Origin of the sequence: Thermus arciformis, assembly GCF_900102145.1 — a bacterium.
In the GTDB taxonomy this organism is placed as follows: domain Bacteria; phylum Deinococcota; class Deinococci; order Deinococcales; family Thermaceae; genus Thermus; species Thermus arciformis.
Genome location: NZ_FNBC01000008.1, coordinates 1 through 54942 on the forward strand (window position 1 = coordinate 1; position 54942 = coordinate 54942).

General features: G+C 69.0%; 56 protein-coding genes, 1 other RNA gene, 1 pseudogene and 1 riboswitch (1 of these 59 only partly in view). Of the genes and pseudogenes, 32 read left to right on the top strand and 26 right to left on the bottom strand.

Annotated elements, in window-relative coordinates:
• The coding region (locus BLP62_RS04265) for a transposase (protein ID WP_176758136.1) at window positions 1–293 on the top strand (293 nt) is incomplete at its 5' end.
• Here the strand turns inward: BLP62_RS04265 and BLP62_RS14325 are convergent.
• Genes BLP62_RS14325 through BLP62_RS04280 form a run of 3 tightly spaced genes read right to left on the bottom strand, consistent with a single transcriptional unit; the run spans window position 285 to window position 3912 of the window.
• A complete protein-coding gene (locus BLP62_RS14325) occupies window positions 285–1043 on the bottom strand; it encodes a sodium:calcium antiporter (protein WP_277621198.1) in 759 nt (252 codons plus the stop codon). The genes BLP62_RS04265 and BLP62_RS14325 overlap by 9 nt on opposite strands.
• Complete coding sequence (locus tag BLP62_RS04275; RefSeq protein ID WP_093006197.1) at window positions 1040–1501, bottom strand: CBS domain-containing protein; 462 nt, start codon at window positions 1499–1501, stop codon at window positions 1040–1042. Before BLP62_RS04275 ends, BLP62_RS14325 begins: the two co-directional genes overlap by 4 nt.
• Window positions 1498–3912 carry a cation-translocating P-type ATPase gene (locus tag BLP62_RS04280; RefSeq protein ID WP_093006199.1) on the bottom strand — a complete coding sequence of 805 codons (2415 nt, stop codon included), beginning with the start codon at window positions 3910–3912 and terminating at the stop codon, window positions 1498–1500. The genes BLP62_RS04275 and BLP62_RS04280 overlap by 4 nt, the downstream gene beginning before the upstream one ends.
• 67 nt (window positions 3913–3979) lie before the next feature.
• Between BLP62_RS04280 and BLP62_RS04285 the strand changes: the two genes are divergently transcribed.
• The 3 genes and pseudogenes from BLP62_RS04285 to BLP62_RS04295 form a co-directional block, all read left to right on the top strand.
• Complete coding sequence (locus BLP62_RS04285; protein ID WP_093006201.1) at window positions 3980–4546, top strand: thioredoxin family protein; 567 nt, start codon at window positions 3980–3982, stop codon at window positions 4544–4546.
• 43 nt (window positions 4547–4589) lie between these two features.
• Window positions 4590–5522 (top strand): NAD-dependent epimerase/dehydratase family protein, encoded by a 933-nt coding sequence (locus BLP62_RS04290; protein WP_093006203.1) that lies wholly within the window; start codon window positions 4590–4592, stop codon window positions 5520–5522.
• 76 nt (window positions 5523–5598) lie between these two features.
• Window positions 5599–6474, top strand: a pseudogene (locus BLP62_RS04295) (SLAC1 family transporter); the annotation flags it as partial.
• A gap of 9 nt (window positions 6475–6483) precedes the next feature.
• Here BLP62_RS04295 and BLP62_RS04300 read toward each other — a convergent pair.
• Entirely contained in the window at window positions 6484–7908 is a 1425-nt protein-coding gene (locus tag BLP62_RS04300; protein ID WP_093006205.1) for a lyase family protein, read from the bottom strand.
• An 84-nt stretch (window positions 7909–7992) separates the two neighbouring features.
• Between BLP62_RS04300 and BLP62_RS04305 the strand changes: the two genes are divergently transcribed.
• The 6 genes from BLP62_RS04305 to BLP62_RS04330 are packed head-to-tail and all read left to right on the top strand — an operon-like array spanning window position 7993 to window position 14525.
• Window positions 7993–9177 carry an ABC transporter substrate-binding protein gene (locus BLP62_RS04305; RefSeq protein WP_093006207.1) on the top strand — a complete coding sequence of 395 codons (1185 nt, stop codon included), beginning with the start codon at window positions 7993–7995 and terminating at the stop codon, window positions 9175–9177.
• A gap of 27 nt (window positions 9178–9204) precedes the next feature.
• Window positions 9205–10080 (top strand): branched-chain amino acid ABC transporter permease, encoded by an 876-nt coding sequence (locus BLP62_RS04310; RefSeq protein ID WP_093006209.1) that lies wholly within the window; start codon window positions 9205–9207, stop codon window positions 10078–10080.
• The gene (locus tag BLP62_RS04315) at window positions 10080–10856 is read left to right on the top strand and encodes an ABC transporter ATP-binding protein (protein ID WP_093006211.1); all 777 of its coding nucleotides are present in this window, start codon (window positions 10080–10082) and stop codon (window positions 10854–10856) included. The genes BLP62_RS04310 and BLP62_RS04315 overlap by 1 nt, the downstream gene beginning before the upstream one ends.
• Window positions 10853–11596 (top strand): ABC transporter ATP-binding protein, encoded by a 744-nt coding sequence (locus BLP62_RS04320; RefSeq protein ID WP_420918350.1) that lies wholly within the window; start codon window positions 10853–10855, stop codon window positions 11594–11596. Before BLP62_RS04315 ends, BLP62_RS04320 begins: the two co-directional genes overlap by 4 nt.
• A gap of 6 nt (window positions 11597–11602) precedes the next feature.
• On the top strand, window positions 11603–13456 hold the full coding sequence (locus tag BLP62_RS04325) for an AMP-binding protein (RefSeq protein WP_093006215.1): 1854 nt from the start codon (window positions 11603–11605) through the stop codon (window positions 13454–13456).
• 1 nt (window position 13457) lies between these two features.
• Window positions 13458–14525 (top strand): branched-chain amino acid ABC transporter permease, encoded by a 1068-nt coding sequence (locus tag BLP62_RS04330; RefSeq protein ID WP_093006217.1) that lies wholly within the window; start codon window positions 13458–13460, stop codon window positions 14523–14525.
• On the opposite strand, the gene BLP62_RS04335 is transcribed toward BLP62_RS04330, so the two are convergent.
• Genes BLP62_RS04335 through coaE form a run of 4 tightly spaced genes read right to left on the bottom strand, consistent with a single transcriptional unit; the run spans window position 14519 to window position 16732 of the window.
• Window positions 14519–15025, bottom strand: a complete 507-nt coding sequence (locus tag BLP62_RS04335; protein WP_093006219.1) for a glycerol-3-phosphate acyltransferase — start codon at window positions 15023–15025, stop codon at window positions 14519–14521. The two genes, BLP62_RS04330 and BLP62_RS04335, sit on opposite strands and share 7 nt — an antisense overlap.
• Window positions 15026–15028: 3 nt before the next feature.
• Window positions 15029–15436: a SufE family protein gene (locus BLP62_RS04340; protein WP_093006221.1), complete on the bottom strand. Its 408-nt coding sequence runs from the start codon at window positions 15434–15436 to the stop codon at window positions 15029–15031.
• Window positions 15437–15441: 5 nt separating this feature from the next.
• Window positions 15442–16122, bottom strand: coding sequence for an SDR family oxidoreductase (locus tag BLP62_RS04345; protein ID WP_093006223.1), 681 nt, complete (start codon window positions 16120–16122; stop codon window positions 15442–15444).
• 4 nt (window positions 16123–16126) lie between these two features.
• Window positions 16127–16732 (bottom strand): dephospho-CoA kinase, encoded by a 606-nt coding sequence (gene coaE, locus BLP62_RS04350; protein ID WP_093006225.1) that lies wholly within the window; start codon window positions 16730–16732, stop codon window positions 16127–16129.
• Here coaE and BLP62_RS04355 point away from each other — a divergent pair, their 5' ends adjacent.
• Together BLP62_RS04355 and amrB are read left to right on the top strand one after the other, a co-directional pair.
• A complete protein-coding gene (locus BLP62_RS04355) occupies window positions 16733–18028 on the top strand; it encodes an HD domain-containing protein (protein ID WP_093006227.1) in 1296 nt (431 codons plus the stop codon).
• Window positions 17982–19094, top strand: coding sequence for an AmmeMemoRadiSam system protein B (amrB, locus tag BLP62_RS04360; protein ID WP_176758137.1), 1113 nt, complete (start codon window positions 17982–17984; stop codon window positions 19092–19094). Before BLP62_RS04355 ends, amrB begins: the two co-directional genes overlap by 47 nt.
• A 1407-nt stretch (window positions 19095–20501) precedes the next feature.
• Here the strand turns inward: amrB and rnr are convergent.
• From rnr to aroE, 10 genes are all read right to left on the bottom strand, one after another.
• Window positions 20502–22739: a ribonuclease R gene (gene rnr, locus BLP62_RS04370; protein WP_093006231.1), complete on the bottom strand. Its 2238-nt coding sequence runs from the start codon at window positions 22737–22739 to the stop codon at window positions 20502–20504.
• Between the two features lies 1 nt (window position 22740).
• Window positions 22741–23985, bottom strand: coding sequence for an aspartate aminotransferase family protein (locus tag BLP62_RS04375; RefSeq protein ID WP_093006233.1), 1245 nt, complete (start codon window positions 23983–23985; stop codon window positions 22741–22743).
• A 9-nt stretch (window positions 23986–23994) separates the two neighbouring features.
• Window positions 23995–24393: an acyl-CoA thioesterase gene (locus BLP62_RS04380; RefSeq protein WP_093006235.1), complete on the bottom strand. Its 399-nt coding sequence runs from the start codon at window positions 24391–24393 to the stop codon at window positions 23995–23997.
• Entirely contained in the window at window positions 24372–24656 is a 285-nt protein-coding gene (gene rbfA / locus BLP62_RS04385; protein WP_093006237.1) for a 30S ribosome-binding factor RbfA, read from the bottom strand. Before rbfA ends, BLP62_RS04380 begins: the two co-directional genes overlap by 22 nt.
• Window positions 24657–24660: 4 nt before the next feature.
• The gene (glmM, locus tag BLP62_RS04390; RefSeq protein WP_093006239.1) at window positions 24661–25968 is read right to left on the bottom strand and encodes a phosphoglucosamine mutase; all 1308 of its coding nucleotides are present in this window, start codon (window positions 25966–25968) and stop codon (window positions 24661–24663) included.
• Between the two features lie 24 nt (window positions 25969–25992).
• A complete protein-coding gene (polA, locus tag BLP62_RS04395; protein WP_093006241.1) occupies window positions 25993–28494 on the bottom strand; it encodes a DNA polymerase I in 2502 nt (833 codons plus the stop codon).
• Window position 28495: 1 nt separating this feature from the next.
• Window positions 28496–29071, bottom strand: coding sequence for an IMPACT family protein (locus tag BLP62_RS04400; RefSeq protein ID WP_093006243.1), 576 nt, complete (start codon window positions 29069–29071; stop codon window positions 28496–28498).
• Complete coding sequence (locus BLP62_RS04405; protein ID WP_093006245.1) at window positions 29068–29502, bottom strand: type II toxin-antitoxin system VapC family toxin; 435 nt, start codon at window positions 29500–29502, stop codon at window positions 29068–29070. The genes BLP62_RS04400 and BLP62_RS04405 overlap by 4 nt, the downstream gene beginning before the upstream one ends.
• On the bottom strand, window positions 29480–29755 hold the full coding sequence (locus BLP62_RS04410) for a hypothetical protein (RefSeq protein WP_093006247.1): 276 nt from the start codon (window positions 29753–29755) through the stop codon (window positions 29480–29482). The genes BLP62_RS04405 and BLP62_RS04410 overlap by 23 nt, the downstream gene beginning before the upstream one ends.
• Before the next feature lie 181 nt (window positions 29756–29936).
• Window positions 29937–30728 carry a shikimate dehydrogenase gene (gene aroE, locus BLP62_RS04415; RefSeq protein WP_093006249.1) on the bottom strand — a complete coding sequence of 264 codons (792 nt, stop codon included), beginning with the start codon at window positions 30726–30728 and terminating at the stop codon, window positions 29937–29939.
• A 52-nt stretch (window positions 30729–30780) separates the two neighbouring features.
• On the opposite strand from aroE, the gene BLP62_RS04420 reads away from it, so the two are divergent.
• The 14 genes from BLP62_RS04420 to BLP62_RS04485 all read left to right on the top strand — a co-directional run bounded on the left by BLP62_RS04420 (window position 30781) and on the right by BLP62_RS04485 (window position 41467).
• Window positions 30781–32049: an NfeD family protein gene (locus BLP62_RS04420; protein WP_093006331.1), complete on the top strand. Its 1269-nt coding sequence runs from the start codon at window positions 30781–30783 to the stop codon at window positions 32047–32049.
• Between the two features lie 2 nt (window positions 32050–32051).
• Window positions 32052–33029 carry a flotillin-like protein FloA gene (gene floA, locus BLP62_RS04425; protein ID WP_093006251.1) on the top strand — a complete coding sequence of 326 codons (978 nt, stop codon included), beginning with the start codon at window positions 32052–32054 and terminating at the stop codon, window positions 33027–33029.
• A complete protein-coding gene (locus BLP62_RS04430) occupies window positions 33026–33418 on the top strand; it encodes a hypothetical protein (protein WP_093006253.1) in 393 nt (130 codons plus the stop codon). The genes floA and BLP62_RS04430 overlap by 4 nt, the downstream gene beginning before the upstream one ends.
• A complete protein-coding gene (locus BLP62_RS04435; protein WP_093006255.1) occupies window positions 33382–34398 on the top strand; it encodes a PhoH family protein in 1017 nt (338 codons plus the stop codon). The genes BLP62_RS04430 and BLP62_RS04435 overlap by 37 nt, the downstream gene beginning before the upstream one ends.
• Window positions 34355–34774 (top strand): rRNA maturation RNase YbeY, encoded by a 420-nt coding sequence (ybeY, locus tag BLP62_RS04440; protein WP_093006257.1) that lies wholly within the window; start codon window positions 34355–34357, stop codon window positions 34772–34774. Before BLP62_RS04435 ends, ybeY begins: the two co-directional genes overlap by 44 nt.
• On the top strand, window positions 34729–35127 hold the full coding sequence (locus BLP62_RS04445) for a diacylglycerol kinase (protein WP_093006259.1): 399 nt from the start codon (window positions 34729–34731) through the stop codon (window positions 35125–35127). Before ybeY ends, BLP62_RS04445 begins: the two co-directional genes overlap by 46 nt.
• Before the next feature lie 4 nt (window positions 35128–35131).
• Entirely contained in the window at window positions 35132–35494 is a 363-nt protein-coding gene (locus BLP62_RS04450) for a hypothetical protein (RefSeq protein ID WP_093006261.1), read from the top strand.
• 63 nt (window positions 35495–35557) lie between these two features.
• The gene (locus tag BLP62_RS04455) at window positions 35558–36028 is read left to right on the top strand and encodes a GreA/GreB family elongation factor (protein WP_093006263.1); all 471 of its coding nucleotides are present in this window, start codon (window positions 35558–35560) and stop codon (window positions 36026–36028) included.
• Between the two features lie 12 nt (window positions 36029–36040).
• Window positions 36041–37528, top strand: coding sequence for a lysine--tRNA ligase (lysS, locus tag BLP62_RS04460; protein WP_093006265.1), 1488 nt, complete (start codon window positions 36041–36043; stop codon window positions 37526–37528).
• Window positions 37528–38394, top strand: a complete 867-nt coding sequence (locus tag BLP62_RS04465) for a cation diffusion facilitator family transporter (protein WP_093006267.1) — start codon at window positions 37528–37530, stop codon at window positions 38392–38394. The genes lysS and BLP62_RS04465 overlap by 1 nt, the downstream gene beginning before the upstream one ends.
• Window positions 38395–38465: 71 nt before the next feature.
• Window positions 38466–40121, top strand: coding sequence for an acyl-CoA mutase large subunit family protein (locus BLP62_RS04470; RefSeq protein WP_093006269.1), 1656 nt, complete (start codon window positions 38466–38468; stop codon window positions 40119–40121).
• A gap of 50 nt (window positions 40122–40171) precedes the next feature.
• The gene (locus tag BLP62_RS04475; RefSeq protein ID WP_241374137.1) at window positions 40172–40555 is read left to right on the top strand and encodes a PaaI family thioesterase; all 384 of its coding nucleotides are present in this window, start codon (window positions 40172–40174) and stop codon (window positions 40553–40555) included.
• Between the two features lies 1 nt (window position 40556).
• The gene (locus BLP62_RS04480) at window positions 40557–40985 is read left to right on the top strand and encodes a cobalamin B12-binding domain-containing protein (RefSeq protein ID WP_093006273.1); all 429 of its coding nucleotides are present in this window, start codon (window positions 40557–40559) and stop codon (window positions 40983–40985) included.
• The gene (locus BLP62_RS04485) at window positions 40982–41467 is read left to right on the top strand and encodes a PaaI family thioesterase (RefSeq protein ID WP_093006275.1); all 486 of its coding nucleotides are present in this window, start codon (window positions 40982–40984) and stop codon (window positions 41465–41467) included. Before BLP62_RS04480 ends, BLP62_RS04485 begins: the two co-directional genes overlap by 4 nt.
• On the opposite strand, the gene BLP62_RS04490 is transcribed toward BLP62_RS04485, so the two are convergent.
• From BLP62_RS04490 to ssrA, 7 genes are all read right to left on the bottom strand, one after another.
• Window positions 41424–41771, bottom strand: coding sequence for a hypothetical protein (locus BLP62_RS04490; protein WP_093006277.1), 348 nt, complete (start codon window positions 41769–41771; stop codon window positions 41424–41426). The two genes, BLP62_RS04485 and BLP62_RS04490, sit on opposite strands and share 44 nt — an antisense overlap.
• Before the next feature lie 57 nt (window positions 41772–41828).
• Window positions 41829–42743 carry an MBL fold metallo-hydrolase gene (locus BLP62_RS04495; RefSeq protein WP_093006279.1) on the bottom strand — a complete coding sequence of 305 codons (915 nt, stop codon included), beginning with the start codon at window positions 42741–42743 and terminating at the stop codon, window positions 41829–41831.
• 23 nt (window positions 42744–42766) lie between these two features.
• Entirely contained in the window at window positions 42767–44896 is a 2130-nt protein-coding gene (locus tag BLP62_RS04500) for a VWA domain-containing protein (protein ID WP_093006281.1), read from the bottom strand.
• Window positions 44897–44989: 93 nt separating this feature from the next.
• The gene (locus tag BLP62_RS04505; protein ID WP_093006283.1) at window positions 44990–46189 is read right to left on the bottom strand and encodes a bifunctional 3,4-dihydroxy-2-butanone-4-phosphate synthase/GTP cyclohydrolase II; all 1200 of its coding nucleotides are present in this window, start codon (window positions 46187–46189) and stop codon (window positions 44990–44992) included.
• Window positions 46189–46773 carry a riboflavin synthase gene (locus BLP62_RS04510; RefSeq protein ID WP_093006285.1) on the bottom strand — a complete coding sequence of 195 codons (585 nt, stop codon included), beginning with the start codon at window positions 46771–46773 and terminating at the stop codon, window positions 46189–46191. Before BLP62_RS04510 ends, BLP62_RS04505 begins: the two co-directional genes overlap by 1 nt.
• Complete coding sequence (gene ribD, locus BLP62_RS04515) at window positions 46774–47907, bottom strand: bifunctional diaminohydroxyphosphoribosylaminopyrimidine deaminase/5-amino-6-(5-phosphoribosylamino)uracil reductase RibD (protein ID WP_093006334.1); 1134 nt, start codon at window positions 47905–47907, stop codon at window positions 46774–46776. It abuts the gene before it with no gap.
• 3 nt (window positions 47908–47910) lie between these two features.
• Window positions 47911–48032, bottom strand: a riboswitch (FMN riboswitch).
• Window positions 48033–48133: 101 nt separating this feature from the next.
• Window positions 48134–48507, bottom strand: a transfer-messenger RNA (tmRNA) gene (gene ssrA / locus BLP62_RS04520).
• Between the two features lie 158 nt (window positions 48508–48665).
• Between ssrA and rimP the strand changes: the two genes are divergently transcribed.
• The 6 genes from rimP to secD all read left to right on the top strand — a co-directional run bounded on the left by rimP (window position 48666) and on the right by secD (window position 54837).
• The gene (gene rimP / locus BLP62_RS04525; protein ID WP_241374138.1) at window positions 48666–49091 is read left to right on the top strand and encodes a ribosome maturation factor RimP; all 426 of its coding nucleotides are present in this window, start codon (window positions 48666–48668) and stop codon (window positions 49089–49091) included.
• Between the two features lie 8 nt (window positions 49092–49099).
• On the top strand, window positions 49100–50260 hold the full coding sequence (gene nusA, locus BLP62_RS04530; protein WP_093006287.1) for a transcription termination factor NusA: 1161 nt from the start codon (window positions 49100–49102) through the stop codon (window positions 50258–50260).
• Between the two features lie 2 nt (window positions 50261–50262).
• Window positions 50263–50538: a YlxR family protein gene (locus BLP62_RS04535; RefSeq protein ID WP_093006289.1), complete on the top strand. Its 276-nt coding sequence runs from the start codon at window positions 50263–50265 to the stop codon at window positions 50536–50538.
• The gene (gene infB, locus BLP62_RS04540; RefSeq protein WP_093006291.1) at window positions 50507–52222 is read left to right on the top strand and encodes a translation initiation factor IF-2; all 1716 of its coding nucleotides are present in this window, start codon (window positions 50507–50509) and stop codon (window positions 52220–52222) included. The genes BLP62_RS04535 and infB overlap by 32 nt, the downstream gene beginning before the upstream one ends.
• Before the next feature lie 8 nt (window positions 52223–52230).
• Complete coding sequence (locus BLP62_RS04545) at window positions 52231–52524, top strand: hypothetical protein (RefSeq protein ID WP_241374139.1); 294 nt, start codon at window positions 52231–52233, stop codon at window positions 52522–52524.
• 105 nt (window positions 52525–52629) lie between these two features.
• Window positions 52630–54837, top strand: a complete 2208-nt coding sequence (gene secD, locus BLP62_RS04550) for a protein translocase subunit SecD (protein ID WP_093006293.1) — start codon at window positions 52630–52632, stop codon at window positions 54835–54837.
• 19 nt (window positions 54838–54856) lie between these two features.
• Here the strand turns inward: secD and BLP62_RS04555 are convergent, their stop codons facing one another.
• Window positions 54857–54942, bottom strand: the end of a protein-coding gene (locus BLP62_RS04555) for a MalT transcriptional regulator family protein (RefSeq protein WP_176758139.1). The gene runs 2533 nt beyond the window's last position; the window shows 86 of its 2619 coding nt (coding positions 2534–2619); its start codon lies off the right edge, out of view; its stop codon occupies window positions 54857–54859.

Genomic DNA, 54942 nt, shown 5'->3' on the forward strand with positions numbered 1-54942 from the left:
AGGGGGAGGAGGCGTGGGTGGTCTTGGACCGGGCGGGGTGGCACGTGTCGGGGCGGGTGGAGGTGCCGGAGGGGGTGCGGCTGGTCTTCCTGCCGCCCTACAGCCCGGAGCTGCAGCCGGTGGAGCGGGTGTGGCCCTTGGTGAACGAGGCGGTGGCCAACCGGTACTTCCGGGACCTTGAGGAGATGATGGAGGCGGTGGCTGAGCGGTGCCGGGTCCTTGCCCAGGACCCCGAGACCCTCAGGCGGCACACCCTGTTCCACTGGTGGCCTAGGACGAAGGAATTAGCATAAAAGGGTATTACTCCCCAGGAGGTTCCCCGCCGCCAGGTCAAAGGCCCCTAGGCGGGCCGCGCTTAAGGTCACCACCACCTCGGGCAAGGAGGTCACGGCCCCCACGAAGGCGGTGCCCACGAAGCCCGCCCCAAGCCCCGTTTCCTCGGCCAGCCGCTCCGCCAGGGAGGGGAGGAAGCTGGCCCCCGCCACCACCAGCCCGCCCCAAAGGAGGTACCCCCGCACCACCTGGGCCGCCTCCAGGTGCTCGTAAAGGCGGGCCAGCCGTTCCTCCTGGCCCAAGGAGCGCCGCTTCTCATAGAGGAAGGTGAGGCGGGCGGCGAGCAGGTAGAGGAAGAAGGCCGCGGGCGCATACCAGGAAACGGGCCCCAGGAGGGGGCCACCCCACCAGAGGGCCGCCCCCTGGAGGGCCAGGAAGAGGAGGCTAAAGCCCAGGGCCAGGGCGTGCCCCGGGTGGAGGCGGCCAAGAAGGGGGACTCGGCCGCTCACCGCGTCCAGGAGGGAGAGGATAAAGAGGTTGAACAGGGTGCTTCCCAAGACATCCCCCACGGCGATGTCCACCAGGCCCTGGAAGGCGGCGCTGCTGCCGGTGATGAGCTCGGGCAAGGAGGTGGTGGCGGCCACCAGGATCAGGCCCACCCACGTCCGGCCCCAGCCCCGCTTCTCCGCCAGGGCGTCCCCGTAAAAGGCCACCCGGGACCCCGCCAACACCACCAAAAGGGCCACCCCCAGGAAGGCCAAAAGGGTCATGCCGAGCTGGCGAGAGCTTTGAGGAGGTCAAAGCGGGCAAGGACCCCCAGGGGCTTTCCCTCCTCGTCCACCACGGGAACGCGGTTGATGTCGTAGGCGAGCATGACCTCCAAGGCCTGCCGCAAGGGGGCCTCCGGCCCCACCGCGTGGACCGGGGCGGTCATGATCTCCTCCACCCGCGTGGCCCTGGCCTCCTGGAGAATCCTTTCCAGCTGGCCCCCATTGAGGAAGCGGCCCAGGAGAAGGGGCGCGCGGAAGGTGGAAAAGGGAATGCCCCTTTCCTTGAGGAAATCGCTCTCGGTCACGATGCCCACCAGCTTCCCCTTCTCGTCCACCACCAGGACGCTGCCGATGCGCTTTTCCAGCATCAGGGCCGCCACCTGGTCCAAGGGGGTCCCCAAGGGGACGCTCACCGCCGGGCTCGTCATGAAGTCTTTGACCTTGATGTCCTCCCTCATTTGGCCTCCTTTCGCCATACTACCCGGTCCACCGCCTCCGCCAACCCCCAGACCGAAAGGGCGCTGAAGAGCACCAGGCCCCAGGCCCAAAGGGGCAAGGGGACGGCCTCGAGGAGGCCAGGCCCCAGGGTCCCCAAAGCGAGCTGCAGGAGGAGCCCCAGGGCCACGGCCCCGTGCAGGTAGAGGTTGGGGAGGGGGCGGAGGTGGGTGTGCCGGGCGGGGTAGGCGAAGAAGAGCTGGCCGATGGCCATGAAGTGGAAGGTGGCGCTCCGGGCGGCCTCGAGGCCCACCACCCCGGGCAGGAGCCCCAAAAGCCCCAAGGCGACCCCCGCCTTGAGGGTGCCGGTGAGGAGGACGAAGCGGAGGGAAGGCCTGTCCAAAAGAGGGCTGTCCTTAGGCCTCGGGGGCTGGTCCAGGACCCCGGGGTTCCGGTCCAGGGCCAGGGCCAGGGCGGGAAGGCCGTCGGTGACCAGGTTGATCCAGAGAATCTGCACGGCGGTGAGGGGGAGGAGGAGGTGCCCTGCCTCGTCGCGGAGGCCCAAGAGGGCGGCGAAGACCATCCCCAAGGCCACCACCAGGACCTCGGAGAGGTTGGTGGAAAAGAGGAAACGGATGAACTTCTGGATGTTCTCGTAGATGCTCCGCCCCTCCTCCATGGCGGCCACGATGGTGGCGAAGTTGTCGTCCAAAAGCACCAGGTCCGCCACCTCCCGGGCCACGTCCGAGCCCCGTTGCCCCATGGCCACGCCCACGTCCGCCCGCTTGAGGGCCGGGGCGTCGTTCACCCCGTCCCCGGTCATGGCCACCACCTCCCCCGCCTTCTGCAAGGCTTCCACGATGCGGAGCTTGTCCTCGGACCGGACCCGGGCGAAGATGTCCACTTCCAGAAGCTCCTCGTCGGAAAGCTCGCCGATCTCCTCCCCGGTGGCCACCACCTCCGCGGGGATCCCCACCTGCCTGGCGATGGCGAGGGCGGTAGCCGGGTGGTCCCCGGTGACCATCACCACCCGCACCCCCGCCCTCTGGACCCGCTCCACCGCTTCGGGCACCTCGGGGCGGGGCGGGTCCAGGAGGAGGACGAAGCCCAGAAAGCCAAGCCCCTCCTCCCGCTCCCCTTCCCCGTAGGCCAGGGCCAGGACGCGAAAGCCCCGCCCGGCGTGGGCCTCGGCCTCCTCCAGAAGCCTTCCCTTTTCCTCCTCGGGAAGGTTCAATCGGGGGATGAGGGCCTCCGGGGCGCCCTTGAGGAAGCTTCCCAAGGGGGTGGTGACCCGCATGAATTTCCAGGCGCTGTCAAAGGGGCGCTCGGAAAGACGGGGGTAGGCCTGGCGCACCCTTTGCGGGTCCAGGTGGCGGCTGGCGTAGCGGAGGAGGGCGAGTTCCAGGGGGTCCCCGGCCCCGGTGGCGAGGTCGGCGTCGTTGCAGAGGACCATGGCCAGAAGGGCCTTCTCCCGGTCGGGGCTCAGGAGTTCCTGGACCTCCATGCGGTTTTCCGTGAGGGTGCCGGTCTTGTCCGTGGCGATGACGGTGACGCTTCCCAGGGCCTCCACCGCCGAGAGGCGCCGCACCACCGCCTTCCGCCGGGCCATCCTTTCCACCCCCAGGGCCAAGGCCAGGGTGAGGACCGCGGGAAGCCCCTCGGGCACCGCCGCCACCGCCAGGGCCACGGCGAAGAGGACCACCTTGGCGGAGGGGCCCTCCACCCCAAACCCGAGGAGGAGGAGCAAAAGGGCGAGGAGCAGGACCCAGCGGGCCACCCGGTGGCCGAAGGCGTGAAGGCGCCGCTCCAGAGGGGTCTTCTCCTCCTCCATCCCCGCGAGGAGGCCCGCGATGCGCCCCATGGCGCTTTGGGGCCCGGTGCGCACCACCTCCAGGAGGGCCCGGCCCCGGACCAGGAGGGTCCCGGCGTAGACCTCGTCCCCCACCCCCTTCTCCACGGGGACGCTTTCCCCGGTGAGGACGCTCTCGTCCACCAAGAGGCCCTCTCCCTCCAAAACCCGGCCGTCCGCGGGGACGCGGTCGCCGGCCTCGAGGCGCACCACGTCCCCGGGGACGAGCTCCCGGGCGGGAAGGCGCTGGAACCTTCCGTCCCTCAAGACCCAGACGGCAGGCTCGGCCAGGGCCTTGAGGCGCTTTAGGGCCTCCTCGGAGCGCTTTTCCTGCAAAACGCCCAGGGTGGCGTTCAGGAGGAGGATGGCCAGGATGGCCAAAGACTCCAGGGGGGCCCCCTTCGCCCCTTCCCCCACCCAGAGGAGGAGGTCCACCGCCAGGGCGAAGAGGAGGACGTAGATGAGGGGGCTTTGGAACTGGCGGAGGAAGCGCCGGCCAAGGCTTTCCTCAGGTTTCTCAGGAAGGGCGTTGGGCCCGTATTCCTCTAGCCGCCTTTTGGCCTCCTCGGAGGTAAGCCCTCGCATAGGCTCACCCTACCAGAAACCCCCAGAGGCGGTTGTCCCGAAGGCGCCCCCTTGGTAGCATGGGGCCATGCTCCAGTACCCCGAGCTTCCCTTGGAGAGCCCCCTCATTGACGCCGAGCTTCCCGACCCGAGGGGCGGGCGCTACCGGCTTTCCCAGTTCCAGGAGCCCCTTTTGGCCGTGGTCTTCATGTGCAACCACTGCCCCTACGTGAAGGGCTCCATCGGCGAGCTCGTGGCCCTGGCGGAGAGGTACCAGGGCAAGGTGGCCTTCGTGGGCATCAACCCCAACGACTACGAGAAGTACCCCGAGGACAGCCCCGAGGGCATGGTGGCCTTCGCCGAGGCGCACGGGATCTTCTTCCCCTACCTCCTGGACGAGACCCAGGAGGTGGCCAAGGCCTACCGCGCCCTGCGCACCCCGGAGGTCTTCCTCTTTGACGAAAGGCGCCTCCTCCGCTACCACGGCCGGGTGAACGACAACCCCAAGTTCCCCGACCAGGTCCAAAGCCACGACCTCGAGGCGGCCATAGAGGCCCTCCTCCGGGGCGAGGAACCCCCCCTCAAGGAGGCCCCGGCCATCGGCTGCACCATCAAGTGGAGGCCGGGGAACGAGCCCGAGGTGCGGATCGGCTAGCCCATCTGGTAGACTGCCCCCGGGCTTCGGCCCGGGGGGTTTTATGCGCGTGTTGGTGACGGGCGGCGCCGGTTTCATCGGAAGCCACATCGTGGAGGACCTCCTCGCCAAGGGCCTGGAGGTGGCGGTCCTGGACAACCTGGCCACGGGCAAGCGGGAGAACGTGCCCCAAGGGGTCCCCTTCTTCCAGGTGGACCTGAGGGACAAAGAAGGGGTGGAAGGGGTCTTCCGGGAGTTCCGCCCCACCCACGTCTCCCACCAGGCGGCCCAGGCCTCGGTGAAGGTGAGCGTGGAGGACCCGGTCCTGGACTTTGAGGTGAACCTCCTGGGGGGGCTTAACCTCCTCGAGGCCTGCCGCCGCTATGGGGTAGAGAAACTGGTCTTCGCCTCCACGGGCGGGGCCATCTACGGGGAGGTGCCCGAGGGGGAGCGGGCCGAGGAGACCTGGCCCCCCCGCCCCAAGAGCCCCTACGCCGCAAGCAAAGCGGCCTTTGAGCACTACCTCTCCGCCTACGGGCAAAACTACGGGCTTAGGTGGGCCGCCTTACGCTACGGCAACGTCTACGGCCCCAGGCAGGACCCCCACGGGGAGGCGGGGGTGGTGGCCATCTTCGCCGAGCGGGTCCTGAAGGGGGAGCCCGTGACCCTCTACGCCCGGAAGACCCCGGGGGACGAGGGGTGCGTGCGGGACTACGTCTACGTCAAGGACGTGGCCGAGGCCCACGCCCTCGCCCTCTTCTCCCTGGAAGGGGTCTACAACGTGGGCACCGGGGAAGGGCACACCACGGAGGAGGTCCTAAGAGCCGTGGCCGAGGCGGCCGGGAAGGCCCCCCAGGTCCAGCCCGCCCCCCCGCGCCCCGGGGACCTGGAGCGAAGCGTCCTTTCCCCCATGAAGCTCATGGCCCACGGCTGGCGGCCCAAGGTGGGGTTTGCGGAAGGCATCCGCCTCACCGTGGAGCATTTCCGAGGGCGTTGACCTACCCCACCCGGGTATCCTAGAATAGGGGTTCATGAGCGCTCGGTTTTTCAACCCCGCCTGGTTCGCCGCCGTGATGGGGGGAAGCGGGGTGGCCCTGGCCCTAAAGGCCTTCGGCCTCGCCCCCTTGGCCCTTCTGGCCTACGCCCTCACCGGCCTCCTCTTCGCCTTAAGCCTTGCCTTCTTCCTGGGCAAGCTCCTCCGCCACCCCGGCCAGGTGGGGCAGGAGCTGCACCACCCCCTCCTCTCCCAGCTCTACGCCACCTTCCCCCTGGCCTTCCTCCTCTTCAGCCTGGCGAGCCTAAGGGTGGCGGGGCTTCCGGGCCTGGCCCTCCCCCTCTTCGCCCTGGGGGCGCCCCTGACCCTCCTCACGAGCCTCCTCCTCGGCTACCTGGTCTTCACCCGGCTCCGCCTGCCCTTTGAGGCGGCCAACGGCACCTGGTTCATCCCCCCGGTCTCGGCCATCGTGGTGCCCCTGGTGGGGGGGCCCCTTCTTCCCCTCCTTGGGCCCTGGGCCCGGGAGGTTTACTTCTGGCTCCTCATGTTTTTGGGCCTGGGGTTCGCCCTCTTCCTCTGGGTAGGAAGCACCCTCTTCGGCCGCCTCTACGTCCACGAGCGCCCGGCCCCCGAGCTGGTGCCCTCCCTCTTCGTGGGCCTCGCCCCCGTGGGGGTGGGGATCCTGGCCCCCCTCTCCCTCTTCGGGGGGGCGCGGGAGGCGGGGCTTTACGGGGGAAGCCTCCAGGGCCTCTACCTCTTCGGGGCCGCCCTTTGGGGCCTCGGAGGCTGGTGGTTCACCCTGGCCATGGCCCTCCTCCTGGAAGACCTCTTCCTCCGCCGGGTGCGCCTCGCCTTCCAGCCGGGGCTTTGGGGGCTGGTCTTCCCCATGGCCGCCTTCACCCTGGGCACCCGGGCCCTGGCGGAGGGCCTAAAGAGCCAGGTCTTCGTCCTCCTCTCCTGGGGGCTATTCCTGGTGCTCCTGGCCTTTTACCTGCCCCTCCTCCTCCGCACCCTCCTGGCCTTCTTGCGGCTCGAGGTCCTGAAGCCAGCGGCGGCTCAGGCGCACCCGCGCCCGCAGGGCGGCTAGGGCCTCGCGGTGGGCCTTAAGCCGCTTCTTGGCCCCCTTTAAGGCCTCGGCCCGCGCCTTCGGCCCCACCCCGCCCAGCACCTCCCGGCGGGCGAAGAAGGCCTCGAGGTCCATCCAGGCCAAAAGCTCCTCCCGCTCCACCCCAAGGAGCTCGGGCCTGAGCCCGGGAAGGGCCCCCTTGACCCGGCGGTAGGCCTCGGGAAGGGGAAGGCCCTTGCGCGCCAGAAGGTCCACCGCCTCCGAGGCCAGGACCTCGGGGGAGAACTCCGCCAAAAGGCCCTCCGGGAGAAACCGCCCCTCCTCCAGGGCCGCCCGGGTGAGCTCCACCGCGGCCTCGGCCACGAAGAGCATCTCGGCGAGGGGCTCGAGGACCCCGGTGGAGTGGTCGTTGAGGTCGGTGAAGGGGGTGTTGTGGTTGAGGAAGGCCAGGGGATGGTAGCCCCCAAGGAGCCTCCCGGCGTAGATGCGGGCGTGCTCCAAGACCACGGGGTTCTGCTTCTGCGGCATGAAGCTGGAGCCCTGGGCCAGGCCCTCCCCCACCTGGAAGGCCCCCTGCCCCGCCCAGAAGAGGAGGTCCGTGAGGAAGCGGCTAAGGCTTGCCCCCAGGCCCGCCAGGGCCGAGGCGAGCTCCAGGGCGTAATCCCCCGAGGCCACCGCGTCCAAGGTGTTCTCCACGGGGCCCTCAAAGCCCAAAAGAAGGGCCAGGCGCTTCCGGTCCAAAGGGTAGGGGGCCCCCGCCAAGGCGCTCGCCCCCAAGGGGGAGCGGTTCAGGGTGGAAAGGGCCCGGAAAAGCCGCTCCGTGTCGCGGGCGAGGAGGGATTCCACCCCCAGGAGGTAGTGGTCCAGGGTGGAGGGCTGGGCCGGGCGGTGGTGGGTGAAGAGGACCACCGCCACCCCCCGGTGGCCCTCCGCCTGGCGGAGCACCCCCTGCCGCAGGCGGAGGAGGTCGGCGAGAAGGGCCAAGGCCCGGTCCCGGAGGTAGGCCCGGAAGACGGTGAGGTCCAGGTCGTTGCGGGAAAGCCCCCGGCGCACCGCCCCCGCCACCTCCTCCCCCCAGTGCTCCGCAAGCTGGGCCTGGATGGAGAAGAACACGTCCTCCACCTCCCCGGTGAAGCTGGGCAAAGGCAGGGTGCGGAGCTCCCGCAAGGCGGCCACCGCCTCCTTGGCGTAAGGGAGGCCGAGCCGGGAAAGCTCCAGGGCGTAGGCGGTGAGGGCGTCAAAGAAGTGGGGCACCAAGGCCTCCCGGGCGAAGCGGTAGTGGCGGGCCAGGACGAAGCGGCGAAAGACCCCGTGCCAGCGCATACCCCCATCCTACGGGGCCCGGGCTTGCCAAAAGGCCGGGGCCGTGTTAGCCTTGGACCAAGCTCAATCCGGAAGGAGGCGAACATGAAGCGCAGGGAGTTTCTGCAAAGGCTTGGCGTGGGGTCCTTGGCGGCCTTGGGCTTTTCCCGCTTCGCCCTGGCCCAGGCGAGGCCCGTGAAGCTCGCCACCCTCCTCCCCCTCACGGGGCCCTTCGCCTTCGCGGGCAACGCCGGGCGGGAGGGGTTCGTGGACGGGGTGGACTACGTGAACGAGGTCCTGGGAGGGATCGCCGGGCGGAAGCTTGAGCTCATCGTGGAGGACACGGGCTACGACGTGGCCAAGGGCACGGCCGCCTTCAACCGGGTCCTCTCCCGGGAGCGGCCCGAGGAGCTCCTCTTCGTCTACGGCGACTCCACGGGGCTTTCCAAGGCCCTGGCCCCGGAGATCGCCAGGATCGGCCTCCCCTACTCGGCCACGAGCTTCGCCAGCGAGCTCGCCGACCCCGAGAAGTACCCCACCATCTTCGTCTTCGGCCCCACCTACAACGACATGATGGAGGCCCTCCTCCGCCAGATCCGCCTGCAGAAGGGCAAGGCCCGCATCGCCCTCGTCTACTCCAACACCGAGTTCGGCCGCGACCCCATCCCCTACGTCAAGGAGCGGGCCAAGGCCTTGGGGATGGAGGTGGTCCACGAGGAGGTGACGCCCCCCGCCTTCACCGACGCCACCCCCGTGGTGCTCAACCTGCGCCGGGCCAACCCCGACTTCGTCCTCCTCCAGGGCTACGCCCTCTCCGTGGAGCCCCTGATCCTAAGGGCGGCGCGGGAGCAGGGCCTAAGGGCCCAGTTCATGGGCACCTACTACTCGGCGGAGCTCGTCCTCATCCAGCGGGCAGGCCCCGCCGCCGAGGGCTTCACCGTCACCTACCACAACCCCTACTGGTACGACACCCTGGTGCCCGCGGTGGACGAGATGCGGAAGTTCCGCCAGCGGAAGGGCCGGGACACCTCCTACCGCCCCACCTACTACATGGGGAGCCTGGCCGTGGCCCTGGGGGTGGCCGAGGCCATGCGCCGGGCGGCCCAGGCAGGGAAGCTCACCCGGGCCGGGGTGGTGGAGTACCTGGAGAAGATCGGGGACTACACCGCTTTGGGCCTCACCCGGGGCTACCAGTTCGTGAACCACCGTATCCCCTACACCAAGCTCTACCGGGCGAGCGTCAAGGACGGGCGGTTCAACGCCATCACCGACTGGCTGAAGCTGGCCTAAGGCCAGGCCCCTTCCCCGGGAGGAAACGTGGCCGACCTCCTTCCCTACCTCATCGGCGGCCTGGCCAACGGGGCCCTCTACGGCCTCCTGGCCCTAGGGTTCGTGCTGGTCTTCCGCGCCACCAGCGTGGTGAACTTCGCCATCGGGGAGTTCCTGCTGGTAGGGGCCTACCTCACCTACACCTTCGCCCTCCTCCTTCCCCTCCCCTTGGCCATCCTGGCCGCCTTGCCCCTCGCCTTTCTCTTCGGGGTCCTGGTGGAGCGGGGCTTCGTGCGGCCCCTCCTGGGGCGGAACGTGGTGGCGGTGATCATGGCCACCGTCGGCCTCGCCGCCGCCCTGGACGGGGGGGTGCAGCTCCTCTGGGGCCCGGACCTCAAGTACCTGCCGGGAAGCCTCCCCGACCTGGGCTTTGAGGCGGGGGGGGTCTACGTCTCCTCCCGGGCGGTCTGGAACCTCCTCCTGGCCCTGCCCTTGGGGCTCGGCCTCCTTTGGCTCCTCCGGAAAAGCCGCTACGGGATCCTGGTCCGGGCCATCTCCGAGCGGGAGGTGGCGGCCTTGGCCCTGGGCATCCCCACGGCCCGGATCCTGGCCGGGGTCTGGGGGCTTTCCGCCCTCCTCGCCACCCTGGCGGGGGCCCTCCTCGCCGTGGCGAGCGGGGTGGGGTACAACCTCGTCTTCTTCGGGCTCAAGGTCTTCCCCGTGGCCATCCTGGGGGGGCTTGACGCCGTGGGGGGAGCCTTGGTGGCGGGGTTTTTGCTCGGGGTCCTCGAGGCCCTCTCCCAGCGCTACCTGGAGGCCTACCTCCCCGGCTTCACCGAGGCCCTTCCCTTCGTGGTGGTCCTCCTCGTCCTCCTCGTGAGGCCCTACGGCCTCTTCGGGGAGCGGCAGATTGAGAGGGTGTGATGCTTTCCGTGGAGAACCTCAAGGTGGTCTACCGCGGGGTGATCCTGGCCCTGGACGGGGTCTCCTTGGAGGTGGGCGAAGGGGAGGCCGTGGCCCTCCTGGGCCCGAACGGGGCCGGGAAGAGCTCCTTGGTGCGGGCCATCGCCGGCCTCCTCCCCAAGTTTGAGGGGCGGGTCCTGGACGGAAGGGTGCGCCTCTTCGGCCAGGAGGCCACCCACCTGGACCCGGTGGGGATCTCCCGGCTCGGCCTCACCGCCATCCTGGAGGGCCGCCCCCTCTTCCGCTACCTGACCCCGGTGGAGAACCTCATGGCCGCAGGCCACCGCCTCCCCCCAAAGGCGCTCAAGGAGGGGATGGAGGAGGTCTTCGCCCGCTTCCCCCGCCTTTATGAACGCCGCCACGAGCAGGCGGGCTACCTCTCCGGGGGGGAGCAGCAGATGCTCCTTTTGGGCATGGCCCTCCTCACGAGGCCGAGGCTTCTGGTGGTGGACGAGCCCTCCTTGGGCCTCGCCCCCAAGCTGGTGGAGGAGGTGATGCAAACCCTCGCCGCCCTAAGGCGGGAAAAGGGGCTTTCCCTCCTCCTCGTGGAGCAGAACGCCCGGGCCGCCCTCGGCGTCGTGGACCGGGTGTACGTCCTGGAAAGGGGCCGGGTGGTCTTTGAGGGGAGCGCCAAGGAGGCCACGGAGGACCAGGACGTGATGGAGTTCTACCTGGGCAAGGAGGAGGTGGGCTTCCGCCAGGCGAGGCGGTACCGGAGGAGGAAGCGGTGGGTGTGATCCTCGAGGTCCAAAACCTCCACCTCTCCTTCAAGGGGGTGAAGGCCCTCGCGGGGGTGGGGTTCTCCGTGGCGGAGGGGGAGTTCTTCGCCGTCATCGGCCCAAACGGCGCCGGAAAGACCACCCTCTTAAACGTCCTCTCCGGGGTGTACGAGCCCGAGAAGGGCGAGGTGGTCTTCCTGGGGGAAAGCCTTAGGGGGAAAAGCCCGCAGGCGCGGGCCCGCATGGGCCTCGGGCGCACCTTCCAGGGCCTGGAGATCTTCCGGGGGATGAGCGTCCTGGAAAACGTCAAGCTGGGGGCAGAGCTCGCCCTCCCCGGCTACCCCATGGCCCTACCCCGGGCGGAAAGGGAGTGGCGCCTAAGGGCCTGGGCGGAGGAGGTCCTGGACTACCTCCACCTCTCCCCCTTCCGCCACGCCCCGGCGGGGATGCTCCCCTATGGCCTCCAGAAGCGGGTGGAGGTGGCAAGGGCCCTCGCGGGCCGGCCTAAGCTCCTCCTCCTGGACGAGCCCATGGCGGGGCTTGCCCTGGAGGAGAAGCAGGACCTGGCCCGCTTCCTCCTGGACGCCCGGGAGGAGTGGGGGGTGACCCTCCTTTGGGTGGAGCACGACCTTAGGGCCGTCCTGGAGCTTTCCGACCGGGTCTTGGTCCTCTCCTACGGGGAGGTCCTCTACTACGGCCCCCCCGAAGGGGTGAAGAAGGACCCCAAGGTGGTGGAGGCCTACCTGGGCCAAGGGTGAAGGCGTATGCAGGGGACCCTCTTGGAACACCTCGTGAGGCACGCCAAGGAGCGCCCCGAGGCCCCAGCCCTAAGGGTGAAGCGGCTTGGCGTCTGGCAGAAGACCTCCTGGCGGGGGCTTCTGGACCGGGTCCTAAGCCTCGCCGGGGGGCTTTCCGCCCTGGGCCTTAAGGAGGGCGAGGTCCTCGCCATCCTCGGCCACAACGCCCCCGAGTGGGTGGAGGCGGAGCTCGCCGCCCAGGTCCTCGGGGCCCTCCCCATGGGCATCTACGCCGACGCCATGCCCGAGGAGGTGGGCTACTTCCTGGAGTTCACCGGGGCGAGGGGCCTCGTGGTCTCCGACGAGGAGCAGCTGGACAAGGTCTACCCCCACCTCCACCTGGTGGACTTCGTCCTGGTGTGGGAGGAGGCGGGGATGAGCCGGCACTTCCGGGGGAAGGTCAGGCGCTTTAGCCAGGCCTTGGGCGACCCCAGGGTGGGGGAGGAGGCCCTAAGGAGGCGGCGCCCCGAGGAGACCGCCCTCCTCGCCCCCACCTCCGGCACCACGGGGCGGAGCAAGCTCGCCATGCTCTCCCACCAAAACCTCCTCGCCGGGCACGAGGCGTTGGGCAAGGCCCTGGGCTTCCAAAGGGGAGCCTGGGTCTTCAGCTACCTCCCCCTTCCCTGGATCGGGGAGCAGATGCTCACCGTGGTGCAGAGCCTGGTGGAGGGCTCCACCGTCCACTTCCCCGAGGACCCCACCACCCTCAGGGAGGACCTCAAGGAGGTCCAGCCCGACTTCTTCCTGGCCCCGCCCAGGCTCTGGGAGGAGATGGCGAGCCTCATCCAAAGCCGGATGGCGGACGCCGACCCCATCAAGGCCTTCTTCTACCGGGCCGGGATGGGGGCCCTTTTGGAGGGGGCGAACCGGGAGTTCCGGGGGGAAAGGGTGGGGGTCTGGCTCAACCTCAAGCGGGCCCTCTTCTACCCCCTCATCGCCAGGCCCCTTAGGGCGAGGCTCGGGCTTGCCGCCTGCCGCATCGCCGTCACCGGCGGGGCGCCCTTGGGGCCTGAGGTCTTCACCTTCTTCCGCGCCCTGGGCCTGGACATCCGCCAGGTCTACGGCCAGTCGGAGACCGCCGCCGCCACCACCGCCCACGCCACCGGGGACGCCCCCCCGGAGACCGTGGGCCCCCCGCTTCCGGGCACGGAGGTGCGCATCGGCGAGGAAGGCGAGATCCAGGTGCGGGGCCCCCAGGTCTTCCAGGGCTACTTCAAGGGGGAAAAGGCCACCCGGGAGAGCTTCACCGAGGACGGCTTCTTCCGCACGGGGGACGCGGGCTTCTTTGACGAGCGGGGGCACCTGGTGATCCTCGGGCGGGTGAAGGAGGTGGGGGCTTTGGCGGACGGCACCCGCTTCGCCCCCCAGTTCCTGGAAAACCGCCTCAAGTACTCCCCCTACATCCGGGAGGCCGTGGTGCTCGGCCACGGGAGGCCCTTCGTCACCGCCCTCATAGAGCTTGACCCGGAAAACGTCCAGAACTGGGCGAGGAGGCGGGGCATCCCCTTCACCACCTACCTCTCCCTCACGGAACGCCCCGAGGTGCAGGCCCTCATCGCCGAGGAGATCCGCATGGTGAACCAGACCCTTCCCGAAAGGCTCAGGATCCGGCGCTTCGCCCTTTTGCCCAAGGAGCTCCACCCCGACGACGAGGAGATCACCCGCACCCGGAAGGTGCGTCGCCAGATCGTGGAGGCCCGCTACGGCCCCGTGATCCAGGCCCTCTACGGCGAGGGCGGCCGCGTGAGCCTCTCCCTGCCCATCCGCTACCTCGAGGGGGAGGGCAGGCTGGAGGCCACCCTCGAGGTCCAGGAGGTCTGAGGTGTACGCCCTCTCCAAGCGCCTCACCGACGCCTTCAGCCGCCGGTTTGCCCGGGCGGTGCGGGAGACCTACCGGGAGGACGAGGCCTACGCCAGCACCCCCTTGGGCCGCCTCGCCCTCTACGCCTTCCTCCTCCTGCTCCTCCTCCTTCCCCTCCTCCTCGGCCCCTACCCCATGTACGTGGCCACCCTGGTGGCCATCGGGGCCCTCTCCGCCCTGGGCCTCCACCTCCTGGTGGGGGGCGCGGGGCAGATCTCCTTGGGCCACGCCGCCTTCATGGGGGTGGGGGCCTACACGGCAAGCCACCTCACGGGCCCCCTCGCCCCCTTGGGGGTCCTCCTCGGGGGCGGGATCGCCGCCTCCTTGGGGCTTCTTTTGGGCCTCCCCTCCCTCCGCATCAAGGGGGTCTACCTGGCCATCGCCACCCTGGCCTTCCAGTTCCTGGCGGACTACGCCTTCAAGACCTGGGAGGCGGTCACGGGGGGGATCCGGGGCCGAACCCTCCCTCCCCCTGAGGTCCTGGGCCTCGTCCTGGACACCCCGGAGAGGCTCTGGTACCTGGTCCTCCTCTTCGCCCTCCCCCTCTTCTTCTACGGCAAGCGCCTCCTCATGACCCGCGCCGGGCGGGCCTTCCGGGCGGTGCGGGACAACGACCTCTCCGCCCGGGTGGCCGGGGTGGACCTCACCCGGGCCAAGCTCCTCGCCTTCGCCCTCTCCGCCTTCTACGCCGGGGTGGCCGGGGGGCTTCTGGCCCAGCTCTACAAGGCGGTGACCCCGGAGTACTTCCCCCTCTCCGTGAGCATCCAGTACCTGGCCATGGTCATCGTGGGCGGGGCGGGGACGGTCTTGGGGGCGGTCTTGGGGGCCTTCTTCGTCCTCCTCATCCCCGAGGTGCTAAATGGCTTCGTGGGGGCCCTGGGCCCGGAGTACGCCGCCCAGCTCGCCGCCTGGCGCAACGTGGCCTTCGGCCTCCTCATCCTGGCCTTCCTCGTCTTGGAGCCCCTGGGCCTGGTGGGGCTTTGGGGGCGGGTGCGGGACTACTTCCGCACCTGGCCTCTCCCCTACTGAAGGTGGCGCAAGGCCACGGGCAGACCCAGGAGGAGGCCGAAGAGGAGGTGGGAAGGGGTCTGGCCCAAAAGGGCGGCGAAAAGGGGCAAGGCCAGGGCCACCGCCAAAGCCGCCCGGCGGGGCCTCTGGAAGAGGAGGTGGAGGAGGGCGAAGAGGGCGAGGGAAAGGAGGAGGAGCCTGGGGTCCACGGCGAGGAGGACCCCCGCGGCCGGGGCCAGGGCCTTCCCGCCCCGGAGGCCGAGCCAGGGGGAAAAGGCGTGGCCCCACACCGCCCCCGCCCCGCCCCATAGCCCCCCCAAAGGGCCCATCCCCTCCCCCAGGGCCACCGCCAAGACCCCCTTGAAGGCGTCCAGGATGAGGGCGAGAAACCCCGGCACCGGGCCTAAGGCCCGGTAGGCGTCCGGGCCCTCCCGCAGAAGGTCCTTGCCCCTGAGGGCCCCGAACCAGAAGGCGACGGGGAGGCTTCCCAGGAAGTAGCCCAGGAGGAAAGGGAGAAGCATGGGCTAGAGGGCCTTTCGCACCTGGTCCTGCAGGCGGAGGAGGGCGGCCTCGAGGCCCCTAAGCCTCAAGGGGGTAAAGAGCTCCTCCAGCCCCGCCCCCCGGTAAAACCCCGGGGGGACGGCGAGGACCGCCTCGGGGGGTTCGCCCTCGAGGCCCTCCTTCAGGAGGCCGGCGAAGGCCTTCACCGTGGGGGCCTCGTCGGGGACCATGAAGTGGAGGCGCACCCTCCCCTCCTCCACCTCCGCCTTCAGGAAGAAGGGGGTCTGGCACTCGGGCACCCGCTCAAGCTCCACCCCGGGAGGGGGCGGGGGCACCTTCTTGGCGTAGTCCAGGAGGACCTGGGCCTTGAGCTCCTTGGGCAAGGCGCGGAAGAGGTCCAAAGCGGCTTGCAGGCGTGGGGGCAGGCTCATCTTCCTTAGCTTACCCGGGTGGGGCGGAGCTCCACCTCGCTCACCAAGGCCCGCTCCGGCATCTCCAGGGCGAAGCGCACCGCCTCGGCCACGTCCTCTGGGGCGAGCTTCCAGGAGGCCCCCGGAACGTTCCCGGCGAAGCCCGTGTCCACCGAGCCCGGCAGGACGTTCACCACCCGCACCCCCACCTCCCTCAGCTCCAGCATGGCCGCCCCCATGAGGCCCAGAAGGCCGAACTTGCTGGCGTTGTAGGCGGCCCCGCCCTTGAAGGGGTTCTTCCCGGCGAGGCTTCCGATGTTCACCACCACCCCCCGGGCGCGAAGGAGGGCGGGCAGGGCCGCCTTCAGGCCCAGGAAGGGCCCCACCAGGTTCACCTCCAAGACCTCCCGGAACTCGGCCTCGGAAAGCTCGGCGAGGGGCTTCATGACGCCGATTCCGGCGTTGTTCACCAGGGCGTAGAGCCCGCCGAAGGCCTCCTCCATCCGGGCCACGGCCCTCGCCCAGTCCTCCCCCCGGCGCACGTCCCCGGGGAGGGCCAAGGCCCCTTCCCCAAGCGCCTCCGCCAGGGCCTGAAGCCGGGCCCCGTCCCGGGCAAAAAGCCCCACCCCATAGCCCCTTCCGTGGAGGAGGCGGGCCGTGGCCTCCCCGATGCCCCGGCTCGCCCCCGAGATGAGCACGGCGCGCATGGCCTCAGGATAGCCCAAAGCGGGCCCGGATTTCCCCGAGGAGGGCCCGGGTCCTTTCCTCAAGCTCCTTAAGGGTCCCGGTGTTCTCCAAGACCCAGGTGGCCCGCCTGCGCTTCTCCTCCTCGGGCATCTGGGCCCGCTCCCGGGCCAGGACCTCCTCCCGGGAAAGCCCCGAGCGCGCCATCACCCGCCTCACCCGCGCCTCCAAGGGGGCCGCCACCAAGAGGGTTCCGTGGAGCCTCCCCTCCCACCCCTTCTCAAAGAGGAGGGGGATCTCCAGAAAGACGAGGGGGGCCTCGAGGCGGGAAAGCTCCTCCCCAAGAAGCCGGCCCACCTCCGGGTGGACCACGGCCTCGAGGGCCTTAAGCTTCTCCGGGTCGGAGAAGACGAGCCGGGCGAGGGCCCTCCGGTCCAACCTCCCCCCCACCACCGCCTCGGGGAAGAGGCGCCTAAGCTCCGCCTCCTTGTTCTCCCGGGCCCGGGCGGCGAGGGCGTCCAGGTCCAAGACGGGGTAGCCCCAGGACCTGAGGAGGGCGGCCACGGTGCTCTTGCCGCTGCCGATGTTCCCGGTGATGCCGATAATGATGGGGTGCTCCGGCTGATCCGCCATATGGACTTCCCCTTTTATACCCCCAAGGACGCCTTCCCCGTGGGCGGGGCGGTGCGGGACCTCCTCCTGGGAAGGCGCCCCAAGGACCTGGACTACGCCGCCTTGGACCCGCAAAAGGCGGCCGAGGAGGCGCAAAGGCGCCTCGGGGGAAGCCTCTTCCCCCTGGACCCCGAGCGGGGCCACTTCCGCCTGGTGGTGGGGGAAAGGACCCTGGACTTCACCCCCTTGGAGGGGAGGCCGGAAGAAGACCTCCTCCGGCGGGACTACCGCCTAAACGCCCTCCTCTGGAGGCGGGGCGCGGTCTTTGGCCTAGAGGGGGTGGAGGAGGACCTGAGGCGGCGCCTCCTCGTCCCCGTGCGGGAGGAAAACCTCTACCAGGACCACCTGCGGAGCCTCCGGGGGGTGCGCCTTTCCGCCACCTTGGGCTTCGGGCTTCCCCGGAGGACCCGGGAGGCCCTTGGCCGCCACGCCCGGTTCCTCCAGGCCCACCCCGAGGCCATTCCCGCGCGGGAAAGGGTGAGGGAGGAGCTTGCGCGGCTCCTCCTCTCCCCAAAGGCGGCCTACGGCCTCCGCCTTCTGGAGAGGGTAGGGCTCCTTGGGGTCTACCTCCCCGAGCTCGCCCTCCTCGTGGGCCTCCATCAAGGCGGGGTGCACCACCTCCCCGCTTGGGAGCACACCTTGAGCGTGGTCTTCCACCTCCTCTGGCTCTGGCCCGAGGCCCCCCTCGAGGCCCGCCTCGCCGCCCTCTTCCACGACGTGGGCAAGCCCCTCACCCGCCGCTTTGACCCCGAGGTGGGCCGCTTCCGCTTCCTGGGCCACGCCGAGGTGGGGGCGGAGATCGCCCGGGCAAGCCTCCTTTGGCTCCGCTTCCCCAAGGAGGGGGTGGAGCGGGTGGCGGGCCTCGTGCGCCGCCACATGGACCGCCCCCCCGAGGAGAGGAAGGCCCTCCGCCGCTTCCTCCTGAAGCGTCAGGACCTCCTCCCCGACCTCGTCTACCTCATGGCGGCGGACCGCCTGGCGGCGAAGGGCGTGGAGGCCGAGGCCTGGGAGGTGCTCGGGCGCTACGGGGAGGCCCTGAAAGACCCCCTGCCGCAAAGGCCCCTCCTCTCCGGGGAGGAGGTGATGGCCCTTCTGGGCCTGCGGGAAGGCCCCGAGGTGGGAAGGGCCCTGAAGGCCCTCCTCGAGGCCCAGGCGGAGGGCCGGGTGGGGACCGAGGAGGAGGCCCGGGCCTTTCTCCTATATTGGAAGGGTGGAAGGGAGGCTCAGGCTTCGGGAACCCCAGATCACCCCCGTTGAGGGGGGCTTTCTGGTCTCCGACCCCTACGGGGTCTACGAGAAGCCCCTGGCCCTCACCGAGGGCGGGCTTTTCCTCCTCTCCCTCATGGAGGGGAGGACCCTGGAGGAGGTGCAGGAGGAGGTGTTCAAGCGCCACGGGGTCCTGGTGCCGAGGAAGGAGCTGGAAGAGCTGGCGAAGGCCCTGGAGGAGGCGGGCCTCCTCCTCACGGAAAGGGTGGAGGCGAGGCTTAGGGAGGAGGAAGAGAGGCTCAGGCGGGAGCGGCCCATGCGCCTCGCCGGGCTTTCCTACCCCCAAGGGGAGCGGGAGGCCCGGGCCTTCCTCGAGGCCTTCCGGGCGAGCTACCCCGGGGAAGGAAGGGAAGCGGAGGTCCTCCTCATGCCCCACCTGGAGCCAAGCCGGGTCCCCGAGGTCTACGGGGCGGCCCTCGCCGCCTTGGAGAAGACCCCGCCCCCTGAGCGCGTCTACCTGGTGGGGGTCGCCCACAGGCCGCTTAAGGAGAGGGCCGCCGCCCTCCCCGTGCCCTTCCAGACCCCCTTCGGCCCCGCCCTGCCGGACCTCCCCGCCCTCCAGGCCCTGGACGCCCTCCTTCCCTTTGAGCTCTTTAACACGCCCCTCGCCTTCCGGGAGGAGCACAGCCTGGAGCTTCCCCTCTTCTTCCTGAAGGGGCGGTTCCCCGAGGCCCGCGTCCTTCCCCTCCTCGTGGGGCGGCGAAGCCCGGAGCTCGGGGAGGCCCTCAAGGTGGTCCTGCGGGACTTCCCGGGGCTTCTCGTCCTCGCTGTGGACCTCTCCCACGTGGGGCCCCGCTTCGGGGACCCTCCCCTCACCCGCCCCCTGGCGGAGGAGGCGAGGCGGCGGGACCTGGGCTTCCTGGAACGGATCGCGGAAGGGGCGCCGGAGGCCGCCCTCGCCCTCCTCGGGGAAAACCCCACCCGCATAGACGGGGTGGAGGTGGTGGCAAGCCTCCTCCCCCTCCTCCGGGGAAGGAGGGGCGAAGTCCTGGCCCACCGCCTGGACCTCGAGGCCCCCACCCTAAGCGCCGTGGGGGCGGGGACCCTGGTCCTCTAACCAGGACCCCAGATTTGGAACCGCGCGAAGGCCCGGGCGCCGAACCGCCCGGGCCCCTTTTCTGGAAGCGCTCCTTTGGGAAAGGGCCCGGAAGGTGGGTGGAAAGGCGCGCCGGGGCCTGCGTGGAAGCCTCCTAGCGCGAGGGGCACAGACCTTCACCCACGACAATCCCCTTACGGGGCTCAATTCCTCGCAACGAGAAGAAGGACGCCCAAACCCTCCGCCGCGAGCTTCTGTCGCAATCTCCTTACGGGGCTCAATCTCTTGCAATTCTCCTGGGGGAGCGTTTGCGGGCCATCAGAGCCGTTCAAAACGCTTGTCTATGAGTCCATAGAGGCTATCTGTGAACTCGCCATAACATGTGATGATGGCCCCCTGGCCCTGATTGAGAGCGCTACAGGTAGCTTTAGCCGGACTTGTAGCTCCGAGGGCGCGGAACGCGATGAGGGGATACGTGATGAGCTCCACCGTGGTTTCGGACGCTCGGACCACTTGCCAGCGCTCAAACCATTGGTGGGGCTGAATGGAAGGAGCTTCGGCCATCAGATAGGCGATCAGCTCCTGGGCCGTTGCCTTGTAGACGGGACGGGGTTGAGTTACTGAAGGTGCGCAAGCGCTCAGGGCCAACACGAACAAAAGCCATATCCGCCGCATATTCACCTCCTACATGTCGCAATCCCCTTACGGGGCTCAAGCTCTTGCAACGGGAGAGGATTGGGTACACCAATACCTACCGCCTCAACCTGTCGCAATCCCCTTACGGGACTCAAGCTCTTGCAACCCGTGGAGGAGTCGCTTAGTTCCGCGGGCCTCGACCCCGTCGCAATCCCCTTACGGGGCTCAAGCTCTTGCAACGGTGGAGGTGATGGAGATGCGGCGGTGGCAAATGGTGTCTGAGTCGCAATCCCCTTACGGGGCTCAAGCTCTTGCAACTCTACCCCCCTCAGAACCCCGTCCTGGACGGCACCGCTAGAGGGGGGGGTTTGTGAGAAAGATGAAGCTTGGAATATGCACACGGCGAATAACGGGGTTTTTCGGGGGTTTGGGCCGATGGCAAGCCACAGGAGGAAGGGGCGATGAGAAGGGGAAAGCGCATATTCGCCTTCGGCAAGAGGAAAACTGGCTTTCAAGGTCCCCACCCGGAGGTCCGGGTTAGGGGGAGTATAGCACACACCGCAACGTTGGGCCAGGTCAAAATTTCGGTGAAGAAAGGGCTCCTGCACTGAGCTTTACTTTTCAAAGTCCAAAGAAAGCCGGTTGCATCGTAATTTTGCTGACAAGTATAGCCAAGGCCCGCCCTATCGCCAGAGGTAAAAGGGCGTGTACTCCCCCCGTCCCAAAAGGGCCGCCTTCAGCCGCTGGGCCTGCACTCCCCCAGGGGGTTGCAGAACCCCAGGGGGTGGGCACTTAGCGGCGCCGCTTCCTGCGGGCCCGGGTCCTCGCCGGGCGGGACTCTTGGGACTCCTTAGGGGTCCACTCGCCGAAGTAGATGGTGTTCACCGTGGCCCGTTCGGGACGGGTGTCCCGGGTCCTGTCCTTGGGGGGTCCTACCACTTTGCGCATATCCTCCTCCTTTTCCTTCTTCCTTTTGCCTGGGGTCTTGACCTCCCCTTGGGCTTCCACGTAGGGCACCAGGTCCACCTGGCGAAGCCTGGGGTTGGCGGCGGCGATGACCACCTCCATCTCGTCCCCCAGGCGGATCCTCTTCCCCTTGGGGCCAAGGAGGGCCATGGCCTCCTCGCTGTAGGTGTAAGGCCCCAGGGCCTCGAGGCGCACCAGGCCCTCCACCCCGTTGGGCAGGGTCACGAAGGCCCCGAAGTTCGCCACCCCCGTGACCTTCCCCAAAAAGCGCTCCCCCACGTGGAGCTCGGCCCACTTGGCCATGTAGTACTTGGTGAGCTCCCGCTCGGCGGCCTCGGCCTTCCGCTCCATCTCCGAAGCGTGGTCGGCGACGGCGGGGAAGGCCGTAAGCCACCTGGCCTTCCGCCCCTGGGTGAGGGTGCGGCGCAAGGCCGCCTTCAGCACCCGGTGGACCACCAGGTCCGGGTAGCGGCGGATGGGGCTCGTGAAGTGCAGGTAGTGCTCCATGGCGAGGCCGAAGTGGCCCAGGTTCTCCGCGGCGTAGCGGGCGAGGCGCAAGGAGCGGAGGACGAGGGAGGCCACCACGGGCTCCTCCGGGCGGCCCTTGGCCTCCAGGAGGACCCGCTGCAACGCCTTGGAGGAGACCTCCTCGGGAAGACTGTAGCCGAGGCGGGCCAGGGCCAGCCGTAGCTTGCCGTAGGCCTCCTCCAAGGGCTCCTCGTGCACCCGGTAGAGGCCGGGAAGGCCCTTTTGCACCAGGTGCTCGGCCACGAGCCGGTTGGCGAGGAGCATGAGCTCCTCAATGAGGCTTCTGGCCTTGGGCTCCGCCTGGGGGATGAGGTGGAGCACCCCTTCCTCCACCTCCACCTTCACCTCGGGGAAGCTGAAGTCCAAGGCGCCCTCCTCCAGGCGCTTCTCCCGCATCCTCTGCGTGAGGTCCAGAAGGAGGCGCAGGTCCTCCGCCAGGAAGGCGTGCTCCTCGGGAAGGCCGAACCCCTCGGCGAAGGCCTCCACCTCGGTGTAGGTGAGGCGGGCCACGCTCCGGATGACCCCTTCCCGGAAGCGGACCCGCTTGACCTTTAGGTCCTCCGTGAGGTCCACGAGGACGGAGAGGACCAGGCGGTCCTCCCCCGGCCTCAAGGAGCAAACCCCGTTGGAAAGCCTTTCGGGAAGCATGGGGAGGACCCGCCCCGGGAGGTAGACGCTGGTGCCCCTTAGGAAGGCCTCCTGGTCCAGGGGGCTTCCCTCCTTCACGTAGTGGGAGACGTCGGCGATGTGGACCCCGATGCGGTAGCCCCCGGGCAGGCGCTCCACGTGGATGGCGTCGTCAAAGTCCTTGGCGTCCACCCCGTCTATGGTGAAGACGCGAAGGCCCCTGAAGTCCTCCCGCCTCGCAAGCTCCGCCTCGGGGATCTCCAGGGGGATGGCCTCGGCCTCCCTCAGCACCTCCTCGGGGAACTCGGCGCGAAGGCCGTACTTGGCGATGACGGCCTCCGTCTCCGTCTCGGGGGCCTCCCCCTCCCCCAGGTACGCCAGGAAGGTCCCGTAGGGGCGCTTGCCGTAGTGGACCTGGACCACGATGCGGCTTCCCCGCTTCAGGCCCTCGAGGCCCTCGGGGGAAAGCCTGAGCTCGGGAAGCCCGGGCTCGTCGGGGAGGAGGAGGGCGTACCCCTTGCGGAAGTCCAGCCTCCCCACCACCCGCTCCCGCGCCCGCTTGAGGACCCGCTCCACCACCCCCCAGGGCCTCCCGTCCCGCCCCGGGGGCATGAGGCGGGCCTCCACCAGGTCGCCCGGCCAGGCGTCCTGGGTGTACCCCGGGGGGATGAAGAGGTCCCCCTCGGGGAGGCGGACGAAGCCGTACCCGTCCCGGTGGAGGCTTAGGGGCCCCTGGACCTTCTGGGGGAGGGCGTAGCGGCTTCCCCGCTTCTCCAGGAGGCCTTCCCGCACCAAGGCCCCGAGGTAGGCCTTGGCCTCCCGCTTGGAGAGGCCGAAGCGGTGGAGGATCTCCTCCAGCCGGTGGGGCCTCCCGGTTTTCTTGAAAAACTCTAGAAGGGTTTCCTGCATTCTATCCTAGAAGGCCCTCGAGGGTCCTTTCCGTGGCCATAAGGGCCTCGGAGAAGGCGGCGAGGGCCTCGTCCGCGTGCTCCTTGCCGATGATGAGGGGGGGCTCGAGGCGCACCACCTTGGGGTTATTCAGGCCGAAGGCGGTGAGGACCCCCCTCTCCGCCAGCTCCGCCACCACCAGGGCGCCGATGTCGGCGTCCGTGAACTCCACGCCCAGCATGAGCCCCCGCCCCCGCACCTCCTCAATGAGGTGGGGGTGCCGCGCCTTCAGGGCCTTCAGGCCCTCCATCAGGTACCCGCCCACCTCCAGGGCCCGGCCCGGAAGGTCCTCCTCCAGGGTGACCTGGATGGCCGCAAGGGCCGCGGCCGCGGCCAGGGGGTTCCCCCCGAAGGTGGAGGAGTGGAAGAGGGGGTTAGTCTTGAAGACCTCAAAGACCTCCCGCCGCCCCACGCAGGCCCCGATGGGCATCACCCCGCCCCCCAGGGCCTTGGCCAGGGTCATGAGGTCCGGGGAGACCCCCTCCCAGTCCACCCCGAAGAGCCTACCCGTGCGCCCGAGGCCCGTCTGCACCTCGTCGGCGATCATGAGGACGCCCTTTTCCCGGGTGAGCTCCCGCACGCCCCTCAGGTACCCCTCGGGGGGCACCCGGATCCCCCCTTCGCCCTGGATGGGCTCCACGATCACGGCGGCGGTGTCCTCGTCTATGGCCGCCTCCAGGGCCTTCAGGTCCCCGTAGGGCACCACCTTGACCCCGGGGAGGAGGGGCCTTGCGGGGTCTTGGTACTCGGGCTTGGGGGTGAGGGAGAGCGCCCCCATGGTCTTGCCGTGGAACCCCCCCTGGGTGGTGACGATGCCGGGCTTGCCGGTGTAGGCCCGGGCGAGCTTGATGGCCGCCTCCACCGCCTCGGCCCCGGAGTTGCCGAAGAAGACCATCTCCAGGCCCTCGGGGGTGATCTCGGCGAGCCTTGCGGCGAGCCTGGCCGTGGGCTCCGAGACCAGGACCCGCACGGACATGGGCATGCGGTCAAGCTGCCGCTTCACCGCCTCCACCACCTTGGGGTGGCGGTGGCCCAGGTTCAGGGTGCCGTAGAGGCCTAGGAAGTCCAGGTAGCGCTTGCCCTGGGTGTCCCAAACGTAAGGGCCTTCGGCGTGGGACTCCACCCGGTCTAGCCCGGTGAAGCGGAGAAGCCCGGCGAGGCCTGGGTTGATGTGCCGCTCAAAGAGGGTGAAGGCGTCCAAGTCCATGCCCCAATGCTACCTTAAGTGTAGCACGCTCAAGGCCCGGTAGAGGTCCTCCGGGATGCGGGCCGCCCTTCCCCCCACCTGGCAGAGGTGGCGGGTGAAGCCCTCGGCCAAAAGGACCCCCTCCCGCTCCACCCGGTAGCGGAAGAGGAGGGCCCGGGAGGAAAGCTCCGCGAGGCGGGTCCGGACCTCCACCTCCTCCCCGAAGCGCGCCGGGGCGCGGAAGGTGAGGCCGAGCTCCACCACGGGGAAGAAGACCCCCCTGGCCTCCACCCGGTGGTAGGGAAGCCCCGCCCGCTCCAGGAAGTCCACCCGGGCGGCCTCGAGGTAGACGGCGTAGACCGCGTGGTGGACCACGCCCATCTGGTCCGTCTCGGCGTAGCGGACCTTTATGCGGGTGACGCTCTCCACGGCAGAAACTCCAACCGGGGCAAGCGGCGCAGGCGCACCCGCCGGGCGAGGGCGGAAAGAAGCCTCCCCTGGGCGTGGCGCAGGGCCTCCAAGGCCCTCTCCTCCTCCTGAAAGGCCTCCACGTAGACGGAGAGCACCCGGCCGTCCGGGGAAAGGCGCACCGACTCCACCGTGAGGAGGAAGAGCCTGGGGTCCTCCAGCTCCCTGATGGCCTCGGCCAGGGCCCTTAGGAGCTTCTCCTCGAGGTGGGCCTTCCCGTACACGCCCTTAGCTTACCCCCTGGTCCAGGGAGGCCACCAGGTGGGCGAGCTCCCGCGCCACCTCCTCCGCCCCCTCCTCCGCCTCCACCATGACCCGGACCACGGGCTCCGTGCCCGAGGGGCGGACGTTCACCCGGCCCCTCCCCCCTAGCCGGGCCTCGGCCTCGCGGACGGCCTCCCCAAGCCTCGGGTCGGCCATCACCTTGGCCTTGTCGGAGACCCGCACGTTGAGGAGCACCTGGGGGTAGAGGGGAAGCGCCTCGTACCAGTCGGCGAGGTCCCCGCCCAGAGCCTTGAGGGCCTTCAGGGTGAGGAGGGCGGTGAGGAGGCCGTCCCCCGTGGTGTGGTGGCGGAGGAAGATCACGTGCCCCGAGGGCTCGCCTCCCAGGGCGAGGCCCGTCTCCTTGAGCTTCTCCAGGACGTACCGGTCCCCCACCGCCGCCCGGTGGAAGGCGAGGCCCCTTTCCTTGAGGGCCACCTCCAAGGCCATGTTGCTCATCACCGTTCCCACCACGCCCTTCTCCCCAAAGGCTAAGGCGGCGAGGTAGAGGACGTGGTCCCCGTGGAAGAGGCGCCCCTTGCGGTCTATGAACTGCACCCGGTCCCCGTCCCCGTCAAAGGCGAGGCCCAGGTCCAGCCCGAGCTCCACCACGAAGCGGCTCAAGGCCTCGGGGTGGGTGGAGCCGCACCCCCGGTTGATGTTCCGGCCGTCCGGGGTGTTGAAGAAGGCCATGACCTCGGCCCCCGCCCTCTGGAAGAGCTTGGGCCCGATGCGGTAGGTGGCCCCGTGGGCGAGGTCCAGGCCCACCTTGAGCCCCGTGAGGTCCGGGGCGTGGGCGAGGAGGAAGTCCAGGTACATCCTCTCCGCCTCCCGGAAGTCCCCCACGGTGCCGATGCCCCGGGTAGGGTGGTCTTCCGAAAGAAGCCGCTCAATCTCATCCTCGGCCTCGTCGGGAAGCTTCTCCCCCGTGGGCCCGAAGAACTTGATGCCGTTGTCCTGGTAGGGGTTGTGGCTCGCGGAGATCATGGCCCCCGCCGTGGCCTTCAGGGCCTTGGTGAGGTGGGCCACCCCGGGGGTGGGGAGGACCCCCAGGTGCTCCACCCGCACCCCCTGGCTCATGAGCCCCGCGGCCAGGGCGGCCTCCAGGAGGTCCGAGGACTCCCGGGTGTCCTTGGCCAGGAGGACCACGGGCCTCTTCTCCTGAGCAAGGAAGTAGGCCCCCGCCGCCTGGCCGAGCTTTAGGACAAAGTCCGGGGTCAAGGGGGGCTTTCCCGCCTCCCCCCGCACCCCGTCGGTGCCGAAGTAGCGCCTCATGGCGGCCACTATACCAGGGCTCCTTCAGCCCTTGGCGGAAAGCCAGTCCTCCCCCATCCCCACCTCCACCTCCAGGGGCACCGCCAGGGGGTAGACCCCCTCCATCACCTCCTTGGCCAGGGCGGCCACCTCCTGGGCCCGGTCTTTAGGCGCCTCGAGGACCAGCTCGTCGTGGACCTGGAGGAGCATGCGGGCCCCCGTCCCCTGGAGGCGGGGGAAGAGCTTCACCATGGCGAGCTTCATGAGGTCGGCGGCGGTGCCCTGGACGGGCATGTTGAAGGCCATGCGCTCGGCGGCCTCCCGGACGCTCTTCACCCGGGCGTTGAGGTCGGGCACGTAGCGCCTTCTTCCGAAGAGGGTCTCCACGTAGCCCCGCGCCCTCCCCTCCTCCAGGGTCTTCTCTATCCAGGCCTTCACCTTGGGGAAGCTCTGGAAGTAGCGCTCAATGAAGGCCACCGCCTCCTCGTAGGGGATGGAAAGCTCCTGGGAAAGCCTGTGGGCGGACATGCCGTAGAGGACGCCGAAGTTCACCGTCTTGGCCGCCCGGCGCATCAGGGAGTCTATGGCCTCCGGGGGGACGCCGAACATCCAGCTTGCGGTCTGGGTGTGGATGTCCTTCCCCTCCTGGAAGACCCTTATCAGGTTCTCGTCCCCCGAGAGGTGGGCGAGGACCCGGAGCTCTATTTGGCTATAGTCCAGGGCCAAAAGGAGGTGGCCCTCCTCGGCCACGAAGGCCCGGCGGATCCTCTGGCCCAAGGGGGTGCGGATGGGGATGTTTTGCAGGTTGGGGTCGGAGCTAGAAAGCCTTCCCGTGGCCGTGGCCGTCTGGTTGAAGCGGGTGTGGAGGCGGCCCGTCTTGGGGTGGACGAGGCCCGGGAGGGGGTCTATGTAGGTGCTCTTGAGCTTGGTGAGCTCCCGGTACTCCAGGATCTTCCCCACGATGGGGTGGGCCTCCCGGAGGGCTTCCAGCACGGCGGCGCTGGTGGAGCGCTTGCCCGTCTTCTCCGTCTTGCCGATGGCGGGAAGCCCGAGCTCGTCAAAGAGGACCCTTTCCAGCTGGTCCCGGGAGTTCAGGTTGAAGGGGTGGCCCGCCAGGCGGAAGACCTCCTCCTCTATCCTCCCTATCTCCGCCTCCACCTCCAGGGAGAGGGCCTTTAGGTAGGCCACGTCCAGCCGGACCCCGGTGGCCTCCATGTGGGCCAGGACCCGGGAGAGGGGCTTTTCCACCTCGTGATAGAGCCAAAGGAGCCTCTCCTCCCCCTGGAGGCGCCCGAGGAGGTTCTGCTGGAGCCTCTCCGAGAGAAGGGCCCGCTGGGCGGCGTCCTCCGTCCACTCCCCCCCGTAGCGCCGCGCCACCCCCTCGGGGGTGGTGTTGGAGGGGTCCAGGAGGTAGGCGAGGAGCATGGGGTCGTCCCCTGGGGCCAGGTCCAGCCCCTCCCTCGAGGCCAAGACGGCGAGGTCCTTGGCCAAAAGCCCCCGGGCCTCCTTCAGGTCCTTTAGCCCCGCCAAGGGGTCCTCCGCCCGGTGCACCCGGCCCTCCTTGGAGGCGGCGAGGGCCTTGAGCTCGGCCCACATGGGCTCGGGCCGGGAGAGGACGAAGCCCACGAAGGCCCCTTCCGGCGGGGGCCAGGGGGCCTCCTCCGCCGCCACGGGGCCTTCCAGCAGGCCGAACTCGTGGAGGAGGCTTCCGAACTCAAGCCGCTCCAGAAAGGCCCGAAGCCCCTCCCAATCGGGCTCCCTCCGCCTTTGGAAGTCCACCTCCAGGGGGAGGTCGGTGCGCACCCGGGAGAGCTCCAAGGAGAGCCTGAGGTCTTCCAGGTGGGCTTGGATCTTCTCCCGGACGCTTTCCGGCTTCACCCGGTCCAGGTTCTTGAGGAGGTTTTCCAGGCTTCCCCACTCCTTGAGGAGCTTGAGGGCCGTCTTCTCCCCTATTCCCTTCACTCCAGGGAGGTTGTCGGAGGGGTCCCCCACCAGGGCGCGGAAGTCCACCCACTGCTCGGGCCTGAGGCCGTACCTCTCCCAAAGCCACTCCGGGGTGATGAGGTGGCCCTCGGGGTGGAGGATGTGGACGCGCTCGGAAAGGAGCTGGTAGAGGTCGCGGTCGGCGGTGAGGATGCGCACCTCGTACCCCTCCCCTTCCGCCTTCTTGGCCAAGGTGGCGAGGACGTCGTCCGCCTCGTAGCCGGGGACCTCGAGGCGGACTAGCCCCAGGAGGTCCACGAGCTCCTTGATGAGGGCGAGTTGCCGGGGGAAGTCCTCGGGGGTGGGGGCCCTCCCCGCCTTGTAGGCCTCGTAGGCCTCGTGGCGGAAGGAGGGGGCCTTGGCGTCAAAGACCACGATGACCGCGTCCCCGTCCTCTTTTAGGGCCTTGAGGAGGCTTTTGGCGAAGCCGTAGACCGCCTGCACGGGCTCGCCCCGGCTCGTGGTGAGGCCTTTGAGGGCGAAGAAGGTGCGGTAGGCCAGGTGGTGGCCGTCCACCAGGAGGACCCGGCCCTTGGGCTCAAAGAGGGGCAGCATCGGCTCCATGCTACAGGAGGACCGCCCGCCCCCGGGTGGCGTCCCGGAGGGCCTTGAGGAACCCTTCCCGCTCGGGCCTCGGGAGGAGGAGGGCGAAGCGCACGCCCTCCGGGGTGTAGGCCTCCTCGGCCTCGAGGCCAAGGCCCCGGAGGAGGGCGTGGACCCGGCCCACCTCGGCGAAGGGCACGAGGAAGGCGAGCCCCACCCGCTCCACCAGGGGGACCTTGGGCGCCCGCCTTAAGGCCTCCGCCGCCACCCCCCCGTAGGCCCGCACCAGCCCCCCGGCCCCGAGCTTCACCCCGCCGAAGTAGCGCACCACCAGCACCGCCACCCGGTCCAGGCCTTGGGCCTCTATGGCGTGGAGGATGGGCTTCCCCGCGGTGCCCGAGGGCTCCCCGTCGTCAGAGAAGCGGTAGAGGGGGCCGATCTTGTAGGCGTAGCTGTTGTGGGTGGCCTCCGGTTCCCGGTTCTCGGCCAAAAACGCCAAGGCCTCCTCCTCCGAGGCCACGGGGGCGGCCTTGGCGATGAAGCGGCTCTTCCGGACCTCCTCCTCGTAGACCACCTTGTCCGCCAGGGTGAGGCTCATGCTTCCTCTAGACCTTTGACCCCGGGGAAGCCCAACGCCCTTAGGCCTTGGACCAAACGGGCATCGGCCGTCCAGAGGAGGGCCCTCTTCCTCTCGGCCAGGGCCACATAGAAGGCATCGTAGGCCCGCGCCTGGCCCAGCTTAGATGCCCAGCGCAGGGCGGGGAGGGCGAGTTCCTCGTCTTTGGCATAGATCCAGGGGAGTTTGAGAAGCAGGTCCAAGGCCCTTTCCGCGGCCTCCTGGGTCAAGGCGCCGTGGAAGGAGGCCCGCCGAAGGGCCGAGGCCACCTCGGCGGCGAAGAGCCGGGGGACGAAGAGGGGCCTCTCCTCCACCACGGCCCGCCGGAGGAGCCTCTGGGCATGTTCCCGCAAGGGATGGCCCGTGGCCGCGGCCACGGCCACGGAAGCGTCAAGGACCCAGGCGCTCGTCATGGGCCCGCCTGTCCTCTTCCATGAGGTCTTGCCCCACGGGGGCTTCCCCGCCGAGGTGGCTTAGCTCCTCCAGAAGGGCGAGGTAGTCTTCCTTTCGCTTGGCCTCCTCGGCGAGGCCTCGGGCCACGAGCTCCTTCAAGGCCTCGCTGGCGCTCACCCGTCGTCCACGGATGAGGGCGAGCCTTCGCGCCAGGCGCTGGACCTCGGCCCACTGGTCCTCCTCCAGCACCACCTGAACCCGGTGAAGCTTCATCCTCACCACCTTATACCCTTTCTCCGCCTTCCTTCGCTCGGCTAACCCGAGGACCCTTTGCCGGGGCCCCCATGCTGGCCCTAAGTGCCCGCACTTGATTTCGCCACATGGAACGCCGGAGGTAGGGCTCTGCGAAGCCTCTTTTGGGGCCCCCGCTCTGGCGCAAGCCAGCGCGGGGTACTTAAACCCCCAAGGCCCTAAGGGCCGCCTCCTCCATGCCCGAGGGGTCCGGGAGGAGGCCCGTCCAGATGCGGAAGGCCAAAGCCCCCTGCCAGGCGAGCATGGGAAGGCCGGTCTGGACCTTTAGGCCCCGCTCCTTGGCCTCCCGCAGAAACCGGGTCCAGAGGGGGCGGTAGACGAGGTCCACCGCCGCCCCCTCCTCCGGGAGGAGTTCCGGCGGCAAGGGGGTGGCCCCAGGGTCGCCGAGCCCCACGCTGGTGGCGTTCACGAGGAGCCGGGCCTCCTTCGCCTTCTCCAGGGGGACAGCCCTTAGGCCGAACTCCTCCGCCAGGGCGAGGGCCCGCTTTGGGGTGCGGTTCCAGACCCAGACCTCGAGCCCCGCCTCCTTCAGGGCGAAGGCCACGGCCCGGCCCGCCCCCCCGGCCCCCAGGACCAAGGCGGGGCCTTTTAGGGGGATGCCCCCCGCCTTGAGGGCCTCGAGGAAGCCCGGGGCGTCGGTGTTAAAGCCGAAAAGCCTTCCCTCCACCTGGAGGGCGGTGTTCACCGCCCCGATCCTCTGGGCCTCGGGGGAGGCCCAGTCCAGGTGGGCCAGGGCCGCCTCCTTCAGGGGGAGGGTGAGGTTGACCCCCCGGAAGGCCCGACGCACCTCCTTTAGGCGCCCGGGCAAGGCCTCCAAGGGGGTTTCCCAGGCCTCGTACCTGCCCTCAAGCCCCAGGCTTTCCAGGGCGAAGGCGTGCATGGCGGGGGAGAGGGAGTGGGCCACGGGGTGGCCCAGCACGGCGAAGCGCAGCATCCTCCTAAGGATAGCGGGGAGGAACCCTCTCTTGCTTCCGAAAGCGTATAGAATGGAGGCGGTGAAAAGGCTTCTGGCCCTCGCCTTCCTCCTCCCCTTGGCCCTGGGGAAGACCTTCCTCGTCCCCATCCAGGGGGAGATTGACCCCGCCTTGGCCGTCTTCGTGGAGCAGGCCCTGGCCCGGGCGGAGCGGGAAGGGGCGAGCGGGGTGGCCTTCCTCATAGACACCCCGGGGGGGCGGGTGGACGCGGCCATCCGCATCTCCGACCGCATCCTCCAGACCCCCCTCCCCACCCTGGCCGTGGTGCAAAACGCCTTCTCCGCCGGGGCCCTCGTCGCCCTCTCCTGCCGCCAGATCGCCATGCTCCCGGGCTCGGAGATCGGGGCCGCCCTCCCCGTGGTGGCCCTTCCCCTCCAGGAGCCCCAGGCCGCCGACCAAAAGGTGATCTCCGCCCTCAAGGGGAAGTTCCGGGCCGTGGCCGAGGCCCGGGGGCGGCCCGTGGAGCTCGCCGAGGCCATGGTGGACCCGAACCTCGAGGTCCCCGGCCTCTCCGCCAAGGGGGAGCCCCTGACCCTCTCCGCCGACAAGGCCGTGGAGCTCAAGGTGGCCGACTTCAAGGCGGCAAGCCTCCCCGAGGCCCTGCGCCAGGCAGGTTTCAACCCGGAAACCGAAAGGCTCCAGCCGGGCCCCAGGGTCCAGGTGGCCCGTTTTCTCACCAGCTCGGGCGTGGCCGGCCTTCTCCTGGCCCTGGGGCTTTTGCTCCTCCTCCTGGAGCTTTTCACCCCCGGGTTTGGCCTCCTGGGGGCTCTGGGGCTTTCCTTCCTCGCCCTCTACTTCGCCGGGGGGTGGCTCGCGGGGCTTTCCGGGGCCTTTGAGCTCCTCCTCTTCTTCCTGGGCGTGGGCCTTCTTTTGGCCGAGGCCTTCCTCTTCCCCGGCTTCGGCGTGGCTGGGGCCTTGGGGGTGGGAAGCATCTTGGCCTCGGTCTACTTCACCTTCGGCGAGAACGCCCTCACGGTGATCGCCATCGCGGTGATCGCCCTTGGCCTTGGCCTCCTCTTGGTCTTCCGCTACCTTCCCAGGACCCGCCCCGCCCGGGCCCTGGTCTTGGAAAGCGCCATTGAGGCCCACGCCACCCCGGAGGAGGTGGAGGTGGGCATGGTGGGCACCGCCCTCACAGACCTGAGGCCCGGGGGCGTGGCCCGTTTCGGGGCCAAGCGCGTGGACGTGGTGGCCAACCGGGGCTTCATCCCCAAGGGCACCGCCATCCGGGTGGTGGAGGTGCGGGGGCCCACGGTGGTGGTGGAACCCATGGAGGCGTGAATATGGAAGGACTCGGCGTGCTCTTTCTGGCTTTTGTCGTCCTCATCCTGGTTTTCCTCTTCTTCAGCTTCATCCCGGTGGGGCTTTGGATCTCGGCCTGGGCGGCGGGGGTCAGGGTCCCTCTCCTCACCCTGGTGGCCATGCGCCTAAGGCGCGTCCCCCCGGCCAAGATCATCTACCCCCTCATCAAGGCCACCAAGGCGGGGCTGGACGTGAGGCTGGACCGCCTCGAGGCCCACTACCTGGCCGGGGGGAACGTGGACCGGGTGGTGGACGCCCTCATCGCCGCCGACAAGGCGGGGATCAAGCTCACCTTTGACCGGGCGGCGGCCATAGACCTCGCGGGCCGGGACGTCCTCGAGGCGGTGCGGGTCAGCGTGAACCCCAAGGTCATCCAGACCCCCATGGTGGCCGCGGTGGCCAAGGACGGGATCCAGCTCCTCGCCACCGCCCGGGTCACGGTGCGGGCCAACATTGACCGCCTGGTGGGCGGGGCCGGGGAGGAAACGATCATCGCCCGGGTGGGGGAAGGCATCGTCACCACCATCGGCAGCGCCAACTCCCACAAGGAGGTCCTAGAGAACCCCGACCGCATCTCCAAGACCGTGCTGGAAAAGGGCCTGGACGCAGGCACCGCCTTTGAGATCCTCTCCGTGGACATCGCCGACGTGGACGTGGGCAAGAACATCGGCGCCCAGCTCCAGATTGACCAGGCGGAAGCCGACAAGAAGATCGCCCAGGCCAAGGCCGAGGAGCGCCGGGCCATGGCCGTGGCCGCCGAGCAGGAAAACCGCGCCTTGGTGGAGGCCATGCGGGCCAAGCTGGTGGAGGCCCAGGCCCAGGTGCCCCTGGCCCTGGCGGAGGCCTTGCGAAAGGGGAACCTCGGGGTCATGGACTACTACCGCCTGAAGAACATTGAGGCCGACACGGACATGCGGGAGTCCATCAGCCGGGCGGCCAAGCCCGAGGGTGAGGAATGAGCCTGGACGACCTTCTGGGCCTCCTCTTCCTCCTCCTCTTCGTGGTCCTGCCCGCCCTGCAGGGGCTTTCCCGCCGGGGCCAGCCCCCAACGCCCCCGGGCTTCCCCGAGGACCTGCCCGCCCCCGAACCCCTCCCCCGGCCCAGGCCCAAGGCCCGCCCCAGGCCCAAAGCCCCACCCCCTCCTCCTCCGGAAGCCCGGCGGGAGGAGGCCTTTAGCGCCGAACGCCTTCCCTCCTTGGAGCGCACCCCCCTGGAGGTGCGCTTCCGGGAGGAGGCCCCGGAGGAAGCGCCCAAGGCGCCAAGGAAAAGGCTCCTGGCCACCGACCCGCAAAGCCTGCTCAAAGGGGTGATATGGCACGAGATCCTGAAGAAGCCCAAAGGGTGGTGATCCCCCTAAGGCCCGAGGAGACCCTGGCCTTCCTGGGCCAGGCGGACCGGAACCTGAAAAAGCTCCGGGCCCTCTTCAAGGAGGCCTTCGGAGAGCGCCTGCGGCTCGTGGCCCGGGGGGAGCAGGTGGAGCTTTTAGGAGACCAGGAGGCGGTGGGGGCGGCGGAGCGGGCCGTGCGCGACCTCCTCGCCCTCCTCCGCCAGGGGGCGGAGCTGGACGAGCCCACCTTGGAGCAGGCGGTGGCCCTGGCCCTGGAGGGAGAGGGCCTCTACCAGGCCACCACCCCGGAGACCGAGCTCGCCCTCCCGGGCCGCCTCCGCCCCAAGACCCCGGGGCAGAGGCGGTACGTGGAGGCCATCGCCCGGCACGACATCACCTTCGGCATCGGCCCCGCGGGCACCGGGAAGACCTATCTGGCCGTGGCCATGGCGGTGAGCCATCTCCGGGCCAGGAAGGTGAAGCGCATCGTCCTCACCCGCCCGGCGGTGGAGGCGGGGGAGAAGCTGGGCTTTCTGCCGGGGGACATCCAGGCCAAGGTGGACCCCTACCTCAGGCCCCTCTACGACGCCCTCTTTGACATGATTGACGCCGAGCGGTTTGAGCAGTACCTGCAGTCGGGGATCATTGAGGTGGCGCCTTTGGCCTTTATGCGTGGAAGAACTTTGAATGATGCCTTCATCATCCTGGACGAGGCCCAGAACACCACCCCGGAGCAGATGAAGATGTTCCTCACCCGCATGGGCTTCTCCTCCAAGATGGTCATCACCGGGGACGTGACCCAGATTGACCTGCCCAAGCAGCAGAAGTCGGGCCTCGTGGAGGCCACCCGCATCCTCAAGGGGATTGAGGGGATCGCCTTTATCTACTTCAAGGAATCCGATGTGGTGCGCCACCCCCTGGTGGCCCGCATCATCAAGGCCTACGAGGAGGCGGAGCGTGGTGGAACTCGTGAGCAACAAAAAGCCCCCGAGGGGGCTTAGGCCAAGGCTCCGCCGGGCCCTCCAGAGGCTCATGGAGGAGCTTGGGGTGGGGGACAAGGCGGTCACGGTGATCCTCACCGGGGACCGGAGGACGCGGGCCCTCAAGCGGGCGTGGTGGGGGGAGGACGAGGCCACGGACGTCCTCTCCTTCCCCCACTACGAGCCCGGGGACCCCTTCGTGCCCCCCCACCTCGGGGACATCTGGATCAGCCTGGACACCGCGAGGAGGCAGGCCGAGGCCCGGGGGGCCCCCCTGGAGGAAGAGGTCCTGGTCCTCGCCGCCCACGGGCTTTGGCACCTCCTGGGCCACGACCACCAGAAGGAGGAGGATTGGGAAGGGTTCCGCCGCGTCCAAGAGAGGATCCTCGCCCTCTGAAAGGGGTCCTCCGGTCCTTCGGCTACGCCTGGGAGGGCCTGGCCCACGCCTGGCGGGTCCAGCGGAACTTCCGGGTGGAGGTGGCCTTGGGCCTCCTCGCCTTGGGGCTCGGCCTTTGGCTTAGGGTGGACCTCGTGCCCATCCTCCTCGTGGCTGCCCTGGTCCTCTCCCTGGAGCTCCTGAACACCGCCCTCGAGGCCCTCACCGACCTGGCGAGCCCCGTCTACCACCCCCTGGCCAAGCGGGCCAAGGACACCGCCGCGGCGGCGGTCCTGGTGGCGAGCCTCCTCGCCCTCCTCCTGGGCCTTTACCTCTTCCTCCCGCCCCTTTTCGCCCGGTTTGGACTAAGCTAGGGGCATGGACTACGAAGAACGGGAGCTGATCCTGGAGCTCTTTCCAGGCACCTCCCCCGACCTCCTCCCCTTAGGGGAGATCCTCTACTACCGGAATGAGGAAGGCCAGGTGGTGATCGCAGAGAAAGGCCCCCCCGAGCTCCGCCTGGTCCTCGAGGCCCTCCCCGGCCACGTGGGCGGCCCCCAGGTGTGCGAGGCCTGCCGCCGCCACCTCTCGGGAAGCGCCCTGGGCTTCTTCCGCCACCCAGTGGGGGGCAAGGAAACCCACCTCCGCTACCTGGTCCTCTGCCAGGACACCGCCTCCTGCGCCAGCCACGCGGAGCCCGAGCGTTTGAGGGAAATCCTCCTTCGGGGTATACTCACTTGAGAAAGGGGCCCTTGGGCCAAGGAGGTCGGCTTTGGCCGGCCTCCATGACTTACGAGGTGAGCTATGGCGCGCGAGGTGAAGCTGACCAAGGCCGGCTACGAGCGGCTCATGCAACAGCTGGAGCTGGAGAGGAAGCGCCTGCAGGAGGCCACCCAGATCCTGCAGGAGCTCATGGAGTCCTCCGACGACTACGACGACTCGGGGCTGGAGGCGGCCAAGCAGGAGAAGGCTCGCATTGAGGCCCGCATTGACTCCCTGGAGGACGTCCTCTCCCGGGCGGTGATCATTGAGGAGGCGGCCTCCGAGACCATCGGCCTAGGCTCGGTGGTGGAGCTGGAAGACCCCGCCACGGGGGAGCGCCTGGAGGTGCAGGTGGTCTCCCCGGCGGAGGCCAGCGTCCTGGAAACCCCCATGAAGATCTCCGACGCCTCCCCCATGGGCCGGGCCCTCCTGGGCCACCGGGTGGGGGACGTCCTGACCCTGGAGACGCCCAAGGGCAAGAAGGAGTTCCGCGTGGTGGCGGTCCACGGCTAACCGCCCGGGAAGATGAACGAGCAAACGCGCCAACGCCTGCTCAACCTGGAAGCCTTGGTGGAGGCGGGCTTTCCCCCCTACCCCTACCGCTTCCCCAAAACCCACAGCGCCCAAGCCATCCTAAGGGCCAAGGAAGGGGCCCCCCCGGAGGCGGAGTGGCCCGAGGAGCGGGTGGCCCTGGCGGGGCGCCTCCTCGCCTTAAGGCGTATGGGCAAGGTCACCTTCGCCCACCTCCTGGACGAGACGGGGCGGATCCAGCTCTACTTCCAAAGGGACCTCACCCCCCACTACGAGCTCTTGAAGAAGCTGGATGTGGGGGACCTCCTGGGGGTGGAGGGGACGGTGTTCACCACCAAGACCGGGGAGGTCACGGTGAAGGTCCTCTCCTGGACCCCCCTGGTGAAGGCCCTCCACCCCCTCCCGGACAAGTGGCACGGCCTCAAGGACAAGGAGGTGCGCTACCGCCAGCGCTACCTGGACCTCATCGTCAACCCCGAGGTGCGGGAGGTCTTCCGCCGCCGCTCGGCCATCGTCCGCTACATCCGCCGCTTCTTTGAGGAGAAGGGCTTCTTGGAGGTGGAAACCCCCGTCCTCCAGGCCACCACGGGGGGGGCGGAGGCCAGGCCCTTCAAGACCTACCACAACGCCCTAGACGATGAGTTCTACCTCCGGATCTCCCTGGAACTCTACCTCAAGCGCCTCCTGGTGGGGGGGTACGAGAAGGTCTTTGAGATCGGCCGGGTCTTCCGCAACGAGGGCATTGACCACAACCATAACCCCGAGTTCACCATGCTGGAGGCCTACTGGGCCTACGCCGACTACCAGGACATGGCGGGCCTGGTGGAAGAGCTCCTTTCGGGCCTCGTCCTCCACCTCTTCGGAGGCTACGAGGTGCCCTACCAGGGGCGGGTGCTGAACTTCAAGCCGCCCTTCAAGCGCATCTCCTTCGTGGAGGCCCTGAGGGAGAAGGCGGGCCTCCCCTTTGACCCCCTGGACCTGGAGCGCCTGAGGCTTTGGGCCGACGCCCACCACCCCGAGCTTTCCCAGGTGCCGAGCTATAAGCTTCTGGACAAGCTCTTCGGGATCTACGTGGAGCCCGGGCTTCAGGACCCCACCTTCGTCTTTGACTTCCCCCTGGCCATCAGCCCCCTGGCCAAGCGGCACCGGGAGAAGCCCGGGCTCACGGAGCGCTGGGACCTCTTCGCCGGGGGGATGGAGCTCGCCCCCGCCTACTCCGAGCTCAACGACCCCCTGGACCAGAGGGAGCGCTTCCTGGAGCAGGCCAGGCGCCGCAAGGAGGGGGACGAGGAGGCCCCGGAGCCCGACGAGGACTTCCTCCTGGCCCTGGAGTACGGGATGCCCCCGGCGGCGGGCCTGGGCCTGGGGATAGACCGCCTCACCATGCTCCTCACCGACCAGCCTTCTCTAAGGGACGTCCTCCTCTTTCCCCTCATGAAGCCTAAAAAGGAGGGCCTCGAGGAGGCCCGGGAAGAAGCCTAGTGGCCGAGCGCGCCGCCCGCCTAAGCCTCCTCGTGGCCCTTTTGGTCCTGGGCCTGAAGGCCCTGGCCTACGGGCTCACGGGGTCCGTGGCCCTCCTCTCCGACGCCTTGGAGTCCATCGTCAACGTGGCCGCCGCCCTCCTCGCCCTCTTCGCCATCCGCCTGGCCCAAAAGCCCCCGGACGCCACCCACCCCTTCGGCCACACCAAGGCGGAGTACTTCTCGGCGGTTTTGGAAGGGGTCCTGGTGGTCCTGGCCGCCCTCCTCATCGCCAAGGAGGCCCTTCCCCGCCTCTTCCATCCCGTGCCCCTGGAGGGCCTTGGCCCGGGGCTTTTGGTGAGCCTTCTCGCCTCCTCGGCCAACGGCCTGCTGGCCTACCACCTCATCCGCCAGGGAAGGCTTCACCGCTCCCCGGCCCTGGTGGCCGACGGCTACCACGTCCTCTCCGACGTCCTCACCTCCGGGGGGGTCCTCCTGGGGGTGGGCCTGGCCTGGCTCACGGGGTTTTGGATCCTGGACCCCCTCCTCGCCCTCCTGGTGGCGGGGAACATCCTCCTCATGGGCTTCCGCCTGGTGCGGGACTCCGTGGGGGGGCTGATGGACGCCTCCCTTTCCCCCGAGGAGGTGGCCCGCATCCAGGAAGTGATCGCCCGGGAGCTTGGGGGGAAGGCCTTAGAGGTCCACGACCTCAAGACCCGGAAGGCAGGGCACCGGGCCTTCTTGGAGTTCCACCTGGTGGTGCCGGGGGAAACCCCCGTGGCCGAGGCCCACCGGCTTTGCGACCGGCTGGAAAAGGCCCTGGAGGAGGAGATTCCGGGGCTTAGCGTCACCATCCACGTGGAGCCGGAAAGCGAGCGGCGGGGCTAAAGGGCGGAGGGCATAACGCTCTTTTCCTCGGGCGTAAAAAAGCGTAGACTGGGGGGCAAAGGGGAGGGTCCATGCGGAAGAAGCACGACTGGCTCAGGGAAACCTACCAAAAGAGCCTGGAGAAGATGCCGGAGAGGCCCGTGGCCCACCGCACCCTCTCGGGGATCGCCCCGGAGCCCCTCTACACCCCCGAGGACATCGGCGTCTTGGACCCCGAGTACGAGGAGAAGCGGGGCTTCCCCGGGGAGTACCCCTACACCCGGGGGGTCTACGGCTCCATGTACCGGTCCAAGCTCTGGACCATGCGCATGTTCGCGGGCTTCGGCACCGCCGAGCAGACGAACGAGCGCTTCAAGAAGCTCCTGAAGGCGGGGCAGACGGGCCTCAGCGTGGCCTTTGACCTCCCCACCCTCATGGGCTACGACTCCGACCACCCCCTCTCCAAGGGGGAGGTGGGGAAGTGCGGAGTGGCGGTCAGTAGCCTCGCCGACATGGAGATCCTCTTTGAGGGGATCAACCTCGAGGAGGTCACCACCTCCATGACCATCAACAGCCCCGCCAACGCCATCTGGGCCATGTACCTGGCGGTGGCCAAGAAGCGGGGCTACGACTGGAAGAAGCTCGGGGGCACGATCCAGAACGACATCCTCAAGGAGTTCATCGCCCAGAAGGAGTTCATCTTCCCCCCCGAGCCCAGCGTGAAGCTGGTCATTGACACCTTTGAGTGGGGGCCCAAGAACGTCCCCAAGTGGAACTTCATCTCCGTCTCCGGCTACCACATCCGGGAGGCGGGCTCCACCGCGGTGCAGGAGCTCGCCTGGACCCTGGCGGACGGCTTTGAGTACGTGGAGGCCGCCCTCAAGCGGGGGCTGGACATTGACGAGTTCGCCCCCCGCATCAGCTTCTTCTTTGACGTCCACAACGACTTCTTTGAGGAGATCGCCAAGTTCCGGGCGGCAAGGCGCATCTGGGCCAAGGAGATGCGCTACCGCTATGGGGCCAAGAACCCCCAAAGCTGGATGCTCCGCACCCACGCCCAGACCGCCGGGGTCTCCCTCACCGCGCAGCAGCCCCTGAACAACATCGCCCGGGTGGCCATCCAGGCCCTGGCGGCGGTCCTCGGCGGCACCAACAGCCTCCACACCGACGCTTACGATGAGGCCCTGGCCCTGCCCACGGAGGAGAGCGCCACCATCGCCCTGCGCACCCAGCAGATCATCGCCTACGAGACCGGGGTCACGCACACCATTGACCCCCTGGCGGGGAGCTACTACGTGGAGTGGCTCACCGACGAGATGGAGCGGCAGGCCATGGAGATCATCCAGGAGATCCACCGCATGGGGGGCGTGGTGCGGGCCATTGAGGAGGGGTACTTCCTCCGGGAGCTCGCCGAGGCCAGCTACCGCTACCAGCAGGAGGTGGAGCGGAAGGAGCGGATCATCGTGGGGGTGAACGCCTTCACCGACGAGATCCCCCTGAAGGTGCCCATCCAGCTCGTGGACCCCGAGGTGGAAAGGGTCCAGGCGGAGCGCCTCGCCCGGGTGCGCCGGGAGCGGGACCCCAGGCGGGTGGAGGAGGCCCTTCAGGGCCTAAGGCGCGCTGCGGTAGAGGGGCAGAACACCATGCCCCACTTCGTGGAGTGCGCCCTGGCCTACTGCACCCTGGGGGAGATGATGGACGTGCTGCGGGAGGTCTACGGCACCTACCAGGAGCCGGCCTACGTCTAAGGAGCCCCAAGAGGACATCCACGCCCATGAACCAGGAAGAGCTTTCACGGGTGTTCACGGCGCCTTTTGTGAACCACCTGGGGATCAGGCTCGTGGAAGCCGGGGAGGGGTGGTGCCTCACGGAAATGCCCGTGGGCCCAGTCCACCTGCAGCAGGACGGCTTCGTCCACGCCGGGGTGCAGGCCACCTTGGCCGACCACACCGCAGGGGCGGCGGCCACCACCCTGGTGGCCCCGGGGGAAGCCGTCCTCACCGTGGAGTTCAAGCTCAACCTGCTCCGGCCAGCCCAAGGGGAACGCCTTCGGTGCCGGGCCCAGGTGTTGCGGGGAGGGCGGACCTTGAGCGTGGTGGAGTCCGAGGTGCACACGGACCGCCTGGTGGCCAAGGCCACGGTGACCCTGGCCATCGTGAGAAGCCTGGGAAGGGAGGGGTAGAATGGCAGACGTGGACAGGCGGATACGGGTCCTCATCGCTAAGCCGGGCCTGGACGGGCACGACCGGGGGGCCAAGGTGGTGGCCCGGGCCCTCAGGGACGCGGGGATGGAGGTCATCTATACGGGGCTAAGGCAGACCCCGGAGATGATCGTCTCCGCCGCCATCCAGGAGGACGTGGACGCCATCGGGCTTTCCATCCTCTCCGGGGCCCACATGCACTACTTCCGCGAGGTGAAGCGCCTTCTGGAGGAGCAGGGGGCCTCGGACATCCTCCTCTTCGGCGGGGGGATCATCCCCGACGAGGACGTGCCCAAGCTGAAGGCGCTGGGCGTGGCCGCCGTCTTCGGCCCTGGCACCAGCACCCAGGAGATCGTGGACTTCCTGAAAAAGGCGGTGCCGGAGCGCTGGAAGGCCCAGGGGCTCGCATGAAGGCCATCCAGCTCTACTACCCCCCGGAGTGGGCCCACTGCTACGGGTGCGGCTACCTGAACGCCCACGGGCTCCACATCAAAACCTACTGGGACGCGGAAAGGGGGCTTAGCGAGACCCGGTTCACCCCCTCGCCCCACCACACCGCCATCCCCGGCTTCGTCTACGGGGGGCTTTTGGCCTCCCTGGTGGACTGCCACTCCACCGCCACCGCCGCGGCGGCCAAGGCGGAAGCCGAGGGGGTTTCCCTGGAGGCCACCCCTCTTCGCTTCGTCACCGCGAGCCTCAAGGTGGACTTCCTCAAGCCCACCCCCTTGGGCCCAGAACTCCTCCTCCTGGGCAGGCCCAGGGAGGTGAAGGGGAAGAAGGTGGTGGTGGACACCGAGCTCTACGCCGAGGGGGTCCTCACGGTGCGGGGGGAGGCGGTTTTGGTGCAGATCACCGAGGGTTTTGGGAAAGAAGGCGCTCCACCGCCTGGATGAGGGCCTCGAGGCGGGAGGCCTGGGGCGAGGCGTGGAGGACGAGCTCCAACCAGGCCGCTTCCAAAATCTCCCTCACTTGGGCAAGCTCCCCGCCCAAGGCCCGGCCCAGGAGGGCGGCCTTCACCTCCTCCCGCAAGCGGCGGTTTTCCTCCTCCGCCTGCCGCAGGTAGCCGCGGAAGAGGAGGAGCTCAAAGGAGACCCGGGCCAGCTTCTCTTCCAGCTCGGCGATCTTGCGGTTTTCCTCCTCCCGCTTGGCCCTTAAGGGGGCCATGCGGCGCTCCAGCTCGTCGTCCCAGTGGAGCATGGCCTTAGGCTAGGACCCCTTCCCCACCTTCTGGGCCAAAAAAGAACATGAGAAACCTTAGAACTCAAAGAAGGCGGGGACGAACTCGTACCCCTCCCCCGCCCGGCGGATGTACCCCAGGGCCGGCCAGGGAAAGTGGTAGGCGGTCACCAGGCTTCGCTCCTCCGAGACCTTCTGGAAGAGGCGGGCCCGGGTGCGGACCACCTCCGCCTTGTCCATGTCAAAGCCCAGGTAGGCCTGAGGAAAGCGCAGGGAGAGGAGGTGGTGGCCCGCGGCGTCCCCGAAGACGAAGAGCCTTTTACCCTGGGAAAGGACCTCGAGGCTCATGTGCCCCGGGGTGTGGCCGAAGGAGGCCACCGCCCGCACCCCCGGGAGGATCTCCTCCCCGTCCCTCACGGGGCGGATGCGGTCCTTTAGGGGCACGAGGGCCCGGGAGACCGCCTGGTTGGGGTTTTTGAGCCAGTAGTCCAGGTCCACCTCGCCCATGAGGTGGACCGCCTTTCCAAAAACCGGCCTCCCCCCCTCGTCCACCAAGCCCCCGATGTGGTCGGGGTGGCCGTGGGTGAGGAAGACGTGGGTGATGTCCTCGGGGGCGTAGCCGGCAAGCTCCAGGTGGGCAAGAAGCCTTCCCCCCGAGGCCCCTCCCCTCCCCGTGTCCACCAGAAGCCGCGCCTCCCCCAGGTCCAGGAGCACCGGGTTGAAGTTGTTGCGGGTGGCCTGGGGGTCCAGGAAGTTTTCCGCCAGGACCCTGCGGAAGTCCTCCTGGAGCTCGGGGTTCGCCCCCCAGTTGGGGAGGAGGGGCCCCGGGGCCGACTGGCCGTCGGAAAGGACCACCGCCCCTACCTCCCCCACCCGAAAGCGGTAGAACCCGCCCCCGTTCACCCCCTTGGGCGCGCGCCCCTGGGCCAGGCTGGAGACCTTGGCCCAGGCCAAAAGAAGACCCGCTCCCTGGACGAACCGCCTCCGGTCCATGTTGACCTCCCTAGGGGCCCAGGCTAGCCCAAAGGCCTCTCCCCGATTGTGCCCTGGCTCCGCCGGGCCTCGAGAAGCCGCTCCCCGAGGAAAAGGAGGAGGGCAAGCCCCAGGAGGTAGGGCCTCAGGGGAAGGGGGGCCTCGGCCCCTATGGGCAGCGCCTCCGGGGAAAGGAGCCTCCCCCCGCTTCCCTCGGCCAAGGCCTGGAGGAGGGCCTGGCCGTCCCGGGGCGTCCACTCCCCGGGAAGGGGAAGGGGGAGGGGCAGGCGGCGCTTCCCGTCCAGGAGAACCCCTTCCTCCTTCAGGCGAGCCTCGTGCCGCAAAGGCCCCACGGGAACCGGGGCCACCTCCTTCCCCCCGGCGAGGATTAGGGGGCGCTCCAGCCGCCCCAGGAGGACGAGGCGCACCCCTTCCCCCTCGGGGTAGGCGTAGAGGGCGAGGGCCCGCCTCGCCCCCGCGAGCCAGCGGGCAAGCCCCCCGAGGAAGGCGGAGGCCCCTTCCCAGCCCCGCCAGGAGCGGGAGAGGTCCGTGGCGAGGGCCGCAACCCTCCCCTCCCCCCGCTCCCCCACGGCGAGGACGGCCCGCCCGCCGCTCGTGAGGAGGACCTCGGCCCAGGGCTCGGCCCTCGCGGGGAGGAGGACGGAAAGGGGGGGAAAGCGGAAGCCCTCGGTGAGGGGGTGGGGCCTGGCCTCCACGGGGAACCTTCCCTCCAGGGCCTCTCCCCGGAAGACCTCCTGCCCCTCCCGCAGGAAGAGGCGGGGAAGCTCCTTGGGGGAGGCCGCCCGGTAGAACCGCCCCCCGCCCCTCCGGGCCAGCTCCTCCAGGAAGGGCGCATCCGCGTCCGGCCCCAGCGCCAGGGCGCTCACCTCCACCCCCGAGGCTGCCGCCAGGGAGAGAATGGGCTCCTTGGGGTCGGAGAGGAGGCCGTCCGTGAGGACCAGGACCGCCTTCCGCTCCACGGGGACCCCCTTGAGGAGGCGCAGGGCCTCCCGGAAGGCCCCCCCGAGGACCGTCCCGCCCCCCGCCTCCAGGGAGAGGAGGAGGCTTCTCGCCTCCTTCTTGGCCTGCTCCGTCATGGGCCTCGGGGGGAAGAGGACCCGGTGGCCCGAGGAGAAGACCACCACCCCCAGGCGGTCCTCGGGGGTGGCGGTTTCCACCAGGGCCAAGGCCCCGGCCACCGCCATGGCAAGCTTCTCCCCCTCCATGCTTCCCGAAACGTCCAGGACAAGGACCAAGGCCGCCCCCTCCCGCCCCAAGGGCTTTAAGGGGAGCTCCTCAGGCAAAGCCCGGTCCCAGCCCCCGAAGAAGAGGCCCTTGGGGGTGGCGGTGAAGAGGAGGCCGCCCCCCTGGCGGAGGAAGGCCCTAAGGGCCTCGGGCGCCCCCTCGGGGAGGTCCAAAACCCCCGCGCCCACGGCCACCAGGTCCGCCTCCAGAGGAAGCGTAAAGCCCTCCTCCACCTGGAAGCCCTGGGCCTCGAGGTAGCGGGCGAGGGCCGCATCCCCGAGGACCAAGGCCTTGGCCCGGTCCGCGGGGGCCACCTCCACCGCCGCCTCGCTCCGCCCCCAGGGGCCCTCGGCCACCGCCTGCACCCTGGCCTTCTCCGTGAGGGGAAAGGGGTAGACGAGGGCCCTCCTCCCCTCCACCCTCAAGGCCCTCTCCAAAACCCCCCCAGGCCCCTCCACCCTAAGCCTCGCCTCCGCGGGCGCGGGGGCCTCCAGCACCACCCCCACCCCCACGGTCTCCCCGTAGAGGGGGTAGGCCGGGGGGACGAGCCGCACCGCCACGTAAGGCCTTGGAGGGACGTAAAGGGCGTCCAGGGGAAAGGGCGGAGGGATGGGCTCCAAAAGCCCGTCGGAGACCAGGACCGCCCGGCTTGGCCGGTGGCGGAGGGCCTCCTTGTAGGCCTCCCGGAGGTCCGTCCCCTCCCCGAGGTCCAGCCTTCTCGCCGTGGGCGAGGGCAGGGTGGCGGCCCGCTCGGCGAAGGCCACGTAGACCCCGTCTTTGGGAAGCCTCGCGGCCAGGGCGAAGACGCCCTCCCGGGCCGAGGGGGAGAAGTCCAGGAGGTAGACCACCCGGCCCGGCAAGGACCCCTTGGGATCCAAAAAGGCCAGAACCAAGAGGAGGAGCACCGCTCCCCGCAGGAGGCGGAGCATGGCCCCATGCTACCCGGGTCTCGGGCCCCGGCGGGGGCGCTCATGCCCTTTTGCCGGGGCCCCCAGGCCGGCTTGTGCCGGCCTGGGGTAGGATCAGTCCATCCAGTGCCCGAGCTTCTCCTTCTTGGCCTGGAGGTAGCGCTCGTTGTGGGGGTTGTCCCCGGCCCTCAAGGGGATGCGCTCCACGATCTCTATGCCGAAGCCGGAAAGGGCCTTCACCTTGCGCGGGTTGTTGGTGAGGAGGCGCATCTTCCGCACCCCGAGGTCGTAGAGGATCTGGGCCCCCACGCCGTAGTCCCGGAGGTCGGGGGGAAAGCCCAGGGCCAGGTTGGCCTCCACCGTGTCCAGGCCCTGGTCCTGGAGGTGGTAGGCCTTGATCTTGTTCACGAGGCCGATCCCCCGCCCCTCCTGCCTCAGGTAGACCAGGACCCCCTTTCCCTCCTCGGCGATCCGCTGCAGGGCCAAATCCCTCTGGAAGCCGCAGTCGCACCGCAGGGAGTGGAGGGCGTCCCCGGTGAGGCACTCGGAGTGCATGCGCACCAAGACGGGCTCCTCCGGGTCCCACGCCCCCATGACCAAGGCGGCGTGCTCCTCCCCCGTGAGGGTGTCGCGGTAGCCCAGGATGCGGAACTCCCCGAAGCGGGTGGGGAGCAGGGCCTCCGCCTCCCGCCGCACGTAGAGGTCCCCCTTCTCCAGGCGGTAGCGGATGAGGTCGGCGATGGTGCCCACCTTGAGGCCGTGCTTTTTGGCGAACTCCATGAGGTCGGGCAGGCGGGCCATGGTGCCGTCCTCCTTGAGGATCTCAATGAGGCTGCCCACCGGGGTGAGGCCGGCGAGGCGCAACAGGTCCACCGTGGCCTCGGTGTGCCCGGCGCGGCGCAAGACCCCCCCGGGCCTCGCCACCAAGGGGAAGACGTGCCCCGGGCGGCGGAAGTCCTGGGCCACAGCCTCAGGGTCGGCGAGGAGCCTGATGGTGGCCGCCCGCTCAAAGGCGCTGATCCCCGTGGTCGTCCCCCGGGCGTCCACGCTCACGGTGAAGCGGGTGCCCTGGGGGTCCTGGTTCCTCTCCACCATGAGGGGGAGGTCCAGGGCCTTGGCCCTCTCCTCCGTGAGGGCCACGCAGAGGAGGCCCCGGCACTCCTTGAGCATGAAGTTCACCCACTCCGGGGTCACGTGCTCCGCCGCCATGATGAGGTCGCCCTCGTTCTCCCGGTCCTCGTCGTCCACCAGGATCACGGGGCGGCCCGCCTTGAGCTCCTCCAGGAGTTCCTTGACGCTGGCGATGCCTTCCATCACGCTCTCCCCAAAAGCCGCGCCACGTAACGGGCGATGAGGTCCACCTCGAGGTTCACCCCGTCCCCCACGCGAAGCCTCCCCAGGTTGGTCACCTCGAGGGTGTGGGGGATGAGGGTGACCCAGAAGGCCCCTCCCGCAAGCCCCGCCACCGTGAGGGAGACCCCGTTCAGGGCCACGCTCCCCTTCTCGGCGATGTAGCGGGCAAGCCCCTTGGGCGGGCGGAAGAAGTAGTTCCTGGCCCCCGGGGCCTCCTCCACGGCCACAAGCTCCGCCACCCCGTCCACGTGCCCGGTGACGAAGTGCCCCCCAAGCCTGTCCCCCACCTTCAGGGCCCGCTCCAGGTTGGGCCTGTGCCCCACCCGCCAGGTGGGGGCGGTGCGGCGCAGGGTCTCCTGGGCGAGCTCCACCCAAAACCCCCCCGCCTCCACCGCCACCGCGGTGAGGCAGGCCCCGTCCACGGCCACGGAGTCCCCCACCTTGAGGTCCTCCAGCACCCTCCGGGCGGCGATATGAACCCGGAGGAAGGGCCCTTCCTCCACCTTCAGGATCTCCCCCGTTTCCTCCACGAGTCCCGTGAACATCTATCCCTCCGGGTAGGCCTCGAGCCAGAGGTCCTCCCCCAGCCACTCCCTGCGGGCAAGGCGAAGGCGGAGGGCCTCCGCCACCCGCTCCACCCCAAAGCCCTCGGCAAGCCCCCTCCCCTCCCCCAGGAGCTTGGGGGCGAGGAAGAGGGCGAGCTTGTCCACAAGGCCCCTTTCCAGAAAGGCCCCGGCAAGCCTCGGCCCCCCCTCCAGGAGCACCCCGTCCACCCCCTCCTCCAGGAGGAAGGCGAGGGCCCTTTCCGGGTCCACCCGCCCCCCTTCCCGGGACAGGGCCACCACCCGGGCCCCCGCCTCCTCCAGGGCCGAAACCCGCGCCCTCGGGGCCCCCTCCCCCACGAAGACCAGAACCCGGGCGGGCTCGCCCCTGGGGCCCTTCCGGAAGAGGCGGGCCGTGGGGGGGGTGCGGGCCTCGGTGTCCAGGACCACCTTGAGGGGGTCGCGGAGGGGCGGGGGCTCCACCATGAGGGGAAAGGGGCGGAAGTCGGGCTCCCGCACGGTGAGGGCGGGGTCGTCCTTTAGGACGGTCCCCACCCCCACCATCACCGCGGGAAGCCACTGCCGGTAGGCGTGGGCCACGCGGCGGCTCGCCTCGGAGGAGATCCAGCGGGCGTCCCCCGAAGGGGCGGCCGCCTTCCCGTCCAGGGTGAGGGCCGCCTTGAGGAGGACGAAGGGAAGGCCCTTCCTCTGCACGGCGAAGAAGACCTCGTTCTGGGCCCGGGCCTCGGCCTCCAAAAGGCCCGCCTCCACCTGGACCCCCCCCGCCCGCAGGCGCTCAAGCCCCCCCTTGGCCACGGGGTTTTCCTCCCGGGCCGCCACCACCACCCGGGAAACCCCCGCCTGGAGGAGGGCTAAGGAGCAGGGCGGGGTGCGGCCATGGTGGTCGCAGGGCTCGAGGGTCACGTAGGCCGTGGCCCCCCGGGCCTCCTCCCCCGCCTGCCGGAGGGCGAAAACCTCGGCGTGGGGCTCCCCCGCCTTGGGGTGGAACCCTTCCCCCACGATCCGCCCCTCCTTCACCAGCACCGCCCCCACCAGGGGGTTTGGGCTCGTGTGGCCCCGGGCGCGCTCGGCCAGCTGCAAGGCTCTTCGCAGAAAGCGCTCGTCTAGCTCCCGCAAACACCCCTCCTTCTCCCATCCGGACTTTCACCGTCGGCCCCGGAATTCCACCGGGTCGGGCCCCTTTAGGGGCTTCGCGGGCTTTCACCGCCGGTGGGGACTTCCACCCCGCCCCGAAGGAGGTGCTCAAGGCACCAGCCCCACTTTAGCAGGCCCGGCGGAGGAAGGTTGTCCCTAGGCCACGCTTCCGGGCCAAAAGGATCGGGGCGCCTTCCGGCGCCCCTTTTGGTGGAGGTGGGGGGAGTTGAACCCCCGTCCGAAGGTCCCTACGGCGGGCTTCTACGCGCGTAGTCCGCGTTTTGGGAGTCCCCCTGGCTTGGCCCGCGGACGGGCGGCCAGGGGCAAGCCCTCTTTGGGTTTCGCCCGGGGCTAGAGGGCGTGGCCTCGGGCTAGCCGGGTTTGTGTCCCCGCTTCCGGTGAGCCCCCGGCAGGGCTACCGGGCGGGGTCGCGGTCATTAAGCCGCGAGAGCGTAGTTGGTGTTGGCAGTTATGCCGTTGCGGGTTTTTACGGTCACGCCCTTTTGGGCGTACCTACGAGGCCACCCGCACCTCGGCGCGCCACCACGCCTTCGGCGACCCCCGTCGAGACCGTTCACCCCCGTGTGCTCGGCCGGGCTCGGACCGGCAACCTTGAGTGTATCAGACTAAAGGGGTTGTAGTCAAGGGGTCCTTGGGTGTAAACTGGCGGCAGTGCTCCCAAGGGAGGGGGGTGGGTGGAAGCCCACCCTTCCTTTGTGAAGGGAGGTGGGGAGGTGCCTGTGGAGCTTTGGCGGCTGGTGGAAGAGGCGGTGGAGCCTTTGGACCTCGAGGTCTTAGAGGTCAAGGAGGCCCCCGGGGAGGTCTTGGTGCGGCTTGAGCGCAAGGACGAGCGGCCCATCACCGTGGCGGACCTGGAACGGGCGAGCCGCGCCATAGAGGCGGTCCTGGACCGGGAAGACCCCATCCCGGGAAGCTACCGCCTCCTGGTGGAGTCCCCCGGCCCCAAAAGGCCCCTCTTCACCCGCCGCCACTTCCAGCGCTTCCAGGGCCTCAAGGCCAAGGTGCCGGGGCCCGAGGGGTTCGTGGGGCGCATCCTCAGGGTGGAGGAGGAGGAAGTGGTCTTCCAGGTGGGGAAGGAGGAGCGGCGCCTCAAGATCGGCACCTTCCGCGCCCACCTCGCCGAGTGGCCCGAGGAGCCAAGATAGGAGGAGGGATGAACCGGGATTTCGTGCAAGCCATGCAGCAGCTGGCCCTGGAACGGGGCGTGTCCACCGAGGAGATCCTCGAGGCCTTCAAGGAAGCCCTGCGCAAGGCCTACATCAAAAGACAAAAGGGCTACAGGAAAGAGGAGATTGACGCCGGCAAGGGGCCCGAGGTGGACGTCTACATTGACCCCCAGACCGGGCGCATAGAGATGGTGGAGGTCCGCCGGGTGGTGGAGAAGGTGGAGGACCCCGACAAGGAGATCTCCTTGGCCGAGGCCCTCCAGTACGACCCCGAGGTCCAGGTGGGGGACGAGATGGAGTTCCCCATTGACCCCGAGGGCCTCTCCCGCATGGCCATCCAGGACCTTAGGCAGATCCTCACCCAGCGCCTCAAGGAGTCGGAGCGCAACCGGATCTACAACGAGTACAAGGACAAGGAGGGCCAGGTCCTCACCGGGGTGGTGACCCGGGTGGACAACCGGGGGAACGTCTTCGTGGACCTGGGCCGCGGGGAGGCCTACCTTCCCAAGAGCGAGCAGATCCCCACGGAGCGCTACTACCCCGGCCAGCGCCTCAAGGTCTACCTGAAGAAGGTGGACCGCTCCGCCAAGGGCCCCTCCCTCATCGTGAGCCGGGCCCACGAGGAGCTCCTGAAGCACCTCCTGAAGCAGGAGGTGCCGGAGATCGCCGAGGGCATCGTGGAGATCAAGGCCATCGCCCGGGAGCCCGGAAGGCGGAGCAAGGTGGCGGTCATGAGCCACAACCCCAACGTGGACCCCATCGGGGCCTGCATCGGGCACAAGGGGCAGCGCATCCAGGCGGTCTCCGCCGAGCTCGGCCGGGAGAAGGTGGACATCATCCTCTGGTCCAAAGACCCCAAGGAGTTCATCCGAAACGCCCTCTCCCCGGCCCAGGTGGGCTCCATTGAGCTGGACCCCGAGGCCAAGAAGGCCAAGGTGAAGGTGACCAAGGACCAGCACTCCCTGGCCATCGGCACCGGGGGCCAGAACGTCCGCCTGGCCTCCAAGCTCACCGGCTACGACATCCACTTTGAGGAGGCGGAGATCTCCGACCTGGACGAGGCCATCCGCAAGGCCGCCCAGGAGGAGGCGGAGGCCTCAAGCCGGGCCAAGGAGGAGTTTGAGAAGCTCTTCCGGGACCTTTCCTAAGCATGAAGCACGTCCCCTGGCGCATGTGCGTGGCCTGCCGCAGGAGGCGGCCCAAGGGGGAGCTTCTTCGCATCCTGCTCACGGAAAGCGGCTTCCAGTTGGACCCAAGCGGCAAGCTTCCGGGCCGGGGGGCCTACGTCTGCCCCGACAACCCGGAGTGCTGGACGGAAAAGAGGCTCCGGCGCTTCGCCGGAGGCCGGGCCAAGGCGCTTTCCGAAGCGCTTTCGGCCTTCCTAGGAGGTAAGGATGGCCAAAATACGCATCTACCAGCTGGCTAAAGAGCTGGGCATGACCAACGAGGAGCTTTTGGAGCTCCTGGACCAGATGGGGGTGGCCTACAAGTCCCACGCCTCCACCCTCAGCGAGGAGGACGCGGAGGCGGTGCGGGAGCTCGTCAAGGAGCAACGGGGGCTCCAGGAGAAGCTCGCCGAGGAGGAGCGCCGCAAGAGCCTCCCCCGGCGCCCCCCCGTGGTGGTCATCATGGGCCACGTGGACCACGGGAAGACCACCCTCCTGGACTACCTGCGCAAGAGCCGCATCGCCGAGAAGGAGGCGGGGGGGATCACCCAGCACGTGGGCGCCTTTGAGGTGAAGACCCCCGGGGGGACCGTGGTCTTCATAGACACCCCCGGGCACGAGGCCTTCACCACCATCAGGCAGCGGGGGGCCAAGGTGGCGGACATCGCCGTCATCGTCATCGCCGCGGACGACGGCATCATGCCCCAGACGGAGGAGGCCATCGCCCACGCCAAGGCCGCGGGGGCCAAGCTCATCTTCGCCATCAACAAGATTGACCTCCCCCAGGCGGACCCCGAGAAGGTGAAGCGCCAGCTCATGGAGCGGGGCTTCGTGCCCGAGGAGTACGGCGGCGACGCCATCGTCATCCCCATCAGCGCCAAGACGGGCCAGGGGGTGCAGGACCTCTTGGAGATGATCCTCCTCCTCGCCGAGCTTGAGGACTACCGGGCCGACCCCAACGCCGAGCCCCGGGGGGTGATCCTGGAGTCCAGGCTGGACAAGCAGGCGGGGGTCATCGCCAACATGCTGGTCCAGGAAGGGACCTTCCACGTGGGGGATTACGTGGTGGCGGGGGAGGTCTTTGGCCGCATCCGCGCCCTGACGGATGCGGACGGGAACCAGCGCAAGGAGGCGGGGCCGGGAAGCGCCGTCCAGGTCCTGGGCTTCCAGGAGCTTCCCCACGCCGGGGACGTGGTGGAGTGGGTGCCGGACCTCGAGGCCGCCAAGGAGATCGCCGAGGAGCGGAAGGAGGAGAGGCGGGCCAGGGAGGAGGCGGAGAAGGAGCGCCGCCCCAGGACCATGGCCGACCTCCTCCGGGCCATGCAGGAGGAGGGGAAGAAGGAGGTCAACCTCATCCTCCGGGCCGACACCCAGGGCTCCTTAGAGGCCATCCAGCACATCCTGGCCCGGGAGAGCACCGAGGACGTGAAGATCAACCTCCTCCTGGCCCAGGTGGGCGCCCCCACGGAGTCGGACGTCCTCCTGGCCCAGACGGCGAACGCGGCCATCCTGGCCTTCGGGGTCAACCCCCCGGGCTCGGTGAAGAAGAAGGCCGAGGAAAAGGGCGTCCTCCTCAAGACCTTCCGCATCATCTACGACCTCATTGACGAGGTCCGCAACATGGTGAAGGGGCAGAAGGAGCCAAAGTACAAGGAGGAGGTCCTGGGCCGGGCCGAGGTGCGGGCCGTCTTCCGCCTGCCCACGGGCAAGCAGGTGGCGGGGTGCATGGTCACCCAGGGCCGGATCCCCCGGAACGCCGAGGTGCGGGTCCTGCGCAAGGGGCAGGAGATCTGGAAAGGCCGCATCGCTAGCCTCAAGCGCTTCAAGGAGGACGTGCGGGAGGTGGCCCAGGGGTACGAGTGCGGCATGGGCCTCGAGGGCTTTGACGACTTCCAGGAAGGCGACATCATAGAAGCCTTCCAGATGGTAGAGGTGCCCGCCTAGGGGGAAGCGTGCTCCGGCGTGGTGCGGCCTTCCTGGGCGTCTTGGCCCTCCTCCTCCAGGGGAGCCTCCTCCCCTCCCCCCGGGGAAAAGGGGAGGCGGGGCTTTCCGCGGGGGGGCCGGTCCTGGTCCTCAAGGAGGACCGCACCCTTCCCCTATCCTTCCCTCCCCTTTCTCCAAAGGCCTGGCGGAAAGGGGTCAGCCTCCAGAGGGGAAGGCCCCTCCCGCCCCTCCCCTCCCTCCGCCCCCTTCCGGGGCGTCCCCTCTACCTCGTCTTCCGGCGCCTGCAGCTGGAGGGGGGCTAGCTCCAGGCCCCAAAGCCCTGCGCCCTTTGGGAAGGGGGGCGCGGGGCAGGGGCTAAGGGCGGCTTCCCCGGCACAAGGAACCCGACCTTCGTGAAGGAGCGCGTTATGAACCGCAAGTGGACCACCGGACTTTTCCTCCTCGCCCTCTTCCTTTTGGCCCTCCTCCTGGTGTGGAAGCCCTGGGCCCCCCAGGAGCCCAAGATCAAGCTCGGCCTGGACCTCAAGGGGGGGTTGCGCATCGTCCTCGAGGCCGACGTGGAAAACCCCACCCCCGACGACCTGGAAAAGGCCCGGACCGTCTTGGAAAACCGGATCAACGCCCTCGGCGTGGCCGAGCCCCTCATCCAGATCCAGGGACAGAAGCGCATCGTGGTGGAGCTCCCCGGCCTCTCCCAGGCCGACCAGGACCGGGCCCTCAAGCTCATCGGCCAGCGGGCGGTGCTGGAGTTCCGCATCCTCAAGGAGGGGGCCACGGGCACCACCGTGGCCCAGATCAACCAGGCCCTCCGGGAGAACCCCAGGCTCAACCGGGAGGAGCTGGAGAAGGACCTCATCAAGCCGGAGGACCTCGGCCCGCCCCTCCTCACCGGGGCGGACCTGGCCGACGCCCGGGCGGTCTTTGACCAGTTCGGCCGCCCCCAGGTCTCCCTCACCTTCACCCCGGAAGGGGCGAAGAAGTTCGCCGAGATCACCCGGCAGAACGTCGGCAAGCGGCTCGCCATCGTCCTGGACGGCAAGGTCTACACCGCCCCCGTGATCCGCCAGGCCATCACCGGGGGGCAGGCGGTCATAGAGGGGCTTTCCGGCCTCGAGGAGGCGAGCGAGATCGCCCTCGTCCTGCGCTCCGGGGCCCTCCCCGTCCCCCTCAAGGTGGTGGAGATCCGGGCCATCGGGCCCACCCTGGGCCAGGACGCCATCCAGGCGGGGATCCGCTCCGCCCTCATTGGCACGTTGGCCATCTTCCTCCTCATCTTCGCCTACTACGGCCCCCACCTGGGGCTCGTGGCCTCCTTGGGCCTCGTCTACACCTCGGCCCTCATCCTGGGCCTCCTCTCGGGCCTTGGGGCCACCCTGACCCTCCCCGGCATCGCCGGCCTCGTCCTCACCCTGGGCGCGGCGGTGGACGGGAACGTCCTCTCCTTTGAGCGGATCAAGGAGGAGCTCAGGGCGGGCAAGCGCTTCCGCCAGGCCATCCCCGAGGGCTTCCGCCACTCCACCCTCACCATCCTGGACGTGAACGCCGCCCACCTCCTGGCGGCGGCGGCCCTCTACCAGTACGCCACCGGCCCCGTGCGGGGCTTCGCCGTGGCCCTGGCCATCGGGGTGGTGGCCAGCGTCTTCTCCAACCTCGTCTTCAGCCGCTACCTCCTGGACTGGATGGGGGAGAAGCGGGAGGTGCGCCCCCCCATGTGGCTCGTGGAGCCCCGGATCAACTTCATGGGGCCCGCCCGCTACATCACCCTGGCCTCCCTCCTCCTGGCCCTGCTTGCGGGGAGCCTGGTCTTCACCAAGGGGTTCAACTACTCCATTGACTTCACCGGGGGGACCGCCTTCACCCTGAGGGCCTCCCCGGAAACGGGGGTGGACACCCTGAGGCGCTTCCTGCAGGCGAAGGGCTTTCCCGCCCAGGAGGCCGTCATCACCGAGGTCCAGGCCCCCACGGCCAGCTACAAGGAGTTCGCCCTCAAGCTCCCTCCCCTATCCGACGAAAAGCGCCTGGAGCTGGAGCGGCTTTTCGCCCAGGAGCTCAAGGCCCAGGTGCTCACCTCCGAGACCGTGGGCCCGGCGGTGGGGCAGGAGCTGAGGCGGAACGCCGTCATGGCCGTGCTGGTGGGGCTTGGCCTCATCCTCCTCTACGTGGCCTTCCGCTTTGACTGGACCTTCGGCGTGGCCAGCGTTTTGGCCGTGGCCCACGACGTGGCCATCGTGGCCGGGATGTATAGCCTCCTGAACCTGGAGTTCTCCATCTCCACCATCGCCGCCCTCCTCACCGTGGTGGGCTACTCCATCAACGACTCCATCGTGGTCTCGGACCGCATCCGGGAGAACCAGAAGCTCCTCCGGGGGCTTCCCTACCTCGAGCTCGTCAACCGCTCCATCAACCAGACCCTTTCCCGCACGGTGATGACGAGCCTCACCACCCTCCTCCCCATCCTCGCCCTCCTCTTCCTGGGGGGAAACGTCCTCCGGGACTTCGCCCTGGCCATCTTCGTGGGCATCTTCGTGGGCACCTACAGCTCCATCTACGTGGTGAGCGCCCTGGTGGTTTTCTGGAAGAGCCTCATGAAGAGGCGGGAACAAAAGGCGGCCTAAGGCCCAACACCCCCAGGCCTCAGGCGGGCCTGGGGGTGGCGTTTTCCCCCGGATCCCCGGGGCGGAGGCCAAGCTCCTCCAAGGCCTTTTGGTGAAGGCGAAGGC

Coding starts and splice junctions, on each gene's coding strand:
- BLP62_RS04315 (WP_093006211.1), top strand. CDS start 10,080: ATGCTTTCCGTGGAGAACCTCAAGGTGGTCTACCGCGGGGTGATCCTG.
- BLP62_RS04410 (WP_093006247.1), bottom strand. CDS start 29,755: ATGAAGCTTCACCGGGTTCAGGTGGTGCTGGAGGAGGACCAGTGGGCC.
- BLP62_RS04510 (WP_093006285.1), bottom strand. CDS start 46,773: ATGTTCACGGGACTCGTGGAGGAAACGGGGGAGATCCTGAAGGTGGAG.
- BLP62_RS04480 (WP_093006273.1), top strand. CDS start 40,557: ATGGCAGACGTGGACAGGCGGATACGGGTCCTCATCGCTAAGCCGGGC.
- BLP62_RS04345 (WP_093006223.1), bottom strand. CDS start 16,122: ATGCGCGCCGTGCTCATCTCGGGGGCGAGCCGGGGCATCGGGGAGGCC.
- infB (WP_093006291.1), top strand. CDS start 50,507: ATGGCCAAAATACGCATCTACCAGCTGGCTAAAGAGCTGGGCATGACC.
- secD (WP_093006293.1), top strand. CDS start 52,630: ATGAACCGCAAGTGGACCACCGGACTTTTCCTCCTCGCCCTCTTCCTT.
- polA (WP_093006241.1), bottom strand. CDS start 28,494: ATGGAGCCGATGCTGCCCCTCTTTGAGCCCAAGGGCCGGGTCCTCCTG.
- coaE (WP_093006225.1), bottom strand. CDS start 16,732: ATGGCGGATCAGCCGGAGCACCCCATCATTATCGGCATCACCGGGAAC.
- BLP62_RS04275 (WP_093006197.1), bottom strand. CDS start 1,501: ATGAGGGAGGACATCAAGGTCAAAGACTTCATGACGAGCCCGGCGGTG.
- BLP62_RS04335 (WP_093006219.1), bottom strand. CDS start 15,025: ATGCTTCTCCCTTTCCTCCTGGGCTACTTCCTGGGAAGCCTCCCCGTC.
- BLP62_RS04455 (WP_093006263.1), top strand. CDS start 35,558: ATGGCGCGCGAGGTGAAGCTGACCAAGGCCGGCTACGAGCGGCTCATG.
- BLP62_RS04280 (WP_093006199.1), bottom strand. CDS start 3,912: ATGCGAGGGCTTACCTCCGAGGAGGCCAAAAGGCGGCTAGAGGAATAC.
- BLP62_RS04470 (WP_093006269.1), top strand. CDS start 38,466: ATGCGGAAGAAGCACGACTGGCTCAGGGAAACCTACCAAAAGAGCCTG.
- BLP62_RS04505 (WP_093006283.1), bottom strand. CDS start 46,189: ATGGAAGGCATCGCCAGCGTCAAGGAACTCCTGGAGGAGCTCAAGGCG.
- BLP62_RS04405 (WP_093006245.1), bottom strand. CDS start 29,502: ATGACGAGCGCCTGGGTCCTTGACGCTTCCGTGGCCGTGGCCGCGGCC.
- BLP62_RS14325 (WP_277621198.1), bottom strand. CDS start 1,043: ATGACCCTTTTGGCCTTCCTGGGGGTGGCCCTTTTGGTGGTGTTGGCG.
- BLP62_RS04420 (WP_093006331.1), top strand. CDS start 30,781: ATGGAGGCGGTGAAAAGGCTTCTGGCCCTCGCCTTCCTCCTCCCCTTG.
- BLP62_RS04400 (WP_093006243.1), bottom strand. CDS start 29,071: ATGAGCCTCACCCTGGCGGACAAGGTGGTCTACGAGGAGGAGGTCCGG.
- nusA (WP_093006287.1), top strand. CDS start 49,100: ATGAACCGGGATTTCGTGCAAGCCATGCAGCAGCTGGCCCTGGAACGG.
- BLP62_RS04535 (WP_093006289.1), top strand. CDS start 50,263: ATGAAGCACGTCCCCTGGCGCATGTGCGTGGCCTGCCGCAGGAGGCGG.
- BLP62_RS04495 (WP_093006279.1), bottom strand. CDS start 42,743: ATGGACCGGAGGCGGTTCGTCCAGGGAGCGGGTCTTCTTTTGGCCTGG.
- BLP62_RS04355 (WP_093006227.1), top strand. CDS start 16,733: ATGGACTTCCCCTTTTATACCCCCAAGGACGCCTTCCCCGTGGGCGGG.
- BLP62_RS04450 (WP_093006261.1), top strand. CDS start 35,132: ATGGACTACGAAGAACGGGAGCTGATCCTGGAGCTCTTTCCAGGCACC.
- BLP62_RS04430 (WP_093006253.1), top strand. CDS start 33,026: ATGAGCCTGGACGACCTTCTGGGCCTCCTCTTCCTCCTCCTCTTCGTG.
- aroE (WP_093006249.1), bottom strand. CDS start 30,728: ATGCTGCGCTTCGCCGTGCTGGGCCACCCCGTGGCCCACTCCCTCTCC.
- lysS (WP_093006265.1), top strand. CDS start 36,041: ATGAACGAGCAAACGCGCCAACGCCTGCTCAACCTGGAAGCCTTGGTG.
- BLP62_RS04500 (WP_093006281.1), bottom strand. CDS start 44,896: ATGCTCCGCCTCCTGCGGGGAGCGGTGCTCCTCCTCTTGGTTCTGGCC.
- BLP62_RS04290 (WP_093006203.1), top strand. CDS start 4,590: ATGCGCGTGTTGGTGACGGGCGGCGCCGGTTTCATCGGAAGCCACATC.
- glmM (WP_093006239.1), bottom strand. CDS start 25,968: ATGAGGCGCTACTTCGGCACCGACGGGGTGCGGGGGGAGGCGGGAAAG.
- BLP62_RS04435 (WP_093006255.1), top strand. CDS start 33,382: ATGGCACGAGATCCTGAAGAAGCCCAAAGGGTGGTGATCCCCCTAAGG.
- BLP62_RS04375 (WP_093006233.1), bottom strand. CDS start 23,985: ATGGACTTGGACGCCTTCACCCTCTTTGAGCGGCACATCAACCCAGGC.
- rnr (WP_093006231.1), bottom strand. CDS start 22,739: ATGCAGGAAACCCTTCTAGAGTTTTTCAAGAAAACCGGGAGGCCCCAC.
- BLP62_RS04485 (WP_093006275.1), top strand. CDS start 40,982: ATGAAGGCCATCCAGCTCTACTACCCCCCGGAGTGGGCCCACTGCTAC.
- BLP62_RS04340 (WP_093006221.1), bottom strand. CDS start 15,436: ATGAGCCTGCCCCCACGCCTGCAAGCCGCTTTGGACCTCTTCCGCGCC.
- BLP62_RS04305 (WP_093006207.1), top strand. CDS start 7,993: ATGAAGCGCAGGGAGTTTCTGCAAAGGCTTGGCGTGGGGTCCTTGGCG.
- BLP62_RS04285 (WP_093006201.1), top strand. CDS start 3,980: ATGCTCCAGTACCCCGAGCTTCCCTTGGAGAGCCCCCTCATTGACGCC.
- floA (WP_093006251.1), top strand. CDS start 32,052: ATGGAAGGACTCGGCGTGCTCTTTCTGGCTTTTGTCGTCCTCATCCTG.
- BLP62_RS04325 (WP_093006215.1), top strand. CDS start 11,603: ATGCAGGGGACCCTCTTGGAACACCTCGTGAGGCACGCCAAGGAGCGC.
- BLP62_RS04490 (WP_093006277.1), bottom strand. CDS start 41,771: ATGCTCCACTGGGACGACGAGCTGGAGCGCCGCATGGCCCCCTTAAGG.
- BLP62_RS04300 (WP_093006205.1), bottom strand. CDS start 7,908: ATGCGCTGGCACGGGGTCTTTCGCCGCTTCGTCCTGGCCCGCCACTAC.